A 57,331-nucleotide genomic window follows, 5' to 3' on the forward strand; every position below is an offset into this window, starting at 1 on the left:
CACGAACGGTACAGTAGCCAGTGGTGAAAACGCGGCGACGAGCGGGCGAAGCACCAGGCGGCCAACAGGATGAACGGGGTGGTCGGCAGCAAGGGCAATACGATGCCCAGCGTACCCAGCACTACCGCGAGCCAGCCAATGATGATTAAAATAGTACGCTGCATAATGCGAATCGTTATCAAACTGAACGGCTACTTTACCACTGGAGAGCGCATTGAAAACAGCACTGCTTCTTGAGAGGCTGCAAAATCAGCTGATCGCGCTGCGGGCGCAGGCCACACCGCTGATGGGACATGCTACGCTGAAACCGCGCTTTGACCGGCAGCTCTTCCGCACCCGCAGTACCGTCATTCAGGATTACCTTGCTGAGATGCAGACCAACCTCGACGAGCTTCGCCACGCGGTTGAGAGTGAACAGCAGGAACAGGTGGTGTGGCTTGCGGAGCATCTTACTGAGCAGATCACCGCCCTGCACCGCGAAATCGCCGCCTGGCCGCTACGGGCGTGGGACAGCGCCTCGCCTGGGCTCGGAAAATGGCAGCGCAAGCGGCTGGAGAACCAGGAGTTTGAGCGGCGTCTGTTTGAGATGAAGTGTGAGCGCGAAGCCCGCCTGACCACCAGCGAAACGCTGCAAGAGCAGCAGTTATTAATGCGTGAAATCAGCGCGCTGGAAGGCCGCATCGTCCGCTGCCGTCAGGCGCTGGATGAGATTGAACGCGTCATTGAACGCCTGACCCGTTAACAGGAGCCACTAATGTCACTGGAAAATGCCCCCGACGAGGTCAAGCTGGCCGTCGATTTAATTATGCTGCTGGAGAATCACGAGATCCCGGCGGAGACGGTGCTGAAAGCGCTGGAGATTGTGCGGCGGGATTTTGAGGGAAAGGTGAAGGCCGGTTGCCCTCACCCTCACCCTAGCCCTCTCCCTGGAGGGAGAGGGGACCGTTAGGTGCGGTTTGAAAGATCTGCCCTGATTCGCTTTTTACCCTCTCCCCTCTGGGGAGAGGGCAGGGTGAGGGGCGGAGTTTTCGTCACCCTTAATCTCGCGCTTCACTTCCGTATGTTCGTCACCTTTCTCGTTACGCAGGTGAACTTCAAGCTGGTTGAAGGCGATATTAATGTTGTTTTCACGGCACAGACGGTCAATGGTGCGGTTCAGCTCATCGACGGTGTAGCTGCGATCGCGTAGTTCGCGTACGTACAGGCGCAGCTCATGATCCAGCGTGCTTGGCCCGAAGGTGGTGAAGAACACGTCAGGCGCAGGATCGTGCATCACTTTAGGATGTGATTTCGCGGCTTCCAGCAGGACCTCTTTCACTTTATCCAGATCTGAACCATAGGCCACCCCGAGTCGGACCACCACGCGCGTCGTAGTATCCGAAAGCGACCAGTTGATCAGTCGCTCGGTCACGAAGGCTTTGTTCGGGATGATCACCTCTTTACGATCGAAGTCAGTGATGGTGGTCGCACGAATACGGATCTTGCTGACGGTCCCGGAGAAGGTGCCGATGGTGACGGTATCGCCGATACGCACCGGACGTTCGAACAGGATTATCAGGCCAGAAACAAAGTTACCGAAGATCTCCTGCAAGCCGAAGCCCAGACCTACCGACAGCGCCGCCGCCAGCCACTGGAGTTTATCCCACGAGACGCCCAGCGAGCCGAATACCGTCATCGCCCCGACAATAATAATGACGTAGTTCAGGATGGTGGTAATGGCATACGACGCCCCCTGACGCAGGTTCAGCCTTGAGAGCACCAGCACTTCCAGCAGACCAGGCAGGTTGCGGATCAACGCCCAGGCCACCACCGACGACACCAGCGCAAAGAGCAGGCTGCCCATGGTGACGCTTTTCATTACCGCAGCGCCCGCTTCGGTACCGTTGTATTGCCAGAGGGTGATACTGTCGAGGTAGGCGAAGACGGTAATTAAATCAGACCAGATGGCCCAGAACATCACCGCAAACAGCGCAATCATCACCAGCATGGTAATACGCATCGTTTGCTGGTTGACCTGCTCCAGGGCAATGGTCGGCTCTTCCTGCGGCTCAGCCCCTTCAGCCCCCTCTTTAACCTGATGCTGTCGACGGGCAACAGCACGACGATACGCAATGCGGCGCGCCGCCACGCTCAAACCGCGCAGCACGGTCTGGAACAGCAGGTTCCACAGGATCACCAGATACACGGTTTCAATCCAGCGGCCTGACAGACGAAGCGTGGTATAGAAGTAACCCGTTGCCGTCAGCACCATCAGCGCCAGCGGAATGATCGCCAGCACCGTTACGGTAACCAGACGAAGATTGTGGGACTCTTTATCACGCCAGCTGTCGCGGCACATCGGCCACATCAGGACGGCTATCAGCAGCAGGTTCAGCATAATTACCAGCTGTCCCAACACGTCATCCATCAGATGCAGCGGCGAAAGCTCGGCCACAACGGACCAGAAGTGCAGCGGCAACAGCGCGAGGCTGATACGTACAATCTGGCGACGCCAGTGGCTGGTGAGTTTCTCCGGCATGTTGAAGTGTCGGACCGCGACGCCATCTTTTTCCAGCACTTTCCAGCACAGACCAAACACCAGCCAGAACAGCGCCAGCTTTTTGCTGAACGCCCACAGCAGGTCGCTGATATTGAGCTGCATGGTCAACAGGATCAGGCCGACGGCGAGGATCAGCAGGCAGACCGGCAGAGCACGGATCAGATCGATCAGGATCGCTTTCGGGGTGTGCAGCTGGCTGTCGTTACGCAGTTGCCCCACTTCCGAGGCCAGCTTCGCCTGGTACTGCTTCAGCCATTTCAAACGCCAGCGTATTACTCCGGCGATGAGCAGCAAAGGCAGACCCGCAAGGAAGGCAATCATTACCGCAGGCCAGGCTTTCTCCCAGTTCACGGTAATTTTCATGCTTTTGATCTGGGATTTCAGCGTTTCAGGGAAAGATTTAAACCAGTCCCAGTCCATGGGTTTGTTGCTGTTCACCCAGAAAATCTGCTGGGTCAGGATCTCCTGAAGGCTTTTAGACACGCTCACCAGCTGCTGCTGGTTGATTTGCAGGTTAATCGCCATCATCAGCTGGTTGCCCAGCTGCTTATTAAGCTGATCGAGCAACTCGCGGCGCATATCCACAACCTGCAACAGCGCGTCGTGAACTTCACCGTTTACTTCACTTGAATGGCCTTCTTCCACTTTGGCAACAAACGTATCGCTCTGGAACAGGGCATCGCGCTGCTGGTTAACGTCAAACTGTTCAAGACGCAAATCCGCAATGCGATTGGTCATGTCTTCCAGCTCGTCGGCGGACGGCAGCGTCTGCTGCTGCTGGTAAAGAATGCGCGACAGCAGCAGGCTTCCCTTCAGGACGGCAATCTGCTCTTTGACATTGCGCTCAGCCTGCAAAGCGCGATCCAGCCAGTTTTTGACTTTAATATTCTGCTGCACCAGCGCGCTGCCGCTTTCAGTCGCCTGAATCAGGCGCTCGCTCAGCTGATGGTTAATCTCCAGCTCCTGCTTCACCAACGGATTGGCCTGGATACGCGCCGTTTCGTCTGGCGAGACCGCTTCCTGCGCCGTTTTTTCGGTCAGCGTCAGGCGCTTGCTGTTCACCGCCTCCTGCAACAGCTGAAGCTGATGCTCGAGCCGGTTGATATTCGCGTTCACGTAGTCACGCTGTTTTTGCAGCGCATCCTGCAACACCGTGTTGCCTTCCAGACTCTTACGCTGCTGTTCAATCTCCGCGTTCAGCAGCGTCTGCTGGATGTTCAGCAGCGTTTGCTGGGTCGGTCGAAGCGCCCCTTCCCCCACGGTAATGCCATTCAGACGGTTACGTATCTGCTGTAGCTGTTGCGATGCAGAATACATGGCGTTCTGCACGCGCTCAGGCTGGGTTTGCAGCGAAACCAGCTGGCTGTTATAGGTCGAGAGATCGGACTGCGCCGTTTGCAGATCGTCCAGCAGCTGCGCCACGCGCGACTCGAGCTGGCGCAACGAAAGCGTGGCAAGCGTTTTTCGGGTTTCATCGTCGTTATCAACGTCGCTAAGCGCGTTCAGTGCCTCCGTTGCTTTACGCATGTTCTCCGGCGCCTGAGCGACCTTCTGCCGCAACTGGGTCGTTTCGGCTTTGATGCGATCGATCTTATCCAGCGTATCCAGGGTTTCCGTCAGGTCCTGCTGAACGAGCTTTTCCTGGGCGGAGAGATCTTTTTGTTTATTCAGGGTGTCGAGTTGCGACTGAACCTCGGCACGCGTCGGGACATCACTGCCGTTGTCTGCACGGGCCCAGGAATGCGGTGCGGCTGCAAAGAAAAACAGCAGGATCAAAAAAACGGCCAGAACAGAATGTGTCGAGCGATAGGTGTGCAGCATAGTCGTGAATGTGATCTGAGAAATGACCGAAAATAGTCGGGCGTGAAGAATATCACGCCCGGCTAAAGCAGAATAGCGGGAAGGTAATCCTCTAAGACATTTCCTGGAAAGATTCAGGCAGTAAGCGGCGATCCCTCGCTGCGGAGGGTTGGGCAAAGCTGGCACATCTCCAGGAAAATCGCGACGTAGCTACGCGCCTCTGATTTCAGATCGAACGACTGCGGGGCGAAAAGCCAGTTTTCCATCAGGCCGGAAATATAGCTGCGCATCAGGATCGCCGCCCGGCGCGTTAACAGCGTAGCGGGAAGCATGTCGGCCTGCATACATTCCTTAAGAACTTGCTCGATGCGATCGTAGCTTTCCAGACACAGGTCGCGCTGCGCCTGCTGAACCACCGCCATTTCGCCAACAAACTCACATTTATGGAAGATGATTTCCATCATCAGACGTCGGCGTTCTTCCACAACAGTCGCTTCAAGGATATATACTAATATTTCTCTTAATACTGAGAGTGGATCGTGAGGGAATTTTGCCCGATACTCACTCTCAAGATCGCTGATGCTGGACTCTGAAAGCTCCCAGATTTCACCAAACAGATCTGACTTGTCTTTAAAATGCCAGTAAATCGCTCCCCGCGTGACGCCCGCGGCCTGAGCAATCTGCGCCAGCGAGGTTGCCGAAACACCCTGCTGTGAGAACAAACGCATTGCCACATCCAGAATGTGTTGTCGGGTTTCCAGCGCTTGTTGTTTGGTTTTTCGTGCCATACGTTGATGAATTTACAGGAGTCAGATTTACATACATTTATGAATGTATGTACCATAGCATGACGATAATATAAACGCAGCAATGGGTTTTTAGACTCAGGACCCTTGATCAATTTGAAATCGGACACTCGAGGTTTACATATGAACAAAAACAGAGGGTTAACGCCTCTGGCGGTCGTTCTGATGCTCTCAGGCAGCTTAGCGCTTACAGGATGTGACGACAAAGAGGCTCAACAAGGAGCTCAGCAGGTGCCAGAAGTTGGCGTCGTGACGCTCAAATCCGAACCTCTCCAGATGACAACAGAACTACCGGGCCGCACCAGCGCCTATCGCATTGCAGAAGTACGTCCGCAGGTGAGCGGTATCATCCTGAAACGTAACTTCACCGAAGGCGGTGATGTGAAAGCAGGTGAGTCTCTTTATCAGATTGATCCAGCAACCTATCAGGCGTCTTATGAGAGCGCTAAAGGCGATCTGGCGAAAGCAGAAGCGGCAGCCAAAATTTCGCAACTGACGTTGAATCGTTACAAGAAACTGCTCGGCACGCAGTACATCAGCCAACAGGATTACGATTCTGCCCTGGCCGATGCACAGCAAGCCAATGCAGCCGTTGTGGCGGCGAAAGCGGCGGTAGAAACCGCGCGTATTAACCTCGCCTACACCAAAGTGACCTCCCCTATCAGCGGTCGCATTGGTAAATCAGCCGTCACCGAAGGTGCGCTGGTGCAGAACGGTCAAACCAACGCGCTGGCCACCGTGCAGCAGCTTGACCCGATCTACGTTGACGTTACACAGTCCAGCAACGATTTCCTGCGTCTCAAACAGGAGCTTGCCAGCGGACAACTGAAACAGGAAAACGGTAAAGCCAAAGTTGAACTGGTTACCAACGACGGTATCAAGTTCTCACAGACAGGCACACTGGAATTTTCTGATGTGACCGTCGATCAGACCACCGGCTCTATCACCATCCGGGCTATTTTCCCGAATCCGGATAAAACCCTGCTGCCGGGTATGTTCGTACGCGCCCGTCTTGAAGAAGGGACTAACCCAAGCGCCATTCTGGTTCCGCAGCAAGGTGTGACCCGTACGCCACGTGGCGATGCGAGCGCGCTGGTTGTGGGTGCCGATAACAAAGTCGAAACACGCAATATCACTGCAACGCAGGCGATTGGCGACAAGTGGCTGGTAACGGAAGGTCTGAAAGATGGCGATCGCGTGATTATTACTGGTTTGCAAAAAGTTCGTCCTGGCGCGCAGGTCAAAGCTCAGGAAGTGAAATCTGACGACAAACAACAAGCATCGGCCGCTGGCCAGTCAGAACAAACCAAGTCTTAACTTAAACAGGAGCCGTTAAGACATGCCTAATTTCTTTATCGATCGCCCCATATTTGCGTGGGTGATCGCCATTATCATCATGCTGGCCGGGGGACTTGCGATCCTGAAGCTGCCTGTTGCGCAATATCCAACGATTGCGCCGCCGGCAGTGACGATCTCCGCAACCTACCCGGGCGCTGATGCCAAAACGGTGCAGGACACCGTTACGCAGGTTATCGAACAGAACATGAACGGTATCGATAACCTGATGTACATGTCCTCAAACAGTGACTCAACCGGTACAGTTCAGATTACCCTGACCTTTGAATCCGGTACGGATGCGGACATTGCGCAGGTTCAGGTGCAGAACAAACTGCAGCTGGCGATGCCCCTGCTGCCGCAGGAAGTGCAACAACAGGGTGTGAGCGTCGAGAAATCGTCCAGTAGCTTCCTGATGGTTGTCGGCGTGATTAACACCGATGGCACCATGACGCAGGAAGATATTTCCGACTACGTGGGCGCCAACATGAAGGACGCCATCAGCCGTACGTCTGGTGTGGGTGACGTTCAGCTGTTCGGTTCACAGTACGCGATGCGTATCTGGATGGATCCGAATAAGCTGAACAACTTCCAGCTGACCCCGGTTGACGTGATCAGCGCAATTAAAGCGCAAAACGCCCAGGTTGCAGCCGGTCAGTTAGGCGGCACGCCGCCGGTGAAAGGCCAGCAGCTTAACGCGTCTATCATCGCGCAAACGCGTCTGACCTCGGCGGATGAGTTCAGTAAAATTCTGCTGAAGGTGAATCAGGACGGTTCACAGGTTCGCCTGCGTGACGTGGCGAAAGTGGAGCTGGGTGGCGAGAACTACGACGTTATTGCGAAGTTCAACGGTAAACCGGCTTCCGGTTTAGGTATCAAACTGGCGACTGGGGCGAACGCCCTGGACACCGCGACGGCTATCCGTGCAGAACTGAAGAAGATGGAACCTTTCTTCCCGTCAGGTCTGAAAATTGTTTACCCGTATGACACCACGCCGTTCGTTAAAATTTCGATTCACGAAGTGGTAAAAACCCTGGTTGAGGCGATCATCCTCGTCTTCCTGGTAATGTACCTGTTCCTGCAAAACTTCCGCGCAACGCTGATCCCAACCATCGCCGTGCCGGTTGTACTGCTCGGCACCTTCGCGGTTCTGGCGATATTTGGCTATTCGATAAACACCCTGACGATGTTCGGGATGGTGCTCGCCATCGGCCTGCTGGTGGATGACGCCATCGTAGTGGTCGAAAACGTTGAGCGTGTGATGGCGGAAGAAGGCCTGCCGCCGAAGGAAGCAACCCGTAAATCAATGGGCCAGATCCAGGGCGCGCTGGTCGGTATCGCGATGGTTCTGTCTGCGGTATTTATCCCGATGGCCTTCTTCGGTGGTTCAACCGGTGCGATTTACCGTCAGTTCTCTATTACCATCGTTTCCGCGATGGCGCTGTCGGTGCTGGTAGCCCTGATTCTGACGCCAGCCCTGTGTGCGACCATGCTGAAGCCGATTAAGAAAGGTGGCCACGGCGAGCACAAAGGGTTCTTCGGCTGGTTTAACCGCATGTTTGATAAGAGTACGCACCACTACACCGACAGCGTGGGGAACATCCTGCGCAGCACCGGTCGTTATCTGCTGCTCTATATCATCATCGTGGTGGGCATGGCTTTCCTGTTTGTTCGTCTGCCAAGCTCGTTCCTGCCAGATGAAGACCAGGGCGTGTTCCTGAGCATGGCTCAGCTTCCGGCGGGTGCGACGCAAGAACGTACGCAAAAAGTGCTGGATGAGATGACCGACTACTTCCTGACCAAAGAGAAAGACAACGTCGAATCCGTGTTTGCGGTTAACGGCTTTGGCTTCGCGGGTCGTGGTCAGAACACCGGTATTGCCTTCGTTTCTCTGAAAGACTGGTCCGAACGTCCGGGTGATGAGAACAAAGTTGAAGCCATTACCAACCGGGCCATGGGTACCTTCTCACAGATTAAAGATGCGATGGTCTTCGCCTTTAACCTGCCAGCGATTGTTGAACTGGGTACGGCGACCGGCTTCGACTTCCAGCTGATTGACCAGGGCGGTCTGGGCCACGAAAAACTGACTCAGGCGCGTAACCAGCTATTTGGCGAGGTGGCTAAACACCCTGACCTGCTGGTGGGCGTGCGTCCTAACGGTCTGGAAGATACGCCGCAGTACAAGATCGATATCGACCAGGAAAAAGCACAGGCGCTGGGTGTGTCCATCAGTGACATCAATACCACGCTGGGTGCAGCCTGGGGTGGCAGCTACGTCAACGACTTCATCGACCGTGGTCGCGTGAAGAAAGTGTACGTCATGTCCGAAGCGCAATACCGTATGCTGCCGAACGATATCAACAACTGGTACGTTCGCGGCAGCGATGGCCAGATGGTGCCGTTCTCCGCCTTCTCAACTTCGCGCTGGGAATACGGTTCGCCGCGTCTGGAGCGTTATAACGGCTTGCCATCGATGGAGATCCTCGGTCAGGCGGCGCCGGGCCGAAGCACCGGTGAAGCCATGAACCTGATGGAAGAGTTGGCCAGCAAACTGCCTGCGGGTATTGGCTACGACTGGACCGGTATGTCCTATCAGGAACGTCTGTCCGGTAACCAGGCCCCTGCCCTGTACGCCATTTCACTGATTGTGGTGTTCCTGTGTCTGGCGGCATTGTATGAGAGCTGGTCGATTCCGTTCTCCGTTATGCTCGTGGTTCCGCTGGGGGTTATCGGTGCGCTGCTTGCCGCAACCTTCCGTGGGCTGACTAACGACGTTTACTTCCAGGTGGGCCTGCTGACAACCATTGGCTTGTCGGCGAAGAACGCGATACTTATCGTCGAATTCGCCAAAGATCTGATGGAGAAAGAAGGTAAAGGCCTGATTGAAGCAACGCTTGAAGCCGTTCGTATGCGTCTGCGTCCAATCCTGATGACGTCCCTGGCGTTTATCCTCGGCGTTATGCCGCTGGTTATCAGCTCAGGCGCAGGCTCCGGCGCACAGAACGCGGTAGGTACCGGTGTAATGGGTGGTATGGTCACTGCGACCGTTCTCGCCATCTTCTTTGTACCGGTGTTCTTCGTGGTGGTACGTCGCCGCTTTAGCCGCAAAAATGAAGATGTGGAGCACAATCATTCGGTAGAACATCACTGATACCGGTTTCACATGATAAAAAGGCCGCATTTGCGGCCTTTTTCATTTTCAGAAAAATTCATAAAATAGTCTTATTGTCGTTTTATTTATTTTCACCCGTCCTGATAAGACTTATCATAATAATCCGATAAGCTAATCGTAGAATTCAGCATTCTTTTAATATCAATTCATCGCCTAAAATATTCGGACAAATCCTAAATCATCGAAAATGCCGAAGACATCTGAATCCGGACTTCAAATGAAACATTGCGCTAACTCAATGAATCTTAAGGAACGGATTAAAAAAAGGGTTTCTCTCGATAAAAGTGTTCGCGTCTGAGGTCACATTTGCGTAAGCGCTCGCAAGGAAACGTTTTAATTGTAATTTTTCGTAATAGCGCGGTGAAATCCTGATCAGAGTGGCTTATAGTTAGTGTTATCAGGAACACAGCTCCCGTGTGGCTAAGCAAGTTGTATCCATCCCGACATGATGTTCGGTGAGTAAAAAATCACTCAGAAGGGGATGCGCTATGGACGAGTACTCGCCAAAAAGGCATGATATCGCGCAGTTGAAATTTCTCTGCGAATCCTTGTACCATGACTGCCTTGCCAATCTTGAAGAAAGTAACCATGGCTGGGTGAACGATCCAACGTCTGCGATCAATTTACAGCTTAATGAGCTGATCGAGCATATCGCAACCTTCGCACTTAATTATAAAATTAAGTACAATGAAGATAATAAGTTGATAGAGCAAATTGATGAATACCTGGACGACACCTTTATGTTGTTCAGCAGCTACGGCATTAACGCACAGGATTTGCAGAAATGGCGTAAATCAGGAAACCGTCTATTTCGCTGCTTCACGAATGTCAGCAGAGCTAATCCGGTTAGTCTTTCCTGTTAAAATTATTACAAATACTAAGGTGAATTTTATGTCTGATAAACCATTAACTAAAGTCGATTATTTGATGCGCCTGCGACGCTGTCAGTCAATTGACACGCTCGAACGTGTTATTGAGAAAAATAAATACGAGCTGTCTGATAATGAACTGGCGGTATTTTATTCAGCTGCCGACCATCGTCTTGCTGAACTGACCATGAATAAACTCTATGACAAGATCCCCTCTTCGGTATGGAAATTTGTTCGTTAGTCGTTGAAGAGAGACTTTAAGGCACTACGCCCGTTGTTAAGCTGAATTTACCTTTCGTATTACGCTTCAAGTGCAAACGCCAGGTCCCCGTATAAAACGTATTTATACGCAAGAATGTTGTGACTCCCGTTACAGCCACTTTTAGGGAACGTTCCCTTTCTGGCTAATCCTCTTTACGCTACGTAAAACGATTCCAGAGAGGTTCCCATGAGTGAAGAAAAACAGAAGATGATTGCCGGTGAATATTATCGCCCCGGCGATGACACGCTGAGGGCTGACCGTTTACGCGCTCGTCATATTGTTCACCGCTATAACCATACCGCACCCGATGAGAAGGCCGAACGTCGCGCCTTATTATCTGACCTGCTGGGTCAAAGCGAAGGCGCTTATATTGAGCCGAGTTTCCGCTGCGACTACGGCTATAACATCTATCTGGGCAACAATTTTTACGCCAACTTCGACTGCGTCATGCTGGACGTCTGCCCTATCCGCATTGGCGATAACTGTATGCTCGCACCGGGGGTGCACATTTATACAGCCACGCATCCTCTGGACGCGACCGAACGTAACAGCGGGCTGGAGTACGGTAAATCGGTCACCATAGGCCATAACGTCTGGATCGGCGGACGCGCGGTGATTAATCCGGGCGTGACCATTGGCGATAATGCGGTTATCGCTTCCGGCGCGGTAGTGACCAAAGACGTGCCGGCCAATGCGGTAGTGGGCGGGAATCCGGCGAAAATCATTAAAATGATCTAAGCGCATCCTGAGTAACTGTTATGCTTTTTCCTGGCATAACTGTTACTTTCATCGCATAAACCCCTCTCATAAAATAGGCAGATCACCTGTATTTTTAACAATCATAAAGGCAAAAAATGACAGAGATACAGCGCCTGCTTACCGCCACCATCGACGAGCTCAATACCCGCGAAAAGCGCGACAATCGTCCGCGCTTTAGCATCAGCTTTATTCGCAAACATCCCGGATTGTTCGTCGCCATGTACGCCGCCTGGCTGGCAACGCTTATCGTCATGCTGAAGTCTGAAACGCTGGTCGATTCCGTCTGGCTGCTGGTTGTGCTGTTCGTGGTGTTTAACGCGTTTTTCTTTTTCGACGTCAATCCGCGTTACCGGTATGAAGATATCGACGTACTCGATTTCCGCGTCTGCTACAACGGGGAGTGGTACAACACGCGTTACGTGCCGAAGGAGCTGATCGACAGCATCCTGCACTCGCCGGCTGTCGAAGCCGGGCAAAAAGAGAAGTTGCAGAAAATGGTCATCACCAAGGGCCAGCTCTCTTTTTATGATGTCTTTACCCTTTCCCGCCCCGCTGCTGTGTAATGAGCGCCTGAAGACGTCGAATACCCGGCGCAAACTGCGAAGCAGAGGTATTGCCGTAACCTAAAACCAGACCGGTTTGCCCCTGCGTCGTCTCAAGGTAGTACCCGCTCAGTGCAGCGGGTGCCAGCTGAAACGCTCTTGCCTGCTCCACCAGCCGCTGGTCGTCGATACCGTCAATCGCCAGCGCCAGGTGCATCCCTCCTTCTCCGGCAAGAACACGGTGCGGCGTATGAAGCTCTGCACTTAGCACCTCCCGCAACTGGCGGTATCGCTTACGATAAAGTCGGCGCATGGCGGCAAGATGTCGCGCATAGTGGCCTTCCTCAATAAATAGCGCCAGGGTGCGCTGTTCAGCGCGATGCCCGCCGCGCAGCAGCGAGCCGATGGCCGGACGCGCTGCCTTCGCCAGCGCTGGCGGTAATACCATGAACCCCATTCTGAGCGACGGAAACAGCGTTTTACTGAACGTCCCCAGATACACAACGGGCGCATTGTTGACCATTCCCAGCATCGCCGGTACGGGCTCACCGGCATAACGGAATTCGCTGTCGTAATCGTCCTCAATGATCCACGCGCTGTGCTGCCGGGCCAGTTCCAGCAGCGCCAGACGCCGCCGCGCGCTGAGCACGCTTCCGTAAGGGAACTGATGCGATGGCGAGGTAAAAATCAGCGTGGGTGAAGGCGCACACAACCCTTCCCAGCACATCCCCTCGTCATCAACCGGTATGCCGCTCATCGCCAGGCCGGTTTTGACGAAAGCGCTTTTAGCGCCGCTATAGCCGGGATTCTCAACCCAGGCGACATCCCCCGGCTCGCTTAACAGCATCGTGCACAGATTGACGCCCTCCAGTGCCCCTTCGGTTATCACAATCTGGCTGGCATCGCAGTCAATGCCGCGGGAGAGCGCAAGATGGCGGGCAATGGCGGCCCGTAGCGTCGGCTCGCCGGCCGGGTCACCATACCCTAACAGGGCGCTCCCCTCCTCGCGCAGGACGCGATCGTATAACCGCCGCCACAGCGGCAAGGGGAAATAGTTGATGGCAGGCGTTCCTGGCGTAAATGCCATCACCGGAGTGTCGCGCGGCACAGGCGCGGGCAGCAGGGCAACACGTTTTGTCAGCCTGACGTCCGGGTCCGGTAATGTCCGGGCAATCGTACGATGAGCGAATTGCCCCACCCGCGTACCCTGGCGGCTACGCAGCAAATAACCTTCGAGCGTGAGCTGGTCCAGCGCCGCATTAACGGTGTTTCGGGACACCGAGATCTGCTGCGCCAGCGTTCGCGAACCGGGCAAATGACTGCCGGACCGAAGCCTTCCGCACAGTATGGCCTCCCGCAAAGCAAGGTAGAGCGCGCGCTGGAGCGTTTCTTCCCCACGTTTTTTCAGCGCAGCATGGAGCAGGGTGTATAGCTCATCACCCGGTATATTCATCTTTACCTCCTCGTGGTACCAGCAAAACATAGCCTGGTGGTTCTTTTTAAGGAACCAGTAATTCACTAATCTGGAGATCTTTTCAACATCGTGGAAATAAAGATGAGTATATTCAATGAGTTTGGACAACCTGTAGGGGAAAGCCTTACCGACTGGCAGCCTCGCCCGCACCCGTCCCGGGTGGTACTTCAGGGTCGCTATTGTCGGCTTGAGCCGCTGCGCGTGGAGCATGCCCACGCGTTGTTCTCTGCGTATTCCCTGGCCGGAGATACCCGAAGCTGGACGTGGCTGCTGCGTGAACCCGATGCCACCGCAGAGGAGTTTGCCGAATGGGTGGCGAGCGTGAGCAAATTATCCGATCCCATCCACTTTAGCGTTATCGATAACCAGACCCAATCTCCTGTCGGGACGCTGTCCCTTATGCGGATCGATCCTAAAAACGGCGTTGTAGAAGTGGGACATGTTCACTTCTCGTCACTGTTAAGCCGCACGCCCATGTCGACAGAAGCGCAGTATCTGCTGATGCGGTACGTGTTCGATACCCTGGGCTACCGACGTTATGAATGGAAGTGCAACAGCCTGAACGAACCCTCCCGCAAAGCGGCCCTGCGTCTTGGGTTTCAGTTTGAAGGGCGTTTTCGCCAGGCGCTGGTCATTAAAGGCCGAAACCGGGACACCGACTGGTTTTCAATTCTCGACAAAGAGTGGTCAGCGCTGGCGAGCGCGTTTGAAAGCTGGCTTGCCACCGACAATTTTACCGTCGATGGCAAACAGAAAAGATCCCTGGAAAGCTGGCGAGAAACGCGCCTCTAGCGTCTTTTTTTACGCCCCTGCACCGCCTTAAAGCGCGGGTTAGATTTGCAAATCACGTATAAGCGTCCCTTGCGTTTGACTATCTGGCAATCCGGGTGACGCTGTTTTGCACTGCGCAATGAGTTAAGCACCTGCATGATTAGCCTCGCTTCGCATCAAGAAAGCCACCAAAACGCTTGCGGAAGCGTGCCGCGCTGCCATCCGTCGAGAAGGTCTTCTGCTTCCCGGTATAAAACGGATGTGATTTAGAGGAGACATCAAGAGTAACGTAGGGATACGTTTTCCCCTCAAGTTCAATTTCACGGTCTGTCTTAATCGTTGAGCCAACTTTAAAATATTCATTAGCCGTGGTGTCGTGAAACACAACGGTGCGATAGGTTGGATGGATATTCGGTTTCATCTCTGGCCTTCATGTATTGTTATAACATAACAAAATACTATCTGAGCTTTGCTGCAAAAACAACCCCTGTGACGCACAGCCTGTTTTTGAAAGGTTTTCAAATACTGCCAGAGACTGTTACATGCTATAACTATATCATTTAGCGATAAAAAATTTTTCCTCTGGCGCGCAAACTCCATGCCCTGGTCGGGCATATGGAAAGGATACAGCAGCATGCGAACCCGACATCTGGTCAGCCTGGTGACAGGCGTACTGATCTTCTCTGTGCTGGTCCCTGTGTGCCTCAGTATCTGGCTGGCGCATCGTCAGGCAGAGGCGAAATTTGTGGATGCACTGGATAGATATGCCTCGCGCGCCCTGATCCGTACCGACAGAGTCGTTGCGCAGGCAAAACAGGCGCTCACGCACCTACAGTTGTTCAACGCCCCGCCCTGCACTCCTCCGCACTTACGCGAAATGCGTCGTGTCGCGTTCTCATGGCGCTATATTCAGGAAGTGATGTATATCGATAACCTGAAGCCGCTCTGCTCCTCTCTGGAACAATCCAGTAATACGGCGATCTTACCGCCCCCGATGCGGATCACCGCAGACGGATATAGCGCGTGGCTCACCTCGCAAAACGACCTCGGCATTCACCGTTATATGGCCGTTCTGGGGAAAGGACATTATCTGGTAATGGTCGATCCGGCGTCGCTTGTGGATGTTGTCCCGTTCGGTGACATTTCGATGGATGCCGCCCTGGTGGGAAGCGAAACCCATCGGATATTTGCCAGAAGCAATATTCTCGACCCGTATATTCTTTCTGTCGTTAAGGAGCAGCAGGACGTTAAGCGCGTGCAATACAACGGCTCGATGTACGTGTTGAAACCGGTGCCAGAACTGGGGCTTACGGTTATTGCCTGGGCATCGTTAAAACCGCTCGCGGCATCCTGGCATCAGCAGCTGATCATCTGGCTACCGGCAGGCATACTGATAAGCCTGGTTGCAGCCCTTATTGTGCTTCGCATCCTCCGCCGTTTGCTGTCCCCGCGTAACCGGCTGATCGACGCGATCAACAACCGGGAGATCGAGGTTTACTATCAGCCCATTGTGGCGCTATGCAGTGGAAAACTGGTGGGTGCAGAAGCGCTGATGCGCTGGCCGCAGCCAGATGGCAGTGACCTGTCGCCTAATCTCTTTGTTCCCCTGGCGGAGCAGACGGGGCTTATTTCAACGCTGACGCAGCTGGTAGTGAATAAGTTGTTTGAGGATTTAGGTGCCTGGCTGCATCATCACCCGGAACTGCACATTTCTGTCAACCTTGCACCATCCGATTTAACGTCCCCCGAGCTGCCTCGCCTGCTGAGTCAATTGCTCAACAAATGGGGCGTCCACCCGCGCCAGATCGCCCTTGAATTGACCGAGCGCGGCTTTGCCGATCCTGCCGTCAGCGCCCCTGCCATCGCTGCGTTTCGGCGCTCCGGGCATGCCATCTACATTGATGATTTTGGTACGGGTTACTCCAGCCTGAGCTATTTGCAGGATCTTGATGTCGATACCCTGAAGATTGATAAATCCTTTGTGGACGCGCTGGAGTATAAGAACGTGACTCCCCACATCATCGAAATGGCCAAATCGCTTAAGCTGGCGATGGTCGCAGAAGGCATTGAAACTGAAGGGCAGCTCGAATGGTTGCATCGCCACGGCGTGCAGTACGGACAGGGCTGGTATTTCAGCAAGGCGCTGCCTAAAGAAGATTTCATTCGCTGGGCCGAGCACAACCTCAGGAAATAAACCCATTACGCGGTGTTACGTGCGGCCACGACAGTGGCCGCACGTTTCAGCTCAGCCGTTCTGCTGCCAGCTAAACGTGTAGCGCAGCCGACGGTTTTGCAGAATGAAGGCGGGGGCTACGCTCGGGCTCCATGAGTCGTCCCCCCCCACGCCCATGTGGAACGCATCAAGATTCAACCAGCAGCCATCCTCTTCCCGTAGCAAATGGTGATGCGTTGTCGTATGCAGTTGCTGCTGGCTGTAACGGCTCAGGGAGAAATGGAACTGTCCCTGGAAGTGATGTGAGCCAAACGTCAGCTCACGGGTGTCGCAGCGTAAACCGTTCTCCGTCGGGAAGATATACGGCGTCTGCATGGCGTCCAGCGGTAACGCCCAGCGCCCCTGCTGCGCCGCCAGTTTTCTGTCCGGATAGTTCTCCAGCGGGCCCAGCCCCAGCCAGCGCACCGTTTGCGGGATATCCGCCAGCATAACGCTCAGGCCCACGCGAGCGGGTTCAGGAATGTCAGACGCCACCGTCACCTGCACATCACCGTGCAGTAACCCGTGGTCATCAATCCGCCAGACCTTGTAGCTGATAAACAGCGCTTTACCCTGATGCTCCCAGACGTGCTGCGTGGTCACCACCACCTCACGGGCATGCTGTTCCGCTTCACACTGGATAAGGCGCGAGGATATCTCATACATCCCTGCCGCTTTCCAGCGTTCCACCCACGCGTTCGGATCGATGCGAGTCGCCTCGCTGATGCCAATGTCATTATCCAGCGGCGCGCGGGTAAAGTTATCCGTTAGCGGGGAACGGAGCGTTTCAGCGCCCGCGTTCCACCACTGGGTCAGGTTGCCGGTGAGACGGCTAAACTGCCAGCGCTGCTGCTGATGAGTGATGTCCAGCACCTCGTCCCGCACCGTTAACTGCGGAGGGGTTCCGCCTGCTTTCGGTGGCGTAAGGTACAGCGGAGCCGGGAGCGGCCACTGATCCCAGGCACAACGGTGGCCGGACGGCGACCACGGCGTGGCCTGCGGCTGAACGATCTCCACGTTGAGCCAGACCTCGCCCGGCTCAAAGACAAGTTCAGGCTGCGGGATCTCCACGCGCTGTGTCCCCTGGGGCGCAACAGAAAGGGTTATTTCGCCGGAAGCCAACACCACACCGTCACGCGCCACCGACCATCGCAGACTCTCGTTGTCAGTATGACGGAACAGATAATCGCTCTGGATATCGACGACCAGCGGAGCGGTGCTCACCAGCGTAAAGGTAAAGAACTGCTGGGCACGCTGTGCCTCGTAAAGGGCGGGATGCGAAGTGCGATCGGGAAACACCAGCCCGTTGAGGCAGAACTGACGATCGTTGGGCTTATCGCCAAAATCGCCGCCGTAGGCCCAGAATGCCGTGCCGTCTTCCGCTTTTTTCGTCAGTGCCTGATCGACCCAGTCCCAGACAAAGCCGCCCTGCAACCGGGGATGGCTGCGGAATGCCTGCCAGTAGCTGGCAAAGCCGCCAAAGCTGTTACCCATCGCGTGGGCATACTCGCACAGGATCAGCGGACGGGTTTCGTCCGGCATACCAATCCACTTTTTAATCGACCACTTTGGCACCGCCGGGAACGGCTGATCCTGATCGACGCGGGCATACATCGGGCAAATAATATCAGTTGCCGCCGTACTGGCCCCCCCGCCTTCGTACTGCACCGGCCGCGTGGGATCGGTGGTTTTCAGCCAGCGGTACAGCGCATCGTGATTCGCCCCATGCCCGGACTCATTCCCCAGGGACCAGATGATGATGGACGGATGATTCCGGTCCCGCTGCACCATACGCGTGACGCGTTCGCTCATGGCAGGCAGCCAGCGCGGATCGTCCGCCAGGCGGCTCATCGGCACCATGCCATGGGTTTCAATATTCGCCTCATCGACCACGTACAGGCCGTAGCGATCGCAAAGCGTGTACCACAGAGGGTGATTCGGATAATGCGAGCAGCGCACGGCATTGAAGTTATGCTGCTTCATCAGTTCGATGTCGCGGCGCATGGTCGCCTCATCCATCACCTGCCCCTTCTCAGGATGATGTTCATGACGGTTCACGCCGCGGATCAGCAGCGGTTTGCCGTTAAGCTTCAGCAGGCCGTTGCTGATTTCGACGCGTCTGAAACCGACATCGCAGGCTTCAGTCTCCAGCATGTTGCCCTGCACATCCCGAAGCGACATGGTCAAACGATAGCGTTCCGGTGTTTCAGCGCTCCACAGCGCGGGATTGTTCACGGGTATCGCCACCGTGAGCCGCTCCGCCCAACTGCCGCGTTCGTCCACGATGGCCGATCCGGGCTGTTGCGTGATTTGCGCGCAGGCTTCGCCGTTACGCCACAGGGTAAACGCCACCTCGCATTCGGCATAGCGTAAGCCTTCCAGCGCAACGTCAACCCGGAGCAGCGCCCGATCGCATTCGGCATTCAGATCGGTCACGATCTGATAATCGGCAATCTGCGTTTCCGGCTTGTGCAGCAGCGAGACGTCACGGAAAATGCCGCTCATCCGCCACATGTCCTGATCTTCCAGGTAGCTTCCGTCGCACCAGCGTAACACCATCACCGCCAGGCGGTTCTGTCCCGGTCGCAGCACCGCGCTGAGGTCGAACTCCGCAGGCAGACGGCTGTCCTGGGAATAGCCCATCCACTGGCCGTTACACCACAGATGAAAAGCTGAATTCACCCCATCAAAGATAATGCGGGTTTGCCCGCTGAGCAGCCAGGCATCATCCATGTCAAATGTGAGCGAGTAACAACCGGTTGGGTTTTCAGCCGGTACATAGGGCGGGTTCACATTTATCGGATAGGTGACGTTGGTGTAGATGGGGGTATCGAATCCCTCCATCTGCCAGTTCGACGGCACGGGCATCTCAACGGCATCAGACAGATCGCCCGTTACCCATGCCTCGGGCACCTGCTCTGGTGCCGGGAAAAAGCTGAATCGCCAGATGCCGTTAAGCAGACGCTCGCTCAGCGAAGGCTTATCCTCCCGGGCGAGGGTTTCATCGCGCCAGCTATGAAAAGGCGCGTGTGCGGCCAGACGATTCCACTGCGTCACGCCCGGGTTTTCCCAGTCACGACGAGCCAGAATTGCGCTGAGGGTCAGCGGCAATGTGGAAGACATATCAACCTCTTTGCGAAGCGCTCACAATTTTAGTCAACATGCCATGGTAAACGGTGGCGGTAAAGACTTTGATCGTCACCAGGCGAGCACGATCACAAAAGCGCTAGCTGCGCGCCAGTTTCTCCGCCAGCAGCGCCAGCGTTCTTAGCTGTTGCGCCAGCTCTTCACGATCGGCCTGTTGTACGGCGCGCGGCGCGGTGGAATGACGAACGATCAACGTAACGGGAAGTTGTTGTTGCCAGGGTTCGGCGTGACGGGCTGTTGCCAGGAGCCACTCCACGCTGCGTTCACCGGCCTCGCGGAACGCCTGCCGAACGGTGGTCAGCGGAGGGGAAAACCACGCGCTGTCAGCCGTATCATCAAACCCGACAACCGAGATCTGCCCCGGTACCGCAACGCCTTTTTCCGCACAGGCGCGTAAAACGCCAAGCGCCATCTGATCGTTCGCCACAAGGATCGCTTCCGGCAGCTGTGCGCCCGCCAGAAGCTGATGCCCTTTCTCGTAGCCCGAGGCCGCGCTCCAGTCGCCCTGCGCCACCGCAAACGCCTCAACGCCAGCCTGAGCCAGCGTAGTTTTCCATCCCGCCAGACGAGCCCGGGCAGAGACAGAACTTTCCGGCCCGGCGAGCAGCGCAATTCGCCGGTGCCCCAGCGAAAGCAGATGCTCCGTCCCCAGGGCAGCGCCCTGTTCAGCATTGAAAACGAGGCTGTTAACCCGAGCTGTGGGGGAAACATCAAGAAAAAGAACCGGGGTCGGCGAGGCCATTTCCTGAAGCATTTCTGCCTGAGCATCTTCCAGCGGAACGTTCACCAGCAGCGCCTCCACGCGCTGCGCCAGTAACTCCTGCAAAGCAGCCTGACACTGCGCGGGCTGCTCCACCATAGAGATGAGCACGCCAGCCCCCTGCTCCACTGCCCGGGATTTTACAGCTGAGGCGATTTGCGACGGCGCATGCAGCGCCAGATCGCTGGTCATCAGCCCCAGCGTGCGGGTGCGTTTTCCGGCCAGCTGCTGCGCGCCACGGTTAGGTACATAGTGTAGCGCCGCCATGGCCTGTCGGACCTTTTCCCGCGTACGGGCAGAAACGTGTTCCGCGTCGTTAATCACCCGGGAAACGGTCTGATAAGAAACGCCCGCCACGCGGGCAACGTCATAAAGAGTGATCGCTTTCATAGATTCTGGCGTCGTAAAAGGTAGTCACTATTCTGACACAGTTACGCCATTATAGCCTGTGAGCGCTTCGCAAAATTAAGCAATCCGCTCCGGCTGCGCGGCTTTCTGCATGCGCGGTCTCTGGCGAAACCACGGCAAACAAAGCTGGATCAGCGGGCCGATGGTTAACGCATACAGCACGGTTCCGACGCCAAACGCTCCCCCGAGGAGATAGCCGACGATCAACACGGTCACCTCGATTGCGGTACGCACGCTGCGGATCGACCAGCCCAGCCGGGCGTGTATGCCGGTCATCAGACCGTCGCGCGGGCCTGCGCCAAAACCCGCGCCGATATACATTCCGGTGGCAAGGGCGTTAACCACAATGCCGGAAACCAGCAGGGTGATGCGCACGGGCAGCGAGGTGAGTTCCGGGATCAATGCCATTGATGCATCTGCCGCCAGGCCAATACAAATCACGTTACTGACCGTACCCAGCCCCGGAAGCTGACGCAGCGGGATCCATAGCAGCAGCACCGCAGCCCCGGTTAAAATCATCACCGTGCCGATGCTCATTCCGGCCTGGATGGCGACGCCAAGGTGAAAAACATTCCAGGGATCAACACCCAGATCCGAACGAATAAACATCGCGGTTGAAAGTCCGTAAAGGGCTAAACCGACATAAAGTTGTACCAGACGACGCACCATTTTCTCTTCTCCGAAGAACCAGCTTCCATCTTCGCTGAAAATGGCACTATGATTAATGTCCAGTTTTCAAATAGTGGACTGCACATGTCATCACGTCGTTTTGGAAGCCAGTCTCTGGTTCGCCTGTTAGGGCACTGGCAACAAACCTCTTCCCGCACCCCGCGGTGGCGCCAGCTGGCTGACGCGTTACGCCTGTTAATTCTGGATGGCAGGCTGGCGCTAAACACTCGCCTGCCCGGAGAGCGGGAACTGGCCGCCGCACTGGACGTCAGCCGCACCACCATCAGCAGCGCGCTGGCGCATCTGCGTGAAGAGGGTTTTCTGGAGAGCCGTCACGGCAGCGGTTCCCGGGCGATCCTGCCAGACAGCCGGGCCGTGCCCACGCTTTCCACTGCCAGCGCGGCGCTGGATCTCTCAACCGCCGCGCTCAACGCAGGGCCAGAGATCCATCAGGCCTACACCCACGCGCTGACGACCATTACGCCGAATCTGGCGCTGACCGGGTACGATCAGCTTGGGCTTCCAGCGCTGCGTGAAGCTATCGCCGCCCGCTACACCGCACGCGGTCTGCCCACCCGGGCAGACGAAGTGATGGTGGTGAACGGTGCCGTCAGCGGCTTCGCCCTGATCTTAAGAATGATGACCGGGCCCGGGGATCGCGTGGTGGTGGATCATCCCACCTACCCGCTGGCGATAGCCGCGATTCAGGGGGCGCAATGCCGGCCCGTGGGCGTCTCGCTGCCAGAAACGGGCTGGGATACCGATGGTTTTGCCGCAACGCTTGCCCAGACAGCCCCGCGTCTGGCCTATCTAATGCCGGATTTTCATAATCCGACCGGGCGCTGCATGGATGCCGCGACGCGTCAGACCATAACCGACATCGCCGCGCAAACCCGCACCACGCTGGTGGTGGATGAAACCATGGTCGATCTCTGGTTCGATGCTCCCCCGCCGCCGCCGCTGGCCGCCTTTAACCCGGAGGCCGCGGTGATTACGCTGGGTTCCGCAGGCAAAAGCTTCTGGGGTGGGCTTCGTCTCGGCTGGATCCGCGCCTCGTCCCGTACTATCGCCACGCTCGCACAGACGCGCGATACGCTGGATCTGGGCTCTCCGGTGCTGGAACAGCTGGCCACGCTGTGGCTTATCGAAAACAGTGAAACCTTCCTGCCTGCCCGGCGGGAAATGCTGGCAGAACGGCGTGACCGCTGCGGCCAGATGTTACGGGAGCATTTCCCCGAATGGCGGTTTCAGGAAGCGGAGGGAGGACTTTCATACTGGATTGAACTACCCGGCATGCTGGCGACTCAACTGGCGGCACGTGCGGAAACGACAGGCATCATTATGGGCACCGGCACGCGCTTTGGGCTTTCAGGCGCGTTTGACCGCTACCTGCGTATGCCCTTCTCACTCAATTCGCCAGAACTTGAAGAGGCATTACTGCGTATCAAACCGCTGTGGCTTGCCTTAAATAAAAGTACACCGCCAGTAAAACGGAGCCTGGTGTAAATTATTCGCCAGAAACAATAAAAACAGCTGACTGTAACGCATGCAGTCAGCTGTTTTCATGAAGAACAACTTAATGTTGAGGAGGAATCGGGAAGCCTTTCAGCGAAATAATGAAATTTTCACCTTCTTTCTTTATTTTCGCACCGGTATCACACCAGTCAGACGCAATTCGAAAGAACTCATCACTTCCTACATTCCAGCCAAGACGAACATGTTTCACATAGCCCGAACGTAACAGATTGCAGGCCTCGTTGTAATCGCTGGCAGTCGATAGTTGTTGTTTCATTTTCTCTTCTTCAGAAGTTTACGTAGTGCTTTGATTTCTTTAGGAGTAAATGGATTTACACTCTCTTCTTCCGTATGCTGATTATCAACATCCTCTTCCGATACTCCCGCCTCTTCTACTGCTTCAAATGCCAGCAGCAGCAGTTTCTCTGTGGTCACGCTTAAATTCTCATTATTGTCTTCCGCATAGTGGCGGAGTCTTTCTTTTAGCGCTTCATCAATTTTAACGTTTAAAACCGCAGTTACCATGATTGTCACATCCTTTCGGAACACGTGTTTAATTTAATACACGAAGATAAGTTTGTTATCCAGATATATATTTTTTTGCTTATGACAACAAAAAGACGCCCGATAATAAAATGACAGTCTATTATTACAGGTTTATGACATTATTATTTCAGTTCAATGAAGGATATATTGCACGAACAAAATAGGCACATAATTGAGAAGGTTTATATAGGGGGGAAACTTCAGAGAAGAACACAAATGGGTGGGGGCCCTGCCAGCTACATCCCGGCACCCACGTCGTCTGCCCTGGCTGCTTCCTTCCGGACCTGACCTGGTGAACAGAGTAGCGTTGCGGGAGAACCAACAGAGCCCCCATTGAGAGCGTTGATAACCAACGCGCTGGCGCATTATCCCTGTGGAGCACCTCAATTGCAAGCCGCTGGCAACTGGATGCTGGATTATTGCGCAAACTGAACCGACAATCTTCTTTATCTTCGTATAACATTACCCTTCGCTGATTTCCCGCTGGAGAAACAATGGACGAACACGACTCTTTCCCACAGCGAGTGTGGCAAATCGTGGCCTCGATTCCAGAAGGCTGTGTTACGACCTATGGGGAAGTCGCCCGACTGGCGGGCTCTCCGCGCGCAGCGCGTCAGGTTGGCGGCGTGCTAAGAAGGCTTCCGGAGGGAAGTACGTTACCATGGCACCGGGTCGTTAATCGCCATGGTGCCATTTCCCTCACCGGGCCAGACTTGCAGCGCCAGCGTCAGGCATTACTCTCAGAAGGGGTACAGGTGTCCGGGACGGGACAGATAGATATGCAGAAGTATCGCTGGGAATACTGACGCCCTCTCCCGTCAAGATGAAGAGGGCGAAAGAAAGTTACAACTGTGTTGGCGGTGTAGGCAAGGTCGGCTGATTGGTCTGCGTTGCCACAGGCACTTCAGTCTGCTGCACCGGGACCAGGGTCAGGTCGATTTTGGTGCCCCCTTTGTTGACCGCTTCCTGCACGGTATCGGTGATAAAGACCAGCTTATCGTTGATCGTTACCGCCGCGCTCAGGAGGATACGCGCGTTAGGCTGAACGTCAGACGGGTTGTACGGCAGCACGAAGCTGAACGGCGCCTGTTTACCCTCTGTACGAACTGCACGCTGTGCAAGGACTTTAGACGGTGCATCCGCCAGAGACGCATCGGATAACGTGACCGTTAAAACCGCGTCCGGCGGCAGAGCGACTTTCTGTTTGATCCAGATGGTACCGGACACGTTAGGCTGTCGAATAGCTTGCTGTGAAAGGGTGTTAATCCCGTTTGGGGTCGCCGTTGGTACCGCTACATCGGCACTCTTATCCGCACAGGCGGACAACGCCACCGCCATTGCAACACCGCTTAACATAGGCACGAGTTTCATTGAAGTCTCCTTATCATCAATGCACCGGCGGGATCGATCCCATCCGATGTCGTTTTATTCACATAACGTAAACAAGTGTGGCACAAATCACGGATTTATGCCTAATTTTGCCCAGGTATTAAGATAATTCTACCCATCGGACCACTATCGTTTCTGCGTTATACTCAGCGTATCTTTCGCCACGGCGTTTATTGAGGACCACTATGAGTCAGGCACTGAACAATCTGCTGACATTGCTGAACCTGGAAAAAATAGAAGAAGGGCTTTTTCGCGGACAAAGCGAAGATTTAGGCTTACGCCAGGTTTTTGGGGGCCAGGTCGTGGGGCAAGCGCTATATGCCGCTAAGGAGACCGTTCCGGCAGACCGTCTGGTGCACTCATTCCACAGCTACTTTTTACGCCCCGGTGACAGCGCTAAACCGATTGTGTACGACGTGGAAGTTCTGCGTGACGGCCAAAGCTTCAGCGCTCGCCGTGTGGCGGCCATCCAGCATGGGAAACCCATCTTCTACATGACCGCCTCCTTCCAGGCGCCAGAGCCGGGCTATGAGCATCAAAAACAGATGCCGTCTGCCCCATCGCCGGACGATCTGAAATCGGAAACCGAAATTGCCCGCGCACTCGCACATCTGCTGCCGCCGCAGGTAAAAGAGAAGTTTCTGTGCGATAAACCGCTGGAGATCCGCCCGGTCGAATTTCATAACCCAATGAAGGGGCATACTGCTGAGCCCACCCGCCAGGTGTGGATCCGCGCCAACGGCAGCGTACCGGCAGACTTGCGCGTGCATCAGTATCTGCTGGGTTATGCGTCGGATTTCAACTTCCTGCCGGTTGCGCTACAGCCGCACGGCGTGGGATTCCTGGAAAAAGGGATGCAGGTCGCCACGATTGACCATTCCATGTGGTTCCATCGTCCTTTCGATATGAACGAGTGGCTGCTTTACAGCGTAGAAAGTACCTCTGCGTCCAGCGCACGCGGTTTTGTTCGCGGGGAGTTTTACACCCAGGATGGTGTGCTGGTGGCTTCTACCGTGCAGGAAGGTGTGATGCGTAATCGCGGGTGAGGTAAAAAGCCCGGTCGCTACGCTTACCGGGCCTGCAAATTTCACTTTTTCAGGCCGGGTAAGGCGAAGCCACCACCCGGCAAGGCACTCAAATTATGCGTTGTACGCATTCTCGCCGTGGCTGTTGACGTCCAGACCTTCGCGCTCCTGCTCTTCCGGTACGCGCAGCCCCACGGTCATATCGGCCAGCTTGTAGCCGATAAAGGCTACAACGCCCGACCAGACAACCGTAATCGCGATACTTTCAAGCTGGACCAGCACCTGATGCATCATGGTCACGCCTTCAGCATAACCCACGCCGCCCAAAGATTGTGCAGCAAAGATACCGGTCATGATACAGCCGATAATGCCGCACACACCGTGTACGCCGAATACATCACACGGATCGTCAACGCGCAGAATACGTTTCAGTGCGGTAACGCCCCACAGCCCCGCCAGACCCGCGACGATACCGATCAGCAATGCGCCGCCCACGCCCACGTAACCGCATGCTGGCGTAATACCTACCAGACCGGCAATCGCCCCAGAACAGGCACCCAGCAGGGATGGCTTGCCGCGAACGGCCCACTCGCCAAATACCCATGAGAGGATGGCCCCGGCAGTTGCCACCACGGTATTCACGAAGGCCAGCGCGGCGATTTCGTTAGCGGCGCTGGCTGAACCTGCGTTGAAGCCGAACCAGCCAAAGTAGAGGATGGCGGTGCCGGTAAAGACCATCGGCAGGTTGTGCGGCTTAAATGCTTCTTTCCCGAAGCCCACGCGCTTGCCAATCAGGTATGCGCCTACCAGGCCGGCTACGGCGGCGTTGATGTGAACAACGGTGCCGCCCGCAAAGTCCAGAGCGCCATGGGAAGCCAACAGACCACCGCCCCAGACCATATGCGCAATCGGGACATAGGAGAGCGTCAGCCAGACCACCACGAAAATCAGTACCGCTGAGAAGCGGATACGCTCAGCCAGCGCGCCCACAATCAGCCCCACGGTGATGCACGCGAATGAGCCCTGGAACGCGACATGAATATACTGATAGAAGCTGCCCATTACCGCGGTCAGTTCGATATTTTTCAGCATCGCCCAGTTAACGTTGCCGAAGAAGGCGTTACCCTCCCCGAAGGCCAGCGAGTAACCGTAAACCACCCACAGCACGCACACCAGCGCGAACGTGACGGCAACCTGCGTCAGCATGGAGAGTACGTTCTTGCCGCGGATCAGGCCGCCGTAAAACAGCGCGATCCCCGGAATCGTCATGAACAGCACCAGCGCGGTGCAAATCATCATAAAGGCATTATCGGCTTTGTCTGCCACAGCAGGTGCAGCCATTGCCAGGCCCGGCAGCAGTGCCAGCGAACCCAGACCTGTTTTCATTGTTGCTTTCATCATTTTCTCGATCCCTATCACTGTGTGCCAGGAGTTACTTACAACGCCGCTTCGTCAGATTCGCCGGTACGGATGCGAATGACGCGCTGTAGTTCGGCAACGAAAATTTTGCCGTCGCCAATTTTTCCGGTGTAGGCCGCTTTGCTGACGACATCAATCACCTCATCAAGCTGATCGTCGGCAATCGCCACATCAATCTTCACTTTTGGCAGGAAGTTAACGCTGTATTCCGCCCCGCGATAAAGCTCGGCATGACCTTTCTGACGCCCAAAGCCTTTCACTTCGGTGACAGTCAGCCCCTGAATACCCATGGAAGACAGCGCTTCACGCACGTCTTCGAGTTTGAATGGTTTGATTACCACCGTAACCAGCTTCATATATCCCCTCCAGTCAGAATTCGGTAATGGCCGCAGCTAACACGAGAGGGATATTGCAAAGGGTGTGCCAGAAGTGAAATGTGAGGAGGAAAGCGCCGCGGCGCGCATGCGCCGCGAAGGGGTGAAAAAAAACGCACCATGGCAGTGCAGGGTGCGTTTCAGTTTTGCACCAACGGTTAAGACTGTTAGCGCATTGCCTTGTTATGGTGCATCAGGCGCTGAGCGACTCCTCCTCGCGCACGCTGGCGGCCAGCTCGTCGCCTGCCAGCTGCAACTGATACATCTGCCAGTAGCGTCCTTTCGCCTCGAGCAGCGCTTTGTGCGTACCCCGTTCAACGGCCTGGCCACGGTGCAGCACCAGAATGGTATCGGCATCGACGATCGTTGAGAGGCGGTGAGCGATCACCACCAGCGTAGTGCGATCCCGCACGGCAGCCAGCGCCAGCTGGATCGCCTGTTCGGTACCGGAGTCGATGCTTGCGGTCGCTTCATCCAGAATCAACACCTGCGGCGTCTCAATCAGCACGCGCGCCAGCGCCAGGAGCTGCTTTTGCCCGACAGAGAGGTTATTGCCTTGCTCGCCCAACCGGGTATTGATCCCCTCGCTTAACCCGCGCGCCAGATCTGCCAGCTGCACCGTTTCCAGCACCTCCCATACCTGCTCAGGCGTGAAAGATCGTCCCAGCGTCACGTTGGCATAAAAGGTATCCGCCAGCACTACCGGATCCTGCTGCACCATCGCGACGCCTTTACGCAACGCGTTGTGGCTAAGCGCGGAAAGAGGCCGTCCATCCAGACGGATCTCCCCCTGCGTCAACGGATAGTAGCCCATCAGCAAACTGGCGAGCGTGCTTTTGCCGCTGCCGGTATGCCCAACCAGGGCGACAAAACCGCGCGACGGTACCTCGAGGTTGATATCCTGCAAGACAAGCTGATCGTCGCGGTAGGCAAACGAGACATGATCAAACGCTATGGATCCACTTTCCAGCGGACGTTCATCATCGCCATAGGTCTGACGCGGCCTGTCCATCAGCTCAAACACACGCTCACCCGCGACTACCGCCTGTTGCAGCATCGATTGCTGCGTAGTGAGTTCAATCAGCGGTTCGTTAAGACGGCCAAGGTAACTGATAAACGCGTACAGCACTCCCACCTCAATGGTTCCGCGCGTCGTCAGGCCAAACAGCATCAACAACCCGCACAGCACCAGCGCAGAGAAGAGGCTCAGCAGCGGGCGTAACAGGAAGCCGTCCAGACGTAACGTCTGCATCCGCGCCATATAGTGCGAGCGGCTGGCTTCTCCCATTCGCTCGCCAAAACGCGCCTGCTGGCGAAACTGCTGGATAACGCTCATGCCGTTGATCACTTCGTTGAAGCCATCATTGATATCTGCAAGGTAAGCGCGCACGCGACGAACAATCGGCGTGCTGTAGCGCTGGTAAATTACCATCACAATCAGCACCGCCGGGAAAATAGCGATCGCCACCAGCGCCATCCGCCAGTCCAGACTGAACATCGCCACCAGCATCGCGCCAATCAATGCGGCACTGCGCAGAACCGTTGCGACAACGGTCACATAAAGGTCGCGGATCACCTCGGTGTCATTGGTGACGCGCGAAATAACCTGCCCGACCGGCTGGGTATCAAACTCGCTCAGCGGCTGGCGCAGCGCGGCATCCATCACATCTGTGCGTAGCTGCTGGACCACGCCCACGGCGGCCCGGTTAAACAGCAGCGACTGCGCATAGTGCAGCCCCGCCGCCGTCAGCTGTAGCCCGACATACGCCACACCCAGCCCCGCCACCAGCCCCAGCGGCAGATAGCTTTTCGCCACCATGTTATCGATAAAATAGCTGATAAGCAGCGGACCGGTCACCTCCGCAATCGCGGCGATCCACAGTAACAGCACGGCGATGGAAAGCGGTTTGCGCCACGGTGAGCCATAGGCGAGCAGCCGTTTTAACGTCGGCCACATCTGTCCAAACTTACGCATCGGTGACCTCCTCATCCAGCGCAGCTTCAAGCTGTTGATAGCGGTACATATCCCGATACCAGCCGGCCTGCCCGGCGAGCTGTTCATGCTGACCACGTTGGGCAATATGCCCGTGCTGAAGCACCAGAATTTCACTGGCTTCGGTAAGGGCCGACAGACGGTGCGCGCTGATGATGACCGTGCGCCCCTCCCCCCACTGGCGAAGGTTATGCAGAATTTGATGCTCGGTACGCCCGTCAACCGCGGACAGCGCATCATCCAGAATCAGGATCTCAGCGTCCAGCAGCAGCGCGCGGGCAATAGAGATACGCTGTTTTTGTCCACCGGAGAGCATAACGCCCCGCTCACCCACTTCTGTGTCGTAGCCCTGCGGCAGGCGCAGAATATCATCATGGACGCTGGCTAAGCGCGCCACATGCTCGATCTGGCCCTGTGTCGCCGTCGGGCACCCGAGCGCGATATTGTTGGCTATGGTGTCTGAAAACAAAAACGGCGTCTGGCTGACGACCGCCAGGCGGCTGCGCCAGTCATCCAGCAGCAGACGTGGCAGGGAGATGTCATGGAAACGGATATCGCCTTCGCTCACGTCAAAATGGCGCTGAATCAGTGACAGAATGGTGCTTTTACCGGAGCCCGTCGGGCCGCAGATGCCCAGCATCTGACCAGGACGCAGCGTGAAACTGACGTTTTCAAGCACCGGATGTTCCGTTTGCGGGTAGATGAAGACGCGGATATCAGCCTTCAGAACACCCGGACCTTCCGGTACCGGCTCGCTGCCATCGTTCACTACCGGTACTTCCGCCAGCATGGCGCGGATACGGCTGTAGGCGGCGCTCCCACGTTCAACGATGTTAAACATCCAGGCCAGCGCCAGCATCGGCCAAATCATCAGCCCGAGGTACATCGCAAAGCTGGTTAACTGCCCGAGGGTCATGGTGCCTCGCACCACCATCCAGCTGCCGCCGCCCACCGCCAGCAGGTTCGCCATGCCAATCGCAATATAAATTGTCGGATCAAAGCGGGCGTCTATACGCGCCACGCGCATGTTTTTCGCACCGGTATCGGCGGCGTCGGCCGCAAACAGCGCGGACTGCCTGTCTTCCAGACCAAACGCTTTGATCATGCGGATGCTGGTCATGCTCTCCTGGGTGCGATCGTTTAACGACGAGAACGCCGCCTGCGCCAGCTTAAAGCGTTCATGGAGCTGCTCGCCGTAGCGGTTAATCGCCAGCGCCATCAGCGGCATCGGCAGCAGCGCCAGCAGCGTGAGCTCCCAGCTAATTTGCGTAGACATCACAATCAGTACCGCACAGCCCATCACCAGGGAATCCACCAGCGTTAACACCCCTTCACCGGCGGCAAACACCACACGGTCCACATCGTTAGTGGCGCGGGCGATGAGATCCCCGGTACGGTGACGCAGATAAAACTCAGGGTGCTGGCGGCTCAGCTGGCGGTAAAAGTCCTCGCGCAGCTCAACGGCAAGCTGATAGGACGCGCCGAACAGCAGCACGCGCCAGACATAACGCAGCAGGTAAACCACCACGGCCGTCAACACCAGCGTACCGACCCACATCATCACCCGTGCGGCGGTATAATGTTGTTCCGTAACACCATCCACGACGTATCCCACCACTTTGGGCGGGATCAGTTGCAAAATGGCAATGATAATAAGCAGGGCCACCGCGCCGAGGTAGCGTTGCCACTCCCGACGAAAGTACCAGCTTAATTGGGCAAATAATCGCACGCGGTCTTTTCCTGAAGATATTTTATGAAGTTATTCAATGGGTAACGCTGTGGTGTATTTAATCTGTTCCATGGCGAAACTGGAGGTGACATCGGACAAGCCCGGTACGCTATTGACCAGCCGCTTGTAAAAATCATCGTAGCGCTTCATGTCTGCCACCTGAACACGCATCAGATAGTCGTATTCCCCCGCCATGCGCCAGAAGCCGAGCACCTCGGGCATGTCGGAAACCTGGGTGACAAAGCGGCTGTACCATTCGCTGCTGTGATGCTGCGTTTTTATCAGGACGAAGGCGGTCAGTCCAAGCCCCAGTTTTTCGGGGTCCAGCAGCGCCACACGTCCCAGCAGAATGCCATCGTCTTCCAGCTTCTTGAGGCGCTTCCAGCACGGTGTGGTGGTCAGATTAACGGCATCTGCCAGCGCCTGCAAAGAGAGGGTGCAGTCGCTTTGCAGCAAAGAAAGCAGCTTGCGGTCAATTTTATCTAGCATATCCACCTCCCAGAGAAAATTATTCTCCTTACATTCTATTTTAAAGGCCAGATAGCAACAATTTTTTCTGTGCTTTTCGCTATGCTGGGCACAAAATGACAAACGGATAACTACGATGAATAGCACCTGGGTTAAACATGCCATCAGCGAAATAAATGCCGACTATCAGCGCTCGGCAGACACCCATTTGATCCGCCTGCCTTTGCCTGGATTTCCCGGCATTCAGCTTTACCTGAAGGATGAAAGTACCCATCCTACCGGCAGCCTCAAGCATCGCCTGGCGCGTTCACTCTTTTTATACGGTTTATGTAACGGCTGGATTAAAGAAGGCACCACGATTATTGAATCGTCGTCCGGATCAACTGCCGTCTCAGAGGCCTACTTTGCCCGCCTGCTGGGCCTGCCGTTTATCGCTGTGATGCCCTCCTGCACGGCGAAACGTAAAGTTGAACAGATCGAATTTTACGGCGGACGCTGCCACTTTGTGGAAAGCGCCTGCGAAATCTATGCGGCCTCCGAAATGCTGGCCCGCGAACTAAATGGTCACTATATGGACCAGTTCACCTTCGCCGAGCGCGCCACCGACTGGCGCGGCAATAATAACATTGCGGACAGCATTTTCCGCCAGATGACCCACGAGCTACATCCCGTCCCCTCTTACATTGTCATGAGCGCGGGCACGGGCGGAACCTCCGCCACCATCGGACGTTATATCCGCTGTCAGGGTTATGATACGCAGCTGATGGTGGTTGACCCTCAGAACTCGGTGTTCCTTGATTACTGGCAATCTCGCGATGCCAGCCTGCGCAGCCCTGTGGGGAGCAAGATCGAAGGAATTGGTCGCCCGCGCGTCGAACCCTCGTTCATTCCGGACGTTGTGGATGAGATGCTCCGCGTGCCGGACGCCGCCAGCGTCGCGACGGCGCACTGGCTGGAGACACAGCTTGGCCGTAAGGTCGGAGCCTCTACCGGCACCAATATGTGGGGGGCGCTACAACTGGCCGCGAGAATGCGTGAAGAAGGCCTTAGCGGCTCTGTCGTCACGCTGCTGTGCGACAGCGGGGAACGCTACCTGGACACCTATTACAACGCAGAATGGGTACAGGCCAATATTGGCGATGTTGAACCGTGGAAAGCGCAGATTTCGCATCTGGTGAAATAAAAAAAGCCAGGCTTTAGCCTGGCTTGCTGGAAGGATCTCGCTATTCGGGGGAATATGGGAGGTTATTTTTGTCCAGCCAATGCGTCAAAAAATGGGACACCGCTTCGTTACGACAGTGTCCGATAACCGGTAAATGCGGGAGCGCGGCGATAAGTTGCGGCATCGCGTTCCCCATAATCAGACCACGGCCTACGCTGCTCAGCATCTCGTGGTCGTTCATGGCGTCACCAAAGGCCATACAGTCCTGCATCGTCAGCCCCAGACGATCGCTCAGCACCGCCAGCGCAGATCCTTTGTTACAGCCCACCGGCAGCACTTCAAGACAGTCCACCGCCGAGAAGGTCAGGTGCGCCCGGTCGCCCAGCGCCTCGTTAAGCTGAATACGCAGGCGGCAGAGATCGTCGTGATCGCCGCAGAAGCAGATCTTGGTTACCTTGTGTGCCGGAATGCGGCGCAAATCGATGAGCTGATATTTAAAGCCACTGTAAACGTGAGCGTGCAGCAAGGCCGGGATCTCACGCCCGGTAAACCAGCCTTCATCGTTAAAAACATGCACGCTGGCCTGCGTATCCCAGGTGCTGTGCAGGACGATGTCCGCCACTTCCGGATCCAGATCCTGACGGTGCAGCACATCGCCCTCGACGGAGTGAATGCGCGTCCCGTTGCCGGTGATCAGGAACGCATCGAGGGCAAATGTTCCCAGCAGATGGCGCATCTCCAGCACATGACGACCAGTGGCAAACGTCAGGGTGACTTCACGCTCGCGCAGGCGCTTAAGTGTGTTCAGGGTTTTCTCCCCTAAACGGTGATCCGGCATTAACAGCGTGCCGTCCATATCAAATGCAGCGAGCCGAGCCATAATTACTCCCGAAATGTGATGCGGTTAACTTGTGCATCAGTATTACGTGAGATATACGGAAGTAATAGTGAATAGATGATAATTATTGTTCCGGGTTTTTCATGCGCCAGCTTAACCGTCTTAACCAGTATCAGCGTCTGTGGCACCCCTCCGCCGGCGCAACGCAGCAGGTGACCATCAGTGAACTTGCCAGCCGCTGCTTTTGCAGCGAGCGACATGTACGCACCCTGCTGCGCCAGGCGCAGGAGGCGGGCTGGCTAAGCTGGCACGCCCGCTCCGGACGAGGAAAGCGTGGGGAATTACGCTTTCACGTCACCCCGGATTCGTTGCGTAATACGATGATGGAAGAGGCCCTGAAAAGTGGACAGCAGCACAACGCGCTGGAGCTGGCCCAGCTCGCGCCTGAAGATTTGCGATCGCTGCTGCATCCGTTTATGGGCGGGCAATGGCATAACGATACGCCGACGCTGCGTATTCCCTACTATCGCTCGCTGGAGCCGCTTCAGCCGGGGTTTCTCCCTGGCCGGGCGGAGCAGCATCTGGCGGGACAGGTATTCTCTGGTTTGACGCGTTTTAATGGTAACAGCAGTGAACCCACGGGCGATCTGGCGCATCACTGGGAAGTCTCTGCTGACGGCCTGCGCTGGCATTTCTTCATACGCTCCACCCTGCACTGGCATAACGGCGATAAAATAGAGACGGCACAGCTCAGGCAAAGCCTGACGGCGCTGCTATCGCAGCCCGGCATGGACACGCTTTTCCGCAGCGTCTTACGTATCGAAACCACGCATCCGCAAAGCCTGACATTTATTCTCCATCAACCTGACTACTGGCTGGCGCACAGGCTGGCAACCTACTGTAGCCGTCTGGCGCATCCCGATTACCCCGTGGTGGGCAGCGGTCCCTTTCGGCTGAGCGTTTTTGAGCCTGAACTGGTGCGTCTGGAAAGCCACGAGCAGTATCACCTTGGTCATCCGTTACTTAAGGCTATCGAGTACTGGATCACGCCCCAGCTTTTTGACTACAGTCTGGGCACCAGCTGTCGCCACCCGGTGCAAATCGCCATTGGCGAGGCCGACGAGCTGGCCAGCCTGCGGCTGGTGAGTAACAGCACCAGTCTGGGCTTCTGCTACCTCACGCTGAAACAAAGTCCGCGTCTGAGCGAACTTCAGGCAAAGCGGCTGATTAATATCATTCATCTCTCAACGCTGCTTCACACGCTTCCCCTGAACGAAGGGCTCATCACTCCTACCGAAGAACTGCTTCCCGGCTGGGCGATCCCCCAGTGGACTGATTTAACCGACGTTGTGCTGCCAGAGGCATTGACGCTTGTCTACCACCTGCCGGTTGAGCTTCACACCATGGCCAGTCAGTTAAAAGCATACCTTGCGCGGCAGGGGTGTGAACTGACCGTCATCTTTCACGACGCCAAGACGTGGGACGGTTGCCAGCAGCTTGCCGATGCAGACATCATGATGGGAGACAGACTGATTGGCGAAGCGCCAGCGTACACTCTTGAGCAATGGCTCCGCTGCGATGCGCTCTGGCCGCATCTGCTGAGCGCACCGGCATACGCCCATTTGCAGGCCACGCTGGATGCGGTGCAGACGCAGGCCGACGAACGTGACCGACACGCAGGACTTCAGGCTATCTTCAGCCGGTTAATGGAGACAGCCGTCCTGACGCCGCTCTTTAACTACCAGTATCAAATCAGCGCGCCTCCGGGGGTCAACGGCATACGCCTTAACACTCGCGGCTGGTTTGACTTCACCGAAGCCTGGCTTCCTCCACCAAACGCGTGAAGAAGCTGGTCGCGGCTTTAGCCAGGCGTTAACATGACGCTTTTACCGTAACTGTCGAGATGATCTATGAAACGTGCCGTCGTCGTGTTCAGCGGAGGACAAGATTCCACAACCTGCCTGATTCAGGCACTTCACCAGTATGATGAAGTGCACTGCGTCACTTTTGATTATGGTCAGCGTCATCGCGCTGAAATCGATGTCGCTCGTGAACTGGCCCTCAAACTGGGCGCCCGAGCTCATAAAGTGCTGGACGTGACGCTGTTAAATGAACTGGCCGTCAGCAGCCTCACTCGCGACAGCATTCCGGTGCCTGATTACGAACCGGATGCCAGCGGCATTCCGAATACCTTCGTACCTGGGCGTAATATTCTCTTCCTGACCCTGACGGCAATCTATGCCTACCAGGTGAAAGCCGAAGCGGTGATCACGGGCGTGTGTGAGACCGACTTCTCTGGCTACCCGGACTGCCGGGATGAATTCGTGAAAGCGCTCAATCACGCCGTGGATCTGGGAATGGCAAAAGAGACCCGCTTCGAAACGCCGCTGATGTGGCTGGATAAAGCCGAAACCTGGGCGCTGGCCGACTACTGGGGCAAGCTGGATATCGTTCGCAACGAGACCCTGACCTGCTACAACGGCATTAAAGGGGACGGCTGCGGGCAGTGTGCCGCCTGTAACCTGCGCGCGAACGGTCTGAATCATTATCTTGCGGATAAAGCGGGCGTGATGGCCGCGATGCAGAAAAAGACCGGTCTGAAATAAGGGCTAACTGTCCGCGCTGTCGTACAACAGGAGTCGACAGCGCGGGCATTCCTGAATATTACTTACGCGATCATCAGCTCCAGCTTTTCACGCAACTCCCCTTCCAGCGGCAACGCTTTCTGGGTTTTGAGATCGATACAGACAAAGGTGATCAGCGCATCGGCCACTACCTGCCCTTCTGGCTCAAGCGTGACGACCTGGCTCAATACACCACTTTTGCCATTCAGTTGTTGGACCTCACTGGTCACGGTGAGCACATCCCCCAGCACAGCCGGGCGGCGGTAGTTAATGTTGATGTTGACGACCACAAACGCGATGTTGTGTGCGGTCAGCCACTGGAAGCTTTCGCTGTTCTCCAGGCCATCCCAGCGCGCCTCTTCAAGAAATTCAAGGTAGCGGGCGTTATTGACGTGCTGGTAAACATCGAGGTGATAACCACGGACTTTGATTTGTGTCTGCATAGCGCAATAGCCTTTCGTTGTTATAGGTTCAGAGGTCATAACTGGTATGACCTCTTTATCCTGGCAAATTTTTGCCGCAGTGCAAGTGATTACGCGATTACAGCGTCAGGTGTGCGAGATTGCGCTCAACCAGCGCGCTGCCCATACCCGGCACCTGCTTGAGATCGTCAAGGGTTTTGAAAGGACCGTACTCCTCGCGGTAGCTAACAATGGCCTGGGCTTTTTTAAGTCCCACACCGTTCATCACGCGCGCGAGCTCTTCTGCCGATGCCGAATTGATGCTGACTCGCGTACCGTCATCCTCTGCACTTTTACCGGCATCAGTCGCTTTTGATTGCGTATAAGCCTGCGCAGCTGAGTCTGTTTTGGTCTGTGCAGCCTGCGCTTTAGCCGAGGGCGACGCCGCCAGCGCGCCCGCACTCATCCCGGAAGTGGCAATAGCCAGTGTAATTAACAGTGCTTTGATTCCACATTTCATGCTGTTTTCTCCTTGTTTGTTGACAGCCACGCCACGATAGCCGTACGAGAAAACAGGGACAAACAGCAGATTGCAGAAATGGAAAAGGCCGCGAAAGCGGCCTTTAGTTTTTGCAGAGCGTTACGAAAATCTGCGAGCAGGTACGTAATTATTGCTCCTGGGTCACCACATCACCCAGCTTGATTTTGGCTTCTTTACGCAGGTTGCTCATCATCGCTTCGAAAGCAATCTGGGCATTATTCTGGGTAATTCCCTGAACCATGGCCTTCTTCTGCGCGTCTGGCAGCGTGCCGGCTTTGACTTCATCCAGCGCCAGAATCACCACGTTACCCTGCATATCGGTCGTGGTGCCAAAGACAGGTTTGTCTTTCGCCGGCAGGCTCAGACCAAACGCCGCCTGGCTGACAGGATCCTGACCGGTACGGCTCAGCGTTTTGGCTTCGCCAAAGCTCAGGCCAGCCGCTTTCAGTGCATCGTTCTTACCGGCTTTCAGATCGGCCAGAATTTTCTCTGCATCCAGTTTTGCCTGCTGTGCCGCTTTGTTGTGTTTGACCAGCGCCACCACCTGATCTTTCACTTCCGCCAGGGGCTTCACTGCCTCGGCTTTGTGCTCGCTGACGCGCAGTACGAACGCACGGTCACCGTCAACGGTAATGATGTCTGAGTTGCTGCCCGGCGTACCGTTCTCACCTACCAGACCACCATTGAAAATGGCATCTGAAACCGGTTTGAAGTTCAGTTCTTCCGGCAGATTTTCATGGCTGAACCAGCCCGTCTCAACCGCTTTCACGCCAGCAGCCTGCTCAGCGCCCGCCAGTGATTCGTTGTCGTTGCTTGCGGCATCGCTCACTTTCTGTTGCAGAGCATAGAAGGCGTCCAGCGCTTTCTCCTGCTTCACTTTCGCAGCGATATCATCACGAACGTCAGCCAGCGGCTTGGTTTTCGCCGCCACGACATCGTCCAGACGCGCCACCAGGAAGCCAACGGAGGATTTGATTACACCAGACAGTTGGCCTTTCTCTTTAAGACCCGCATTTTTCAGCTCGTCCGGGGTAGTGGAATCTTCCAGCCAGCCCATATCACCGCCGTTTTTGGCAGAAATAATGTCGGTGGATTTTGCTTTCGCCACGGTCGCGAAATCAGCGCCTTTGTTCAGCTCGTCCAGCACGGCTTTTGCTTCTGCTTCCGTTTTGGTCTGGATCACGCTGTAACGGTTACGCTGCGGCTGAGTGAACTGATCCTGATGCTGGTCGTAATAAGACTGGATCTCGGCGTCAGTCGCGTTTTTCTGCATCGCGGCAGCATCCAGCTTGATATAGCTTACGCGGAACTGTTCAGGAGAGATGAAGTTGTTCTTGTTTTGCTCGTAGTAAGCATTAACTTCAGCGTCGCTAACCTGCTGTTTCGCCGCCAGTGCATTGACATCAATCGTCGCTTCACGCACCACGCGTTGCTGCGCTACCAGTGCCGCCAGCGCTTCAGTTTCGCCTTTCAGCATGAAATCGGTGCCCACCACCGCGTTGATCAGCTGTTGCGTGGTCAACTGGTTACGCAGCGCCTGTGCGTACTGGTCAGCCGTCATCCCCATCTGGTTAACAATGCTGTTGTAACGCGCGTTGTCGAACTTCCCATTAGACTGGAAAGCCTGCGTTGAGAAGATGGCTTTTTTAACCTGCTCATCGCTGATGCCCAGACCGAGGCTTTTCGCGTACTGGTCCAGCAGCGCTTCGTCGATAAGGCGGTTCAGCGTCTGCTGACGCAGGTTTTTCATATAGCCTTCGTTGGCTGCAAGTTCAGAGTATTGGTCGCCCAGCTGTTGCTGCATGCGGTTACGTTCACCAGCAAAAGCGTTCTCGAACTGCCCACGGCTAATTTCCTGGCCATTCACTTTTGCGGCGTAGTTCGCGCCACCGCCGATGAGGTAACTACTCACACCGGTCAATATGAACGACACGATAATGATACCGAAAATAATCTTGAGCACGAGACTGTTAGCAGCCGTGCGTAAGCTGTCCATCATGGTGTAACAACACTCCGCTGTAGGTGACTGGTTACCTGACGCTGACGGAAAATCCTGACCGTCGCGCGTAAAGGCGTATTGTGACAAGAAAACAGGGCAATTGTCAGCCCACAACTCGCATAAACTCGCACAAATCAGGTCTGGACAAACAAAAAAGGCACATCAAACGATGCGCCCTTGTACTTTTCAGCTTCCCTGGAGCGGGAAAGCAATCAATTTACTGCGTCTTTCAGCGCCTTACCTGCACGGAAACCCGGCACTTTAGCGGCAGCAATGGTGATCTCTTTACCGGTCTGCGGGTTGCGGCCAGTACGGGCAGCACGCTCTTTAACCGCAAAAGTACCGAAGCCTACCAGTGCAACGTCGTCCCCAGCTTGCAGAGATTCAGTAACAGAAGCAATTAAAGCATCTAAAGCACGTCCAGCTGCAGCTTTAGAAATATCAGCACCCGCAGCAATTTTGTCAATCAGTTGAGATTTATTCACTGTTCTCTTCCTCTCTTTATAATTTATATCGCACCTGAATCCTTCACAGCGCGACCGCGCAGCAGTTATATCAGTCCTGCTATGACCTTACAACACCCGTTGTTGATGGCTAACCCAATCAGCAATCTAAATTAGCTATACAAAAAAAGGCTGGCAAGTACGAAATGACTTACCAGCCTTGTTTTTATTAGCGCTCTTTGCGCGAGGTCACTATTTTGCGGTTACAACCTGCATTCCGGACGGTTCATTTTGCAGTGCGAGAGTCAGAACTTCCTCAATGCGTTTCACCGGATGGATCTGCAAATCGGCAATAACGTTGTCCGGAATCTCTTCCAGATCGCGTTTATTCTCGTAAGGAATCAATACGGTTTTGATCCCACCACGGTGTGCCGCCAGCAGTTTTTCTTTTAACCCGCCGATGGGCAGTACCTGACCACGCAGCGTAATTTCACCAGTCATGGCCACATCAGCACGGACCGGGTTCCCCGTCAGGCAGGAAACCAGCGCCGTACACATAGCAATACCCGCGCTTGGGCCATCTTTCGGCGTCGCCCCTTCCGGAACATGAACGTGAATGTCGCGTTTTTCGTAGAAATCCGGGTTAATACCCAGTTTTTCCGCGCGCGCACGCACCACGGTCAACGCTGCCTGGATGGACTCCTGCATCACTTCACCGAGCGAGCCAGTGTAGGTCAGCTTGCCTTTACCCGGTACACAGGCGGTTTCAATGGTCAGCAGATCGCCACCCACTTCCGTCCACGCCAGTCCAGTCACCTGACCAACGCGGTTTTCGTTGTCCGCACGGCCATAGTCGAAGCGCTGAACGCCGAGGTAAGCATGCAGATTGTCGCCGTTAATCACGATGTGCTTCAGGCTCTTATCCAGCAGCAGCTGCTTAACCGCCTTACGGCACAGTTTAGAGATCTCACGCTCAAGGCTACGCACGCCCGCTTCACGGGTGTAGTAACGAATAATGCCGACAATAGCGCTGTCCTCAACGGTCAGCTCGTTAGCTTTCAGCGCGTTACGCTCAATCTGCTTCGGCAGCAGGTGCTGCTTAGCAATGTTCAGCTTCTCGTCTTCGGTATAACCGGACAGACGGATCACTTCCATACGGTCCAGCAGCGGTGCCGGAATGTTCATGGAATTCGACGTCGCCACGAACATCACATCGCTCAGGTCGTAGTCGACTTCCAGGTAGTGATCGCTGAACGCCACGTTCTGCTCTGGATCAAGCACTTCCAGCAGCGCCGACGCCGGATCGCCACGCATGTCCGAAGACATTTTGTCGATCTCGTCGAGGAGGAACAGCGGGTTTTTGACGCCCACTTTCGCCATCTTCTGGATCAGCTTGCCCGGCATAGAACCGATATAGGTACGACGGTGGCCGCGGATTTCCGCTTCATCACGCACGCCGCCCAGCGCCATACGGATGTACTTACGTCCGGTCGCTTTGGCGATGGACTGGCCCAGAGAGGTTTTACCCACCCCTGGAGGCCCTACCAGGCACAAGATTGGACCTTTGATTTTGTTCACACGGCTCTGTACCGCGAGGTACTCAAGAATGCGGTCTTTCACACGTTCCAGGCCATAGTGGTCGGTATCGAGGATTTCCTGTGCCTGACGCAGGTCTTTTTTGACCTTGCTGCGGGCATTCCATGGAACCTGAACCATCCACTCAATGTAGCCGCGTACAACGGTCGCTTCCGCCGACATCGGAGACATCATTTTCAGCTTCTGCAACTCAGCTTCGGCTTTCTCTTTCGCCTCTTTCGGCATCTTCGCCGCGTCGATCTTACGCTTCAGCGCTTCGTTTTCATCCGGCGCATCGTCCATCTCGCCGAGCTCTTTCTGAATGGCTTTCATTTGCTCGTTCAGATAGTACTCACGCTGCGATTTTTCCATCTGCTTTTTGACGCGGTTGCGAATGCGCTTCTCAACCTGGAGCAGATCGATCTCAGACTCCATCATCGCCATCAGGTATTCCAGACGTTCGTTAACGTCGGACATTTCCAGCACGGACTGTTTGTCAGCCAGCTTCAGCGGCATGTGCGCAGCGATGGTATCCGCCAGACGTGCAGGATCGTCGATGCTGTTCAGCGACGTCAGCACTTCAGGTGGGATTTTCTTGTTCAGCTTGATGTAGCCTTCAAACTGGCTGATCGCGGTGCGTACCAGCACTTCCTGCTCGCGCTCATCAAGTTCCGGTGAATCAAGGTACTCTGCCTTCGCAGAGAAGTGCTCGCCATCGTCTGACAGAGTGGTAATACGCGCGCGCTGTAAGCCTTCCACCAGCACCTTCACGGTGCCATCTGGCAGCTTCAGCATCTGCAAAATAGAGGCCACGGTCCCGACGGTGAAAAGATCGTTTACACCCGGCTCATCCGTTGATGCTTCCTTCTGCGCAACCAACATGATTTTTTTATCATGATCCATGGCGGCTTCGAGGCAACGGATAGATTTTTCCCGCCCTACAAATAAGGGTATGACCATGTGCGGATAAACCACCACATCGCGCAACGGCAATACGGGGATTTCAATGCGTTCAGAACGCTCAGGATTCATAGAGCTCTCTCTTAGTTTAGTGTCCGCCAGGTAAACTGGTCATGTAACTGTGCTTCACACAACCATTAACATGTAATCCAGTATATGGGGATGTTTCCCATACATTCAACGCCATGAATACGGAAAAAGTAAAGGGGAGATAAAATCCCCCCTTTTTGATTAACTGATTGTATGAAATGGTGAATTATTCGCCAGATGCCTGCTGCGCTTCCGGTTTACCGTAAATCAGTAACGGCTTGGTCTGGCCACCAATGACGGACTCGTCGATCACGACTTTTTCGACATCTTCCATAGAAGGAAGATCGTACATCGTGTCGAGCAATGCTGCTTCCACGATAGAACGCAGGCCACGGGCACCGGTTTTACGCGCCATCGCTTTCTTGGCAATCGCGTCCAGTGCTTCGTCACGGAATTCCAGCTCAACGCCTTCCAGATTAAACAGCGCCTGATACTGCTTGGTCAGCGCGTTTTTCGGCTCTTTCAGGATCTGAATCAGCGCGTCTTCGCTCAGTTCGTTCAGGGTCGCCACAACCGGCAGACGGCCGATAAATTCCGGAATCAAACCAAATTTGATCAGATCTTCCGGTTCAACCTGCGCCAGCAGCTGGCCTTCGTTTGGTTTTTCAGACGTAGCTTTCACCGTTGCGCCAAAACCAATGCCGGAGCCGGTTTCCACACGGTGAGAGATCACTTTATCCAGGCCTGCAAACGCACCACCACAGATAAACAGGATCTTGGAGGTATCAACCTGCAAGAATTCCTGCTGCGGATGTTTACGCCCACCCTGCGGTGGAACAGCCGCAACCGTACCTTCAATCAGCTTCAGGAGCGCCTGCTGCACGCCTTCGCCCGAGACGTCACGGGTGATGGATGGGTTGTCTGATTTACGGGAGATTTTGTCAATCTCATCGATATAGACGATCCCGCGCTGGGCTTTCTGTACGTCGTAATCGCACTTCTGGAGCAGCTTCTGGATAATATTTTCAACGTCTTCGCCCACATAACCGGCTTCGGTCAGGGTGGTGGCATCCGCCATGGTGAACGGAACATCCAGCAGGCGCGCCAGCGTTTCCGCCAGCAACGTTTTACCGGAACCCGTAGGCCCGATCAGCAGAATGTTACTTTTGCCCAGTTCCACGCCATTGCTGGTATCGCCGTTACGCAGACGCTTGTAGTGGTTGTATACCGCCACCGCCAGCACTTTTTTCGCCTGCTCCTGACCAATGACATAGTCGTCCAGGTGGTGGCGAATCTCGTGTGGCGTTGGTAACGCGCTGCGCTCACGGTGCGGCGCGACTTCTTTAATCTCTTCGCGAATGATGTCGTTACATAAATCGACGCATTCGTCGCAGATATACACGGACGGCCCGGCAATCAGTTTACGCACTTCATGCTGGCTTTTGCCGCAAAAAGAGCAGTACAGCAGTTTGCCCGAACCATCTTTGCGTTTATCTGTCATGAGTCCAAACCTCTTTTTAAGTTCTATGTGCCGCACATGACGACGCAAATGCCATACTCAGACGCAAGCTGCTTACAGGCAACGTGCCGCCCTAAATTAGTATAGCGGCACACTCGCGTCGCGGGCATCAATTACGATGGGTCAAAATGGAGTCGACTAAGCCGTACTCAACTGCCTCAGGTGCAGACAGGAAGCGATCGCGCTCGGTATCGCGCTCGATCTGCTCGAGTGGTTGACCCGTATGCTGCGCCATAAGTTCATTCATGCGCGCTTTTACTTTCAGAATTTCTCGGGCGTGGATTTCAATATCCGTCGCCTGGCCCTGGTAACCACCCAGCGGCTGGTGAATCATCACGCGGGAGTTAGGCAGGCAGAAACGCTTACCTTTCGCCCCTGCGGTTAACAGGAAAGCCCCCATGGACGCCGCCTGTCCCATACAGATGGTGCTGACATCCGGCTTGATGAATTGCATGGTGTCATAAATAGACATGCCCGCCGTAATCACACCGCCCGGCGAGTTGATGTACAGGTAAATGTCTTTTTCCGGGTTTTCCGCTTCCAGGAACAGCATCTGCGCCACGATCAGGTTAGCCATATGGTCTTCCACCTGGCCGGTCAGAAAGATAACGCGTTCCTTGAGCAGACGGGAATAGATATCGAAAGATCGCTCACCGCGTGAGGTCTGTTCAATAACCATTGGCACCAGCGCCATATGGGGTGCAAAGTTATCTCGTTCGCCACTGTATGACATTTCCGTCTCCTGGTTCAAAATTGAAAACACCTGCTGTACTGATTGTAACCTTATGGACGGATTATCAGCCAGTCTCAATCATCGTGATTACATACTAATGGGGGTCGCCATGCCCTATTTCAAGCATAACAACGTTTTGTTGTAACGCTAACACTGAAAGGGCGTTTTAGCACCCTTCCAGGACTAAAGCTGTGATAAAAAAAACCCGTCGCCGGAGGGCAACGGGTTTTTTGTTCAAACTTTAAACCGTTGGGGCGAAATTACGCCTGCTGGTTCATCAGTTCGGTGAAAGAGGTCTCTTTTTCGGTTACTTTCGCTTTCGCCAGTACCGCTTCAACAGCCTGCTCTTCCAGTGCAGCGTTGCGCATGTTGTCCATCAGCTCTTTGTTCTTACCGTAGAACTCGATCACTTCTGATGGATCTTCGTATGCAGAAGCCATCTCTTCGATCAGGCCTTTCACACGCTCTTCGTCAGCTTTCAGCTCGTGGGTACGAATCACTTCGCCCAGCAGCAGGCCAACAACAACGCGACGTTTCGCTTGCTCTTCGAACAGCTCGCGTGGCAGTTCCATCGCTTGCTGCTGGTTGCCACCGAAGCGCTGTGCAGCCTGACGGCGCAGAACGTCGATTTCGCTGTCGATCAGGGCAGCAGGAACGTCGATGTCGTTCGCTTTCACCAGACCTTCAATCGCCTGAGACTTCACGCGGTTACGTACAGCGCCGTTCAGCTCGCGCTCCATGTTTTTACGCACTTCAGCACGCAGACCCGCAACAGAACCATCTTCCACGCCGAAACGCTTGATGAATTCTTCAGTCAGTTCTGGCAGTTCGCGCTCTTCAACTTTCTTCAGGTTGATGACGAACTTCGCTGCTTTACCTTTCAGGTTTTCAGCGTGGTATTCTTCAGGGAAGGTCACGTCGATGGTGAACTCTTCGCCTGCTTTGTGGCCTTTGATACCGTCTTCGAAGCCTGGGATCATACGACCCTGGCCCATCGCCAGTACGAAATCAGACGCTTTACCGCCTTCGAACTCTTCGCCGTCTACTGAACCGGTGAAGTCGATGGTTACGCGGTCTTCCGCATCAACAGCGCCTTCTTTCTCTTTCCAGTTCGCCTGCTGCTTACGCAGGGTATCCAGCATGCCGTCAACGTCTTCGTCAGTCACGGAAACGATCGGTTTTTCAACTTCGATTGATTCCAGACCTTTCAGCTCAACTTCCGGGTACACTTCGAACTCTACGGAATAGGTGAAGTCTTCGCCCTGCTTGTATTCACCTGGAACGTAGTTTGGCGCGCCGGCTGGATTGATTTTTTCTTTGATGATCGCGTCGATAAAGTTGCGGCTCATCAGTTCACCCAGCACATCCTGACGCACGGAAGCGCCATAACGCTGAGCAACAACATTCATTGGTACTTTGCCCTTGCGGAAGCCGTCAATACGTACTTTTTTTGCTACGTTGACCAGCTCGCTTTTCACAGCAGTTTCGATGCTGTCAGCAGCGATAGTAATCGTTACACGGCGGCCAAGGCCTTGAGTGGTTTCAACTGAAACTTGCATCTTGTTACCTCAAAAAAATCACAGTGCTCGGTCAACTCTGAATCTGTCTGTTATACCGGGATGCTCTCTTATGTGCAGATTCACATTCCCTGTCGCCAGAATCATCCCGAAGACATTCAATAAGACGCGGCATTATAGCGGCATCACTTAGGTGAGTCGAGAACGGTTGGAGCATGTTGCTGCGGCTTTTTTCACACTTTAAGGCTATTTTTAGCCTTAAAAACGCGCCATCCGCTCAAAACTCAGACAAAACAAAACGGCCCGAAGGCCGTTTTGACGAAATCTGTAAGCAACATACTGGAAAAACTCCGGCGGTTGCAAATCCGATTTATCAGGCGATGGTGCCTGCACCCCGACAAGGCGGTGATGCGAATACCGTATCCTGCAGCCCTTCCCATTCCTTAATGGTGTAGGTATGCAGCGCCAGCGCATGTACGGTTGTGGAGAGTTCTTCCGTCAAGGTGCTGTAGATCAAGCGGTGTCGGTTCAGGAAACGTTCTCCCGTGAAGCGATCGCTGACCAGAACCACTTTGAAGTGGCTTTCAGAACCTGCCGGCACGTTATGACGATAGCTTTCGTCGACAACTTCGAGAAACACAGGGTTGAACGCTGCCCTTAATTTTTCTTCTATCTGTTCACGTATCATCATGAAATCACTCCTCCGACAACGCTAAGATGTCACCCATCCCTTTAAATATTAGCCGCTTTTACCGGTTCCATTACACCGTGACAACAAATATTTAGCTTTCGTCTGATTTTCTCATCCAAACGGATGAAGTTCACTATGAGGTTCATACGTTTTGTCACTTACAGGCAGAGAAAAGCGGAAAGGTGGTCAGTTTTCGGACAAGGCGATGAATTTACATGCGTTGACCACTTCCCCTGGCCGTTGGCGATGTTATGATGGCGGCAATTTTTCTCTCTTTGCTTACGATTCGTTGAGAACCCGAAAATGTTAAAAAAAATCTTCTTTCCGTTGGTAGCACTCTTTATGCTCGCCGGTTGCGCAACCCCGCCGACGACCATTGACGTTTCACCAAAAATTACCCTGCCTCAGCAGGATCCAAGCCTGATGGGCGTGACGGTCAGCATTAATGGCGCCGATCAGCGTCAGGACCAGGCGCTGGCGAAAGTGACTCGCGACAACCAGCAGGTTACGCTGACCGCTTCCCGCGACCTGCGCTTCCTGTTGCAGGAAGTACTGGAAAAACAGATGACCTCCCGTGGCTACATGATTGGCCCAAGCGGCGCGGTTGATCTGCAAATCATCGTGAACAACCTGTACGCTGACGTCTCCCAGGGTAACGTTCGCTACAACATTGCGACCAAAGCCGATATCTCCATCATCGCTACCGCGAAGAACGGCAACAAGATGAACAAAAACTACCGTGCAAGCTATTCCGTTGAAGGCGCATTCCAGGCCTCCAACAAAAATATCGCTAACGCGGTTAACAGCGTGCTGACTGACACCATTGCCGACATGGCACAGGACACCAGCATTCACGACTTCATCAAGCAGAACGCACGTTAATCCTGCTGACTGACCCGGTGCTTCACCGGGTCAGTTCATAAGAACATGTCCAGTCACTACTTACGCATTTTCCAGCAACCGAAATCAGCTATTCTGCTGATCCTGGGTTTCGCCTCCGGTTTACCCCTTGCGCTCACCTCCGGCACGTTACAGGCGTGGATGACGGTTGAGAACATCGATCTTAAAACCATTGGTTTCTTCTCGCTCGTCGGCCAGGCTTACGTCTTTAAGTTCCTGTGGTCGCCAGTGATGGATCGCTATACCCCACCGTTCCTCGGGCGCCGTCGCGGCTGGTTAGTGATGACGCAGGTGCTGCTGTTGCTCGCCATTGCCGCAATGGGTTTCCTTGAACCGTCAACGCAGCTGCGCTGGATGGCCGCGCTTGCGGTGGTCATCGCCTTCTGCTCCGCCTCGCAGGACATTGTTTTTGACGCCTGGAAAACGGACGTCCTGCCAGCGGAAGAGCGTGGCGCCGGTGCGGCAATCAGCGTGCTCGGCTACCGCCTGGGTATGCTGGTTTCCGGCGGACTCGCACTGTGGCTTGCTGACCGCTATCTCGGCTGGCAGGGCATGTACTGGCTGATGGCCGCACTGCTGATCCCCTGCATTATTGCCACCCTGTTCGCGCCTGAACCGAGCGATGTGATCCCGGTTCCACGCTCGCTGGAGCAGGCCGTCGCCGCACCGCTGCGCGACTTCTTTGGTCGCAATAATGCCTGGCTGATCCTGCTGCTTATTGTCCTTTATAAGCTTGGCGACGCTTTCGCCATGAGTCTGACCACTACCTTCCTGATCCGCGGCGTCGGGTTTGATGCGGGCGAGGTCGGCGTGGTGAACAAAACCCTGGGGCTGTTTGCCACGATTGTCGGCGCGCTGTACGGCGGCGTATTGATGCAGCGCCTGACGCTGTTCCGCGCTCTGCTGATATTTGGCATCCTTCAGGGCGCATCGAATGCCGGTTACTGGCTGCTGTCGATCACCGACAAGAATATGATCAGTATGGGGACGGCGGTATTCTTTGAGAACCTGTGCGGCGGTATGGGCACTGCGGCATTTGTCGCCCTGCTGATGACGCTGTGCAATAAGTCATTTTCCGCTACCCAGTTTGCGCTGCTCTCTGCCCTTTCCGCCGTCGGGCGCGTATACGTTGGCCCCGTCGCGGGCTGGTTTGTTGAAGCCTACGGTTGGCCGACCTTTTATCTCTTCTCGGTGGTGGCGGCCGTGCCGGGGATTTTATTGCTGCTGGTCTGTCGCCAGACGCTGGAATATACCCAGCGGACGGAACACTTCATGCCGCGCACGGAATATCACGCTGCCTATCGGTTTGCCCTGCGTCTGCTAATGGCAGGTTGTCTTGCCCTGGTAGGGTGGCTCACGGTGCTCATCATGAATGCGACTACCGACTTTTCACTTCCTTTTGAAACCCTTCTGCTTGATGCAGGTGTGTTTCTCGCCCTGGCGGGGATCCTGACGGGTGGGATGCTGGATTTCATGTCATTACGAAAAACGCAGATGACATGAAGTAAAAAGCGAAAGGTTATTTCCCGTTGTAATAACAGCCCGAAATTATAACGGTGAAATAACCGCCATCGACAAAAAAAATATTTGTTGTTTTGTGCGGGATAGCATTCGGAAATTATTGGAGCTTATTTCGCTACGCTATTTTTCATTAAACGATTCAGCATTCGAAACATTGAATTTTCGTTTTTTAGTTGTCTTTTTATTGATAATTAATTGTTAACTAATTGTGTGTTTTTCGCAATGGTTATACCAATTGCCCCTTTTGCGGTATGCTGGGGCACCCTTTCGTTATAACGCCCACTCCGTGCGGCTTCCGTCTGGAAACGCGACATAATTTGCAACACTTGTGACATGTGCGGCAGAACCCAGTAACACCTTCCTGACACAGGGCTAATGATGTTTACAGTAATGTAACCTTCCCGTAAAATGCCCCCACACTTTAAACGCCACCAGACTCCCGTGGAATTGAGGTCGTTAAATGAGACTCAGGAAATACAATAAAAGTTTGGGATGGTTGTCATTATTCGCAGGCACTGTATTACTCAGTGGCTGCGATTCTGCACTACTAGACCCCAAAGGACAGATTGGACTGGAACAACGTTCATTGATACTGACGGCTTTTGGCCTGATGTTGATTGTGGTTATTCCTGCCATCTTGATGGCTGTTGGTTTCGCCTGGAAGTATCGTGCGAGCAATAAAGATGCGAAGTATAGCCCTAACTGGTCACACTCCAATAAAGTGGAAGCTGTGGTCTGGACGGTACCTATTCTGATCATCCTGTTCCTTGCTGTACTGACCTGGAAAACCACTCACGCACTTGAGCCGAGCAAACCGCTGGTTCACGATGAAAAACCCATTACCATTGAAGTGGTCTCCATGGACTGGAAATGGTTCTTCATCTATCCAGAACAGGGCATTGCTACCGTGAATGAAATCGCCTTCCCGGCGAACACTCCGGTTCAGTTCAAAGTGACCTCCAACTCCGTAATGAACTCCTTCTTCATCCCACGTCTGGGCAGCCAGATTTACGCGATGGCCGGTATGCAGACTAACCTGCATCTGATTGCGAATGAAGCAGGCACCTACGACGGTATCTCCGCCAGCTATAGTGGCCCGGGCTTCTCGGGTATGAAGTTCAAAGCTATCGCTACGCCAGACCGCGCGACTTTCGACCAGTGGGTTGCAAAAGCGAAGCAGTCTCCAAACACCATGTCTGACATGGCGGCGTTCGAAAAAGTGGCTGCACCTAGCGAATACAACAAGGTGGAGTACTTCTCTAACGTGAAACCGAATCTGTTCAAAGATGTTATTGGCAAATTTATGGATCACGGCATGAGCATGGACATGACCCAGCCTGAAGGCGAGCACAACACGCACCAGGGTATGGAAGGCATGGACATGAGCCACGCGGAAACCGCTCACTAAGGGGCCGAGGAAGAAAATGTTCGGAAAATTGACATTGGATGCGGTGCCGTACCATGAACCCATTATCATGGTTACGATTGCTGCAATTATCATTGGTGGCGCGGCCTTAGTTGGCCTGATCACTTACTTCGGTAAGTGGAGCTACCTGTGGAACGAGTGGCTGACTTCGGTTGACCACAAAAAACTCGGCATCATGTACTGCATCGTCGGTATCGTCATGTTAATTCGTGGCTTTGCGGATGCAATCATGATGCGTAGCCAGCAGGCGCTTGCGTCTGCGGGCGAAGCCGGATTCCTGCCACCGCACCACTACGATCAGATCTTTACCGCTCACGGCGTTATCATGATCTTCTTCGTGGCGATGCCGCTGGTAATCGGTCTGATGAACGTTGTCGTTCCGCTGCAAATCGGCGCGCGCGACGTTGCGTTCCCGTTCCTGAACAACCTGAGCTTCTGGTTCACCGTTGTCGGCGTTATCCTGGTTAACCTGTCACTGGGTGTGGGCGAATTTGCTCAGACCGGCTGGCTGGCCTACCCGCCACTTTCGGGAATTGAGTACAGTCCGGGCGTGGGCGTTGACTACTGGATTTGGGCGCTTCAGCTCTCCGGTGTCGGTACCACCCTGACCGGTATTAACTTCTTCGTGACCATCCTGAAGATGCGTGCACCAGGTATGACGATGTTCAAGATGCCAGTATTTACCTGGGCATCTCTGTGCGCCAACGTCCTGATTATCGCGTCGTTCCCAATTCTGACCGTCACCATCGCGCTGCTGACCCTGGATCGTTATCTGGGTACCCATTTCTTCACGAATGATATGGGTGGCAACATGATGATGTACATCAACCTGATTTGGGCCTGGGGTCACCCGGAAGTGTACATCCTGGTTCTGCCGGTGTTCGGTGTGTTCTCCGAAATCGCGGCAACCTTCTCGCGTAAACGTCTGTTTGGTTACACCTCTCTGGTGTGGGCAACCGTGTGTATTACCGTCCTGTCGTTCATCGTCTGGCTGCACCACTTCTTCACCATGGGTGCGGGCGCCAACGTAAACGCCTTCTTCGGTATTACTACTATGATTATCGCGATCCCGACCGGGGTTAAGATCTTCAACTGGCTGTTCACCATGTACCAGGGCCGTATCCAGTTCCACTCAGCGATGCTGTGGACCATCGGCTTCATCGTGACCTTCTCCGTAGGTGGGATGACCGGCGTGCTGCTGGCGGTTCCGGGCGCTGACTTTGTCCTGCACAACAGTCTGTTCCTGATTGCGCACTTCCATAACGTTATCATCGGCGGCGTCGTCTTCGGCTGCTTCGCAGGTGTGACCTACTGGTGGCCAAAAGCGTTCGGTTTCACCCTGAACGAAAAATGGGGCAAACGCGCCTTCTGGTTCTGGATCATCGGCTTCTTCGTGGCGTTTATGCCGCTGTACGTGCTGGGCTTCATGGGGATGACCCGTCGTCTGAGCCAGCAGATCGATCCGCAGTTCCATCCGATGCTGATGATTGCAGCGGGCGGCGCCGCGCTGATTGCCTGCGGTATCCTGTGCCAGCTGATTCAGTACTACGTGTCTATCCGTGACCGTAACCTGAACCGCGACCTGACCGGTGACCCGTGGGGTGGCCGTACGCTGGAGTGGTCTACCTCTTCTCCACCTCCGTTCTATAACTTTGCCGTAGTGCCGCACATTCATGAGCGTGACGCATTCTGGGAAATGAAAGAAAAAGGTGAAGCGTACAAGCAACCTGAACATTACGAAGAGATCCATATGCCGAAAAACAGCGGTGCGGGCATCGTGATTGCCGCCTTCGCAACGGTATTTGGTTTCGCAATGATCTGGCACATCTGGTGGATGGCGATTGTTGGCTTCGCTGGCATCGTAATCAGCTGGATTGTGAAGAGCTTTGACGAGGACGTGGACTACTACGTACCAGTCCGTGAAGTTGAAAAGCTGGAAAACCAGCATTTTGACGAGATTTCTAAAGCGGGGCTGAAAAATGGCAACTGATACTCTGGCGCACTCGACTGCCCACGCGCATGAACATGCGCACCATGATACAGGACCGACGAAAGTCTTCGGTTTCTGGATCTACCTGATGAGCGACTGCATCCTGTTCTGCTGTCTGTTCGCAACCTATGCCGTTCTGGTGAACGGCACAGCGGGCGGCCCGACCGGTAAGGACATCTTTGAGCTGCCGTTCGTTCTGGTTGAAACCGCACTGCTGTTATTCAGCTCCATCACCTACGGCATGGCGGCTATCGCCATGTACAAAAACAACAAAAGCCAGGTTGTTTCCTGGCTGGCGTTGACCTGGTTGTTTGGTGCTGGCTTTATCGGGATGGAAATCTATGAATTCCATCACCTGATTGCGGAAGGCTTTGGTCCGGATCGCAGTGGCTTCCTGTCAGCGTTCTTCGCGCTGGTCGGCACCCACGGTCTGCACGTGACCTCTGGTCTGATCTGGATGGCAGTGCTGATGTTCCAGATCTCCCGTCGCGGCCTGACCAGTACTAACCGTACCCGTATCATGTGCCTGAGCCTGTTCTGGCACTTCCTGGACGTGGTATGGATCTGTGTGTTCTCTGTTGTCTATCTGATGGGGGCGATGTAATGAGTCATTCTAACGATCATGGCGCTTCCCACGGCAGCGTAAAAACCTACATGACAGGTTTCATCCTGTCGATCATCCTGACGGTGATCCCGTTCTGGATGGTGATGAACGGTTCTGCATCTAAGCCGGTTATCCTGGGCGCAATCCTGGTGACCGCGGTGATTCAGATTCTGGTGCATCTGGTTTGCTTCCTGCACATGAACACCAAGTCCGATGAAGGCTGGAACATGACGGCCTTTATCTTTACCGTGATTATCATCGCTATCCTGGTAGTCGGTTCCATCTGGATTATGTGGAACCTTAACTACAACATGATGGTTCACTAAGAGCGGCGAGTATGTTTAAGCAATACCTGCAAGTCACGAAACCAGGCATCATCTTTGGCAACCTGATCTCCGTAATCGGAGGGTTCCTGCTGGCCTCTAAAGGCAGCATTGATTACACCCTCTTTATCTACACGCTGGTCGGTGTGTCACTGGTGGTTGCGTCCGGTTGTGTATTTAACAACTACATCGACATGGATATCGACAAGAAGATGGAAAGGACCAAAAATCGGGTGCTGGTTAAAGGCCTGATTGCTCCTTCCGTCTCGCTGGTGTACGCCACCTTGCTGGGTATTGCTGGCTTTATGCTGCTGTGGTTTGGTGCTAACCCGCTGGCCTGCTGGCTGGGGGTGATGGGGTTCGTGGTGTATGTAGGCGTCTACAGCCTGTATATGAAACGCCACTCCGTCTACGGCACGCTGATAGGTTCTCTCTCCGGCGCTGCGCCGCCGGTGATTGGCTACTGCGCCGTCACGAACGAGTTCGACAGCGGTGCGCTGATCCTGCTGGCTATCTTTAGCCTGTGGCAGATGCCGCACTCCTACGCCATCGCGATTTTCCGCTTTAAGGATTATCAGGCAGCGAACATTCCGGTTCTGCCGGTCGTGAAGGGCATCTCAGTTGCCAAAAACCACATCACGCTGTACATCATCGCTTTTGCCGTGGCAACGCTGATGCTCTCTCTGGGCGGTTACGCCGGATATAAATATCTGGTGGTGGCCGCTGCGGTGAGCGTCTGGTGGCTCGGCATGGCTCTGCGCGGTTACAAAGTGGAAGATGACAAGGTCTGGGCACGCAAGCTGTTTGTGTTCTCGATTGTCGCCATCACCTCCCTGTCCGTGATGATGTCCGTAGACTTCATGGTGCCAGATTCACAAAGCCTGCTGACGTACGTCTGGTAAGAAGACTGAAGTAAAAACGCCGGGTTTAACCCGGCGTTTTTTATTGGTACGGCGTAACCCCTTTCTTTAACAGTATATTACCGTATTTCGCTGTCTCGCCTGTCACCACAATGGCGTACGCTTTCTGTGCCCGCGCATAAAACGCATAACGGTCAATACGCATAATCCCCTCCCCTTCCGCCTCACCAAAGAGTGCGTTGCGATAGCGTGCTTCTACCTGTATATCGAGCATATCCCCGTCGACAGGGGCCATCATCACCAGCGGTGGCGCATAGCTATCGAGTTCAAACAGCGGTATCACCGCGACCAGCAAATCGCTGATGAGCAGGCCATCTGCGCGGATCGTCTTTGGCCCCAGGCTGTGCGCGGGAAAGTGAGCGTCTGCAAAAATAATCTCGTCACCATGGCCCATCTCTGCCAGCGTTTTCAGCAGCTCGGGTGAAATCAGTGGGGATATCGTTTTAAGCACGGCTTTGCTCCTCAGGATAGAAATAACGGTAACGATAGTGGACCCGATCGCGAGCAGCCTCAGCGCTGGCCGTTTCTCCGACGCCCCACCATCCGTACAAAGATGCTCCCAGCACGGTCGTATCTGCATCTTCAAGAACCTTCACCGGGATCCCAAGCGCATTGGACTTGAGCTGATTCCACAGCATATTGCGGCTACCTCCCCCCACCAGCAGGAGTTCACGCGCCTTAAATTGCGCGATCGCCTCCAGCGCCTGGAGTTTTTCTTGCAGATGCACCGTGAGTCCTTCCAGGGCTGCGCGGTAAAAATGGGCTGGCGTGGTGGTGAGCGTAACGCCCTGCCAGCCGGCGAGCGGAGAATCGAGCAACTGGGTATTCATCGTGACGCCATCCGCCCCGTACGGAATTGCCGCCGCCTGATCCAGAATAGTGTCCCAGTTGACATCAGGCGACCAGAACAGCGCGCGGATCCACTCCAGTACGCCAGACGCCAGATATTGCATTCCCGGATTATAGAGCCCCGTCCGGCTATCCAGTTCGCAGGTCGCGCCCGGGTATTGCCCCAGTAAAGCGGTATCAACCTGCGAGGTGCGCGCCATTAAAATCTCCCAGGTTCCCGAAGAGAGAACCGGCTCATTAATTCCCGCACCGGCGCCAAAAAGGGCAAACTGCGTATCGTGCCCGGCGGAGATCACCGGCACACCGCAAGGCAATCCGAGTCTGGATGCAGCGTCGGGCTGCAGTTCACCCATCATCTCTCCGGGGGAAACCAGCGGCGGGAAAAGGGAATGAGGCACGCCGATCTTGCTTAAGATCGTTTCGCTGAAGCACCGCTGATGCAGATCGAACATCTGACTGGTACCGGCCATCGTGAGATCGGTCGTCATTTTTCCGGTCAGGCGATGGTTGATTAGCGAGGAGATAAAAAGCCAGGCGTGAGCACGCTGTAACAGATCGGGATGGTTGTCCTGAAGCCAGCCTAGCTTATACAACGTGTTGAAACTAAACTGCCCAACGCCGGTGATCTGCTGTAGTTCAGCCGGGGAGCATAAACGGGCAACCGCTTCCATCACCGGCACGGTTCGTGGACATTTCCAGCTGATGATCGGGTAAAGCAGTTCTCCGCGCTCATCTACCAGCGCGCCATCCACGCCAAAGGTCGTCACACTCATTCCGCACAGTTGATGCTTGCTCAGCACTGCGCTGATTTTCTGACAACAGACGGCAAAACGTTGCATGATGGCGTCGAGCGACCACTGGTGCCAGGCCGGATTTTCAGCGACACTTTCGCTTTCGTTCGCCACCGAGGCTCGCGCCACAATATTACCTTCAGGATCCAGCGCAATGGCGCGCACGTTCGTCGCGCCACAATCGAGAACCAGAAAACATTTTTTCATTGCGGTCCCCACAGGCTGCCAGTCCGCCGGAGCAGGCTGGCAAACCGGCTTATTGTTTGTATAACGGTCCGTAATTTTCACAGGCGCGGTAATCCTGCCCTTCCGGATCCATACCGTGAGCGCCCCAGGCCGTCGGCCGATAAATCAGCGCCTCCGGTACGTTATGCATGCACACGGGAATGCGCAGCATGGACGCCAGGGTGATGAAATCAGCACCGACGTGCCCGACGGTTAGCACCCCGTGGTTAGCCCCCCAGTTCGCCATCACTGAATAGACGTCGCTGAACGGGCCTTTACCGGTCAGACGTGGGGCAAACCAGGTGGTGGGCCAGGTTGAATCGGTGCGCTTATTCAGAATGTCATGTACTTGTTCCGGCAGCTCAACACTCCAGCCTTCCGCTATCTGTAATACCGGGCCCACCCCCTTGATGAGGTTTACGCGGGTCATGGTAAATGGCACGCCACCTCGGGTGAGGAAGTTTGATGAGAAACCGCCCCCGCGAAAGTATTCATGCACCGCCGGACACCAGTGGGTTGCGGCCAGGCACGCGTTGGCTTCCTGCTCAGTAATGTCCCAGTGTGGTTTCAGGGTCGGTTTCCCCTCGGCGTCTTTCTGCTCCGCTGTACCGTCCAGTGCCGCCGAGCCGGAGTTGATCAGATGAATAATGCCCTGCTCAGCCCGTCCTGTGAGTTTCTGGCCGGTAACACGCTCAACCGACTCTGGCGACCAGTAGGTGCGCACGTCGGCGAAGATTTGCGCTGTACCGGTCATCAGATGTCCAAA

53 protein-coding genes and 1 other RNA gene (2 of these 54 running past the window's edge) are annotated in these 57,331 nt (G+C 54.8%); 23 read left to right on the forward strand and 31 right to left on the reverse strand.

The window, feature by feature from the left end:
- On the reverse strand, nt 1-164 hold the beginning of the coding sequence (locus ACOTX2_RS10110; RefSeq protein ID WP_001189855.1) for a DUF454 family protein. The gene continues 214 nt to the left of window position 1, outside the view; 164 of the gene's 378 nt are visible here — the first part of the coding sequence; the start codon lies at nt 162-164; its stop codon lies off the left edge, out of view.
- Between the two features lie 50 nt (nt 165-214).
- Here ACOTX2_RS10110 and priC point away from each other — a divergent pair, with 50 nt between their 5' ends.
- Together priC and rsmS are read left to right on the forward strand one after the other, a co-directional pair.
- A complete protein-coding gene (gene priC, locus ACOTX2_RS10115) occupies nt 215-742 on the forward strand; it encodes a primosomal replication protein N'' (protein ID WP_022647276.1) in 528 nt (175 codons plus the stop codon).
- Nucleotides 743-754: 12 nt separating this feature from the next.
- Nucleotides 755-949 carry a pleiotropic regulatory protein RsmS gene (gene rsmS / locus ACOTX2_RS10120; protein WP_022647275.1) on the forward strand — a complete coding sequence of 65 codons (195 nt, stop codon included), beginning with the start codon at nt 755-757 and terminating at the stop codon, nt 947-949.
- A 33-nt stretch (nt 950-982) separates the two neighbouring features.
- On the opposite strand, the gene mscK is transcribed toward rsmS, so the two are convergent.
- Both mscK and acrR read right to left on the reverse strand, forming a co-directional pair.
- Nucleotides 983-4,360, reverse strand: coding sequence for a mechanosensitive channel MscK (gene mscK / locus ACOTX2_RS10125; protein ID WP_058676944.1), 3,378 nt, complete (start codon nt 4,358-4,360; stop codon nt 983-985).
- Between the two features lie 113 nt (nt 4,361-4,473).
- Complete coding sequence (gene acrR, locus ACOTX2_RS10130; protein ID WP_032621623.1) at nt 4,474-5,127, reverse strand: multidrug efflux transporter transcriptional repressor AcrR; 654 nt, start codon at nt 5,125-5,127, stop codon at nt 4,474-4,476.
- Between the two features lie 141 nt (nt 5,128-5,268).
- On the opposite strand from acrR, the gene acrA reads away from it, so the two are divergent.
- The 6 genes from acrA (at nt 5,269) to ACOTX2_RS10160 (ending at nt 12,105) form a co-directional block, all read left to right on the forward strand.
- Nucleotides 5,269-6,462 carry a multidrug efflux RND transporter periplasmic adaptor subunit AcrA gene (acrA, locus tag ACOTX2_RS10135; protein ID WP_022647272.1) on the forward strand — a complete coding sequence of 398 codons (1,194 nt, stop codon included), beginning with the start codon at nt 5,269-5,271 and terminating at the stop codon, nt 6,460-6,462.
- A 22-nt stretch (nt 6,463-6,484) separates the two neighbouring features.
- Complete coding sequence (acrB, locus tag ACOTX2_RS10140; RefSeq protein ID WP_023299464.1) at nt 6,485-9,631, forward strand: multidrug efflux RND transporter permease subunit AcrB; 3,147 nt, start codon at nt 6,485-6,487, stop codon at nt 9,629-9,631.
- Between the two features lie 509 nt (nt 9,632-10,140).
- A complete protein-coding gene (gene tomB, locus ACOTX2_RS10145) occupies nt 10,141-10,515 on the forward strand; it encodes an Hha toxicity modulator TomB (RefSeq protein WP_006809850.1) in 375 nt (124 codons plus the stop codon).
- Nucleotides 10,516-10,543: 28 nt separating this feature from the next.
- The gene (locus tag ACOTX2_RS10150) at nt 10,544-10,762 is read left to right on the forward strand and encodes an HHA domain-containing protein (RefSeq protein ID WP_015571250.1); all 219 of its coding nucleotides are present in this window, start codon (nt 10,544-10,546) and stop codon (nt 10,760-10,762) included.
- Nucleotides 10,763-10,969: 207 nt separating this feature from the next.
- Nucleotides 10,970-11,521: a maltose O-acetyltransferase gene (gene maa, locus ACOTX2_RS10155; RefSeq protein WP_023305596.1), complete on the forward strand. Its 552-nt coding sequence runs from the start codon at nt 10,970-10,972 to the stop codon at nt 11,519-11,521.
- Nucleotides 11,522-11,637: 116 nt separating this feature from the next.
- The gene (locus tag ACOTX2_RS10160) at nt 11,638-12,105 is read left to right on the forward strand and encodes a YlaC family protein (protein ID WP_022647269.1); all 468 of its coding nucleotides are present in this window, start codon (nt 11,638-11,640) and stop codon (nt 12,103-12,105) included.
- On the opposite strand, the gene ACOTX2_RS10165 is transcribed toward ACOTX2_RS10160, so the two are convergent.
- Entirely contained in the window at nt 12,077-13,537 is a 1,461-nt protein-coding gene (locus tag ACOTX2_RS10165) for a PLP-dependent aminotransferase family protein (RefSeq protein ID WP_023299463.1), read from the reverse strand. The genes ACOTX2_RS10160 and ACOTX2_RS10165 overlap by 29 nt on opposite strands.
- A gap of 102 nt (nt 13,538-13,639) precedes the next feature.
- On the opposite strand from ACOTX2_RS10165, the gene ACOTX2_RS10170 reads away from it, so the two are divergent.
- On the forward strand, nt 13,640-14,350 hold the full coding sequence (locus ACOTX2_RS10170; RefSeq protein WP_046620525.1) for a GNAT family N-acetyltransferase: 711 nt from the start codon (nt 13,640-13,642) through the stop codon (nt 14,348-14,350).
- Here ACOTX2_RS10170 and ykgO read toward each other — a convergent pair.
- Complete coding sequence (gene ykgO, locus ACOTX2_RS10175) at nt 14,347-14,487, reverse strand: type B 50S ribosomal protein L36 (protein WP_003859006.1); 141 nt, start codon at nt 14,485-14,487, stop codon at nt 14,347-14,349. The genes ACOTX2_RS10170 and ykgO overlap by 4 nt on opposite strands.
- A 2-nt stretch (nt 14,488-14,489) precedes the next feature.
- A complete protein-coding gene (locus ACOTX2_RS10180) occupies nt 14,490-14,750 on the reverse strand; it encodes a type B 50S ribosomal protein L31 (protein WP_015571255.1) in 261 nt (86 codons plus the stop codon).
- Between the two features lie 213 nt (nt 14,751-14,963).
- On the opposite strand from ACOTX2_RS10180, the gene ACOTX2_RS10185 reads away from it, so the two are divergent.
- The gene (locus tag ACOTX2_RS10185) at nt 14,964-16,523 is read left to right on the forward strand and encodes an EAL domain-containing protein (RefSeq protein WP_100148825.1); all 1,560 of its coding nucleotides are present in this window, start codon (nt 14,964-14,966) and stop codon (nt 16,521-16,523) included.
- Between the two features lie 51 nt (nt 16,524-16,574).
- Here the strand turns inward: ACOTX2_RS10185 and ACOTX2_RS10190 are convergent, their stop codons facing one another.
- The 3 genes from ACOTX2_RS10190 to ACOTX2_RS10200 form a co-directional block, all read right to left on the reverse strand.
- Nucleotides 16,575-19,664: a beta-galactosidase gene (locus ACOTX2_RS10190; RefSeq protein WP_063843847.1), complete on the reverse strand. Its 3,090-nt coding sequence runs from the start codon at nt 19,662-19,664 to the stop codon at nt 16,575-16,577.
- A 103-nt stretch (nt 19,665-19,767) separates the two neighbouring features.
- A complete protein-coding gene (locus ACOTX2_RS10195) occupies nt 19,768-20,838 on the reverse strand; it encodes a LacI family DNA-binding transcriptional regulator (RefSeq protein WP_045307885.1) in 1,071 nt (356 codons plus the stop codon).
- Between the two features lie 75 nt (nt 20,839-20,913).
- Entirely contained in the window at nt 20,914-21,525 is a 612-nt protein-coding gene (locus ACOTX2_RS10200) for a YczE/YyaS/YitT family protein (protein ID WP_022647263.1), read from the reverse strand.
- 84 nt (nt 21,526-21,609) lie between these two features.
- Between ACOTX2_RS10200 and ACOTX2_RS10205 the strand changes: the two genes are divergently transcribed.
- On the forward strand, nt 21,610-23,031 hold the full coding sequence (locus ACOTX2_RS10205; protein ID WP_022647262.1) for a PLP-dependent aminotransferase family protein: 1,422 nt from the start codon (nt 21,610-21,612) through the stop codon (nt 23,029-23,031).
- A gap of 70 nt (nt 23,032-23,101) precedes the next feature.
- On the opposite strand, the gene ACOTX2_RS10210 is transcribed toward ACOTX2_RS10205, so the two are convergent.
- The 3 genes from ACOTX2_RS10210 to ffs form a co-directional block, all read right to left on the reverse strand.
- Nucleotides 23,102-23,317 (reverse strand): hypothetical protein, encoded by a 216-nt coding sequence (locus tag ACOTX2_RS10210; RefSeq protein WP_006809861.1) that lies wholly within the window; start codon nt 23,315-23,317, stop codon nt 23,102-23,104.
- A complete protein-coding gene (locus ACOTX2_RS10215; RefSeq protein WP_022647261.1) occupies nt 23,314-23,565 on the reverse strand; it encodes a hypothetical protein in 252 nt (83 codons plus the stop codon). Before ACOTX2_RS10215 ends, ACOTX2_RS10210 begins: the two co-directional genes overlap by 4 nt.
- Before the next feature lie 248 nt (nt 23,566-23,813).
- Nucleotides 23,814-23,910: signal recognition particle sRNA small type (ffs, locus tag ACOTX2_RS10220), an RNA gene on the reverse strand.
- A gap of 170 nt (nt 23,911-24,080) precedes the next feature.
- Between ffs and ACOTX2_RS10225 the strand changes: the two genes are divergently transcribed.
- Nucleotides 24,081-24,392: an MGMT family protein gene (locus ACOTX2_RS10225; RefSeq protein WP_022647260.1), complete on the forward strand. Its 312-nt coding sequence runs from the start codon at nt 24,081-24,083 to the stop codon at nt 24,390-24,392.
- Nucleotides 24,393-24,429: 37 nt separating this feature from the next.
- On the opposite strand, the gene ACOTX2_RS10230 is transcribed toward ACOTX2_RS10225, so the two are convergent.
- Nucleotides 24,430-24,957, reverse strand: coding sequence for a YbaY family lipoprotein (locus ACOTX2_RS10230; protein ID WP_022647259.1), 528 nt, complete (start codon nt 24,955-24,957; stop codon nt 24,430-24,432).
- A gap of 203 nt (nt 24,958-25,160) precedes the next feature.
- On the opposite strand from ACOTX2_RS10230, the gene tesB reads away from it, so the two are divergent.
- A complete protein-coding gene (tesB, locus tag ACOTX2_RS10235; RefSeq protein ID WP_022647258.1) occupies nt 25,161-26,021 on the forward strand; it encodes an acyl-CoA thioesterase II in 861 nt (286 codons plus the stop codon).
- Nucleotides 26,022-26,114: 93 nt separating this feature from the next.
- On the opposite strand, the gene amtB is transcribed toward tesB, so the two are convergent.
- From amtB to ACOTX2_RS10260, 5 genes are all read right to left on the reverse strand, one after another.
- Nucleotides 26,115-27,401, reverse strand: a complete 1,287-nt coding sequence (gene amtB, locus ACOTX2_RS10240) for an ammonium transporter AmtB (RefSeq protein WP_022647257.1) — start codon at nt 27,399-27,401, stop codon at nt 26,115-26,117.
- A gap of 35 nt (nt 27,402-27,436) precedes the next feature.
- On the reverse strand, nt 27,437-27,775 hold the full coding sequence (gene glnK / locus ACOTX2_RS10245) for a P-II family nitrogen regulator (RefSeq protein ID WP_006809867.1): 339 nt from the start codon (nt 27,773-27,775) through the stop codon (nt 27,437-27,439).
- Nucleotides 27,776-27,986: 211 nt separating this feature from the next.
- Nucleotides 27,987-29,768 carry a SmdB family multidrug efflux ABC transporter permease/ATP-binding protein gene (locus ACOTX2_RS10250; protein ID WP_022647256.1) on the reverse strand — a complete coding sequence of 594 codons (1,782 nt, stop codon included), beginning with the start codon at nt 29,766-29,768 and terminating at the stop codon, nt 27,987-27,989.
- Nucleotides 29,761-31,515 carry a SmdA family multidrug ABC transporter permease/ATP-binding protein gene (locus ACOTX2_RS10255; RefSeq protein WP_063147919.1) on the reverse strand — a complete coding sequence of 585 codons (1,755 nt, stop codon included), beginning with the start codon at nt 31,513-31,515 and terminating at the stop codon, nt 29,761-29,763. The genes ACOTX2_RS10250 and ACOTX2_RS10255 overlap by 8 nt, the downstream gene beginning before the upstream one ends.
- A 30-nt stretch (nt 31,516-31,545) precedes the next feature.
- Entirely contained in the window at nt 31,546-32,004 is a 459-nt protein-coding gene (locus ACOTX2_RS10260) for an Lrp/AsnC family transcriptional regulator (protein ID WP_022647254.1), read from the reverse strand.
- Between the two features lie 115 nt (nt 32,005-32,119).
- Between ACOTX2_RS10260 and ACOTX2_RS10265 the strand changes: the two genes are divergently transcribed.
- Nucleotides 32,120-33,166, forward strand: coding sequence for a PLP-dependent cysteine synthase family protein (locus tag ACOTX2_RS10265; protein WP_063843846.1), 1,047 nt, complete (start codon nt 32,120-32,122; stop codon nt 33,164-33,166).
- 40 nt (nt 33,167-33,206) lie between these two features.
- Here ACOTX2_RS10265 and cof read toward each other — a convergent pair whose 3' ends face one another.
- A complete protein-coding gene (gene cof / locus ACOTX2_RS10270) occupies nt 33,207-34,025 on the reverse strand; it encodes an HMP-PP phosphatase (RefSeq protein ID WP_023299454.1) in 819 nt (272 codons plus the stop codon).
- Nucleotides 34,026-34,126: 101 nt separating this feature from the next.
- Between cof and ACOTX2_RS10275 the strand changes: the two genes are divergently transcribed.
- Nucleotides 34,127-35,827 carry an SgrR family transcriptional regulator gene (locus ACOTX2_RS10275; RefSeq protein ID WP_063147917.1) on the forward strand — a complete coding sequence of 567 codons (1,701 nt, stop codon included), beginning with the start codon at nt 34,127-34,129 and terminating at the stop codon, nt 35,825-35,827.
- A 66-nt stretch (nt 35,828-35,893) separates the two neighbouring features.
- Complete coding sequence (queC, locus tag ACOTX2_RS10280) at nt 35,894-36,589, forward strand: 7-cyano-7-deazaguanine synthase QueC (RefSeq protein ID WP_022647250.1); 696 nt, start codon at nt 35,894-35,896, stop codon at nt 36,587-36,589.
- 62 nt (nt 36,590-36,651) lie between these two features.
- Here the strand turns inward: queC and ACOTX2_RS10285 are convergent, their stop codons facing one another.
- The 9 genes from ACOTX2_RS10285 to bolA form a co-directional block, all read right to left on the reverse strand.
- Nucleotides 36,652-37,050, reverse strand: coding sequence for a YbgC/FadM family acyl-CoA thioesterase (locus ACOTX2_RS10285; protein ID WP_017694410.1), 399 nt, complete (start codon nt 37,048-37,050; stop codon nt 36,652-36,654).
- A 97-nt stretch (nt 37,051-37,147) separates the two neighbouring features.
- Entirely contained in the window at nt 37,148-37,528 is a 381-nt protein-coding gene (locus tag ACOTX2_RS10290; RefSeq protein WP_038415510.1) for a helix-hairpin-helix domain-containing protein, read from the reverse strand.
- Nucleotides 37,529-37,676: 148 nt separating this feature from the next.
- Nucleotides 37,677-39,548 (reverse strand): peptidylprolyl isomerase, encoded by a 1,872-nt coding sequence (gene ppiD, locus ACOTX2_RS10295; RefSeq protein ID WP_045622311.1) that lies wholly within the window; start codon nt 39,546-39,548, stop codon nt 37,677-37,679.
- Between the two features lie 212 nt (nt 39,549-39,760).
- Complete coding sequence (gene hupB / locus ACOTX2_RS10300; protein WP_002444653.1) at nt 39,761-40,033, reverse strand: nucleoid-associated protein HU-beta; 273 nt, start codon at nt 40,031-40,033, stop codon at nt 39,761-39,763.
- A gap of 210 nt (nt 40,034-40,243) precedes the next feature.
- Nucleotides 40,244-42,598, reverse strand: a complete 2,355-nt coding sequence (lon, locus tag ACOTX2_RS10305) for an endopeptidase La (RefSeq protein ID WP_006809878.1) — start codon at nt 42,596-42,598, stop codon at nt 40,244-40,246.
- A gap of 184 nt (nt 42,599-42,782) precedes the next feature.
- Nucleotides 42,783-44,057, reverse strand: coding sequence for an ATP-dependent protease ATP-binding subunit ClpX (gene clpX, locus ACOTX2_RS10310; protein WP_006809879.1), 1,275 nt, complete (start codon nt 44,055-44,057; stop codon nt 42,783-42,785).
- A gap of 127 nt (nt 44,058-44,184) precedes the next feature.
- A complete protein-coding gene (clpP, locus tag ACOTX2_RS10315; protein ID WP_006809880.1) occupies nt 44,185-44,808 on the reverse strand; it encodes an ATP-dependent Clp endopeptidase proteolytic subunit ClpP in 624 nt (207 codons plus the stop codon).
- Between the two features lie 260 nt (nt 44,809-45,068).
- Nucleotides 45,069-46,367 carry a trigger factor gene (tig, locus tag ACOTX2_RS10320; protein ID WP_063147916.1) on the reverse strand — a complete coding sequence of 433 codons (1,299 nt, stop codon included), beginning with the start codon at nt 46,365-46,367 and terminating at the stop codon, nt 45,069-45,071.
- Nucleotides 46,368-46,698: 331 nt separating this feature from the next.
- Nucleotides 46,699-47,016, reverse strand: coding sequence for a transcriptional regulator BolA (gene bolA / locus ACOTX2_RS10325; RefSeq protein WP_003859051.1), 318 nt, complete (start codon nt 47,014-47,016; stop codon nt 46,699-46,701).
- A gap of 303 nt (nt 47,017-47,319) precedes the next feature.
- Here bolA and ACOTX2_RS10330 point away from each other — a divergent pair, with 303 nt between their 5' ends.
- The 7 genes from ACOTX2_RS10330 (at nt 47,320) to cyoE (ending at nt 54,682) form a co-directional block, all read left to right on the forward strand.
- A complete protein-coding gene (locus tag ACOTX2_RS10330; protein ID WP_022647246.1) occupies nt 47,320-47,898 on the forward strand; it encodes a lipoprotein in 579 nt (192 codons plus the stop codon).
- A 45-nt stretch (nt 47,899-47,943) separates the two neighbouring features.
- Complete coding sequence (gene ampG / locus ACOTX2_RS10335; protein WP_063147915.1) at nt 47,944-49,419, forward strand: muropeptide MFS transporter AmpG; 1,476 nt, start codon at nt 47,944-47,946, stop codon at nt 49,417-49,419.
- A 478-nt stretch (nt 49,420-49,897) separates the two neighbouring features.
- Nucleotides 49,898-50,845 (forward strand): cytochrome o ubiquinol oxidase subunit II, encoded by a 948-nt coding sequence (cyoA, locus tag ACOTX2_RS10340; RefSeq protein WP_006809886.1) that lies wholly within the window; start codon nt 49,898-49,900, stop codon nt 50,843-50,845.
- A gap of 16 nt (nt 50,846-50,861) precedes the next feature.
- Nucleotides 50,862-52,853 (forward strand): cytochrome o ubiquinol oxidase subunit I, encoded by a 1,992-nt coding sequence (gene cyoB, locus ACOTX2_RS10345; protein ID WP_006809887.1) that lies wholly within the window; start codon nt 50,862-50,864, stop codon nt 52,851-52,853.
- The gene (locus tag ACOTX2_RS10350; protein WP_022647243.1) at nt 52,843-53,457 is read left to right on the forward strand and encodes a cytochrome o ubiquinol oxidase subunit III; all 615 of its coding nucleotides are present in this window, start codon (nt 52,843-52,845) and stop codon (nt 53,455-53,457) included. Before cyoB ends, ACOTX2_RS10350 begins: the two co-directional genes overlap by 11 nt.
- Nucleotides 53,457-53,783 (forward strand): cytochrome o ubiquinol oxidase subunit IV, encoded by a 327-nt coding sequence (locus tag ACOTX2_RS10355; protein ID WP_006809888.1) that lies wholly within the window; start codon nt 53,457-53,459, stop codon nt 53,781-53,783. The genes ACOTX2_RS10350 and ACOTX2_RS10355 overlap by 1 nt, the downstream gene beginning before the upstream one ends.
- 11 nt (nt 53,784-53,794) lie before the next feature.
- The gene (gene cyoE / locus ACOTX2_RS10360) at nt 53,795-54,682 is read left to right on the forward strand and encodes a heme o synthase (protein WP_022647242.1); all 888 of its coding nucleotides are present in this window, start codon (nt 53,795-53,797) and stop codon (nt 54,680-54,682) included.
- 40 nt (nt 54,683-54,722) lie between these two features.
- Here the strand turns inward: cyoE and fucU are convergent, their stop codons facing one another.
- The 3 genes in view from fucU to fucI are tightly spaced (at most 49 nt apart) and all read right to left on the reverse strand, a layout consistent with a single transcriptional unit that may run on beyond the window.
- On the reverse strand, nt 54,723-55,151 hold the full coding sequence (fucU, locus tag ACOTX2_RS10365) for an L-fucose mutarotase (RefSeq protein ID WP_063147914.1): 429 nt from the start codon (nt 55,149-55,151) through the stop codon (nt 54,723-54,725).
- Nucleotides 55,144-56,547, reverse strand: coding sequence for an L-fuculokinase (gene fucK / locus ACOTX2_RS10370; RefSeq protein WP_063147913.1), 1,404 nt, complete (start codon nt 56,545-56,547; stop codon nt 55,144-55,146). The genes fucU and fucK overlap by 8 nt, the downstream gene beginning before the upstream one ends.
- A gap of 49 nt (nt 56,548-56,596) precedes the next feature.
- Nucleotides 56,597-57,331, reverse strand: the 3' end of a protein-coding gene (fucI, locus tag ACOTX2_RS10375; protein WP_022647239.1) for an L-fucose isomerase. The gene runs 1,044 nt beyond the window's last position; the window shows 735 of its 1,779 coding nt (coding positions 1,045-1,779); its start codon lies beyond the right edge, outside the window; the stop codon is at nt 56,597-56,599.

This window comes from Enterobacter cloacae complex sp. IR5412, assembly GCF_049237385.1.
GTDB lineage: Bacteria > Pseudomonadota > Gammaproteobacteria > Enterobacterales > Enterobacteriaceae > Enterobacter > Enterobacter intestinihominis.

Bases quoted from the DNA above. Each gene is read 5' to 3' on its own strand.
- rsmS (WP_022647275.1), top strand. From the start codon at position 755: ATGTCACTGGAAAATGCCCCCGACGAGGTCAAGCTGGCCGTCGATTTA.
- mscK (WP_058676944.1), bottom strand. From the start codon at position 4,360: ATGCTGCACACCTATCGCTCGACACATTCTGTTCTGGCCGTTTTTTTG.
- acrR (WP_032621623.1), bottom strand. From the start codon at position 5,127: ATGGCACGAAAAACCAAACAACAAGCGCTGGAAACCCGACAACACATT.
- acrA (WP_022647272.1), top strand. From the start codon at position 5,269: ATGAACAAAAACAGAGGGTTAACGCCTCTGGCGGTCGTTCTGATGCTC.
- acrB (WP_023299464.1), top strand. From the start codon at position 6,485: ATGCCTAATTTCTTTATCGATCGCCCCATATTTGCGTGGGTGATCGCC.
- tomB (WP_006809850.1), top strand. From the start codon at position 10,141: ATGGACGAGTACTCGCCAAAAAGGCATGATATCGCGCAGTTGAAATTT.
- ACOTX2_RS10150 (WP_015571250.1), top strand. From the start codon at position 10,544: ATGTCTGATAAACCATTAACTAAAGTCGATTATTTGATGCGCCTGCGA.
- maa (WP_023305596.1), top strand. From the start codon at position 10,970: ATGAGTGAAGAAAAACAGAAGATGATTGCCGGTGAATATTATCGCCCC.
- ACOTX2_RS10160 (WP_022647269.1), top strand. From the start codon at position 11,638: ATGACAGAGATACAGCGCCTGCTTACCGCCACCATCGACGAGCTCAAT.
- ACOTX2_RS10165 (WP_023299463.1), bottom strand. From the start codon at position 13,537: ATGAATATACCGGGTGATGAGCTATACACCCTGCTCCATGCTGCGCTG.
- ACOTX2_RS10170 (WP_046620525.1), top strand. From the start codon at position 13,640: ATGAGTATATTCAATGAGTTTGGACAACCTGTAGGGGAAAGCCTTACC.
- ykgO (WP_003859006.1), bottom strand. From the start codon at position 14,487: ATGCAGGTGCTTAACTCATTGCGCAGTGCAAAACAGCGTCACCCGGAT.
- ACOTX2_RS10180 (WP_015571255.1), bottom strand. From the start codon at position 14,750: ATGAAACCGAATATCCATCCAACCTATCGCACCGTTGTGTTTCACGAC.
- ACOTX2_RS10185 (WP_100148825.1), top strand. From the start codon at position 14,964: ATGCGAACCCGACATCTGGTCAGCCTGGTGACAGGCGTACTGATCTTC.
- ACOTX2_RS10190 (WP_063843847.1), bottom strand. From the start codon at position 19,664: ATGTCTTCCACATTGCCGCTGACCCTCAGCGCAATTCTGGCTCGTCGT.
- ACOTX2_RS10195 (WP_045307885.1), bottom strand. From the start codon at position 20,838: ATGAAAGCGATCACTCTTTATGACGTTGCCCGCGTGGCGGGCGTTTCT.
- ACOTX2_RS10200 (WP_022647263.1), bottom strand. From the start codon at position 21,525: ATGGTGCGTCGTCTGGTACAACTTTATGTCGGTTTAGCCCTTTACGGA.
- ACOTX2_RS10205 (WP_022647262.1), top strand. From the start codon at position 21,610: ATGTCATCACGTCGTTTTGGAAGCCAGTCTCTGGTTCGCCTGTTAGGG.
- ACOTX2_RS10210 (WP_006809861.1), bottom strand. From the start codon at position 23,317: ATGAAACAACAACTATCGACTGCCAGCGATTACAACGAGGCCTGCAAT.
- ACOTX2_RS10215 (WP_022647261.1), bottom strand. From the start codon at position 23,565: ATGGTAACTGCGGTTTTAAACGTTAAAATTGATGAAGCGCTAAAAGAA.
- ACOTX2_RS10225 (WP_022647260.1), top strand. From the start codon at position 24,081: ATGGACGAACACGACTCTTTCCCACAGCGAGTGTGGCAAATCGTGGCC.
- ACOTX2_RS10230 (WP_022647259.1), bottom strand. From the start codon at position 24,957: ATGAAACTCGTGCCTATGTTAAGCGGTGTTGCAATGGCGGTGGCGTTG.
- tesB (WP_022647258.1), top strand. From the start codon at position 25,161: ATGAGTCAGGCACTGAACAATCTGCTGACATTGCTGAACCTGGAAAAA.
- amtB (WP_022647257.1), bottom strand. From the start codon at position 27,401: ATGATGAAAGCAACAATGAAAACAGGTCTGGGTTCGCTGGCACTGCTG.
- glnK (WP_006809867.1), bottom strand. From the start codon at position 27,775: ATGAAGCTGGTTACGGTGGTAATCAAACCATTCAAACTCGAAGACGTG.
- ACOTX2_RS10250 (WP_022647256.1), bottom strand. From the start codon at position 29,768: ATGCGTAAGTTTGGACAGATGTGGCCGACGTTAAAACGGCTGCTCGCC.
- ACOTX2_RS10260 (WP_022647254.1), bottom strand. From the start codon at position 32,004: ATGCTAGATAAAATTGACCGCAAGCTGCTTTCTTTGCTGCAAAGCGAC.
- ACOTX2_RS10265 (WP_063843846.1), top strand. From the start codon at position 32,120: ATGAATAGCACCTGGGTTAAACATGCCATCAGCGAAATAAATGCCGAC.
- cof (WP_023299454.1), bottom strand. From the start codon at position 34,025: ATGGCTCGGCTCGCTGCATTTGATATGGACGGCACGCTGTTAATGCCG.
- ACOTX2_RS10275 (WP_063147917.1), top strand. From the start codon at position 34,127: ATGCGCCAGCTTAACCGTCTTAACCAGTATCAGCGTCTGTGGCACCCC.
- queC (WP_022647250.1), top strand. From the start codon at position 35,894: ATGAAACGTGCCGTCGTCGTGTTCAGCGGAGGACAAGATTCCACAACC.
- ACOTX2_RS10285 (WP_017694410.1), bottom strand. From the start codon at position 37,050: ATGCAGACACAAATCAAAGTCCGTGGTTATCACCTCGATGTTTACCAG.
- ACOTX2_RS10290 (WP_038415510.1), bottom strand. From the start codon at position 37,528: ATGAAATGTGGAATCAAAGCACTGTTAATTACACTGGCTATTGCCACT.
- ppiD (WP_045622311.1), bottom strand. From the start codon at position 39,548: ATGATGGACAGCTTACGCACGGCTGCTAACAGTCTCGTGCTCAAGATT.
- lon (WP_006809878.1), bottom strand. From the start codon at position 42,598: ATGAATCCTGAGCGTTCTGAACGCATTGAAATCCCCGTATTGCCGTTG.
- clpX (WP_006809879.1), bottom strand. From the start codon at position 44,057: ATGACAGATAAACGCAAAGATGGTTCGGGCAAACTGCTGTACTGCTCT.
- clpP (WP_006809880.1), bottom strand. From the start codon at position 44,808: ATGTCATACAGTGGCGAACGAGATAACTTTGCACCCCATATGGCGCTG.
- tig (WP_063147916.1), bottom strand. From the start codon at position 46,367: ATGCAAGTTTCAGTTGAAACCACTCAAGGCCTTGGCCGCCGTGTAACG.
- bolA (WP_003859051.1), bottom strand. From the start codon at position 47,016: ATGATGATACGTGAACAGATAGAAGAAAAATTAAGGGCAGCGTTCAAC.
- ACOTX2_RS10330 (WP_022647246.1), top strand. From the start codon at position 47,320: ATGTTAAAAAAAATCTTCTTTCCGTTGGTAGCACTCTTTATGCTCGCC.
- ampG (WP_063147915.1), top strand. From the start codon at position 47,944: ATGTCCAGTCACTACTTACGCATTTTCCAGCAACCGAAATCAGCTATT.
- cyoA (WP_006809886.1), top strand. From the start codon at position 49,898: ATGAGACTCAGGAAATACAATAAAAGTTTGGGATGGTTGTCATTATTC.
- cyoB (WP_006809887.1), top strand. From the start codon at position 50,862: ATGTTCGGAAAATTGACATTGGATGCGGTGCCGTACCATGAACCCATT.
- ACOTX2_RS10350 (WP_022647243.1), top strand. From the start codon at position 52,843: ATGGCAACTGATACTCTGGCGCACTCGACTGCCCACGCGCATGAACAT.
- ACOTX2_RS10355 (WP_006809888.1), top strand. From the start codon at position 53,457: ATGAGTCATTCTAACGATCATGGCGCTTCCCACGGCAGCGTAAAAACC.
- cyoE (WP_022647242.1), top strand. From the start codon at position 53,795: ATGTTTAAGCAATACCTGCAAGTCACGAAACCAGGCATCATCTTTGGC.
- fucK (WP_063147913.1), bottom strand. From the start codon at position 56,547: ATGAAAAAATGTTTTCTGGTTCTCGATTGTGGCGCGACGAACGTGCGC.